At 63.0% G+C, this 57,671-nt stretch carries 47 protein-coding genes and 1 tRNA gene (1 of these 48 running past the window's edge); 31 read left to right on the top strand and 17 right to left on the bottom strand.

Annotation, left to right across the window (positions count from 1 at the left end; genetic code table 11):
• The first annotated feature begins 211 nt into the window (after positions 1-211).
• Positions 212-286 (top strand) — tRNA-Val (locus G471_RS0110915).
• A gap of 142 nt (positions 287-428) precedes the next feature.
• Positions 429-644, top strand: a complete 216-nt coding sequence (locus tag G471_RS0110920) for a hypothetical protein (protein WP_028995371.1) — start codon at positions 429-431, stop codon at positions 642-644.
• Between the two features lie 21 nt (positions 645-665).
• On the opposite strand, the gene G471_RS0110925 is transcribed toward G471_RS0110920, so the two are convergent.
• Positions 666-1,574 (bottom strand): GIY-YIG nuclease family protein, encoded by a 909-nt coding sequence (locus G471_RS0110925; protein ID WP_081700232.1) that lies wholly within the window; start codon positions 1,572-1,574, stop codon positions 666-668.
• A 230-nt stretch (positions 1,575-1,804) separates the two neighbouring features.
• On the opposite strand from G471_RS0110925, the gene G471_RS0110930 reads away from it, so the two are divergent.
• The 3 genes from G471_RS0110930 to G471_RS0110940 all read left to right on the top strand — a co-directional run bounded on the left by G471_RS0110930 (position 1,805) and on the right by G471_RS0110940 (position 4,063).
• Complete coding sequence (locus tag G471_RS0110930; protein ID WP_028995373.1) at positions 1,805-2,359, top strand: phasin family protein; 555 nt, start codon at positions 1,805-1,807, stop codon at positions 2,357-2,359.
• A gap of 106 nt (positions 2,360-2,465) precedes the next feature.
• The gene (locus G471_RS17435; RefSeq protein WP_081700233.1) at positions 2,466-2,942 is read left to right on the top strand and encodes a cyclic nucleotide-binding domain-containing protein; all 477 of its coding nucleotides are present in this window, start codon (positions 2,466-2,468) and stop codon (positions 2,940-2,942) included.
• On the top strand, positions 2,939-4,063 hold the full coding sequence (locus G471_RS0110940) for an AI-2E family transporter (RefSeq protein ID WP_028995374.1): 1,125 nt from the start codon (positions 2,939-2,941) through the stop codon (positions 4,061-4,063). Before G471_RS17435 ends, G471_RS0110940 begins: the two co-directional genes overlap by 4 nt.
• Before the next feature lie 16 nt (positions 4,064-4,079).
• Here G471_RS0110940 and parC read toward each other — a convergent pair whose 3' ends face one another.
• Positions 4,080-6,407 (bottom strand): DNA topoisomerase IV subunit A, encoded by a 2,328-nt coding sequence (parC, locus tag G471_RS0110945; protein ID WP_028995375.1) that lies wholly within the window; start codon positions 6,405-6,407, stop codon positions 4,080-4,082.
• Positions 6,408-6,598: 191 nt separating this feature from the next.
• On the opposite strand from parC, the gene G471_RS0110950 reads away from it, so the two are divergent.
• Entirely contained in the window at positions 6,599-7,588 is a 990-nt protein-coding gene (locus G471_RS0110950) for a c-type cytochrome (protein WP_043421525.1), read from the top strand.
• Positions 7,589-7,646: 58 nt separating this feature from the next.
• Here G471_RS0110950 and G471_RS0110955 read toward each other — a convergent pair whose 3' ends face one another.
• Positions 7,647-8,282: a response regulator transcription factor gene (locus G471_RS0110955; protein ID WP_028995377.1), complete on the bottom strand. Its 636-nt coding sequence runs from the start codon at positions 8,280-8,282 to the stop codon at positions 7,647-7,649.
• Positions 8,279-10,033 carry a sensor histidine kinase gene (locus tag G471_RS0110960; protein WP_028995378.1) on the bottom strand — a complete coding sequence of 585 codons (1,755 nt, stop codon included), beginning with the start codon at positions 10,031-10,033 and terminating at the stop codon, positions 8,279-8,281. The genes G471_RS0110955 and G471_RS0110960 overlap by 4 nt, the downstream gene beginning before the upstream one ends.
• A gap of 116 nt (positions 10,034-10,149) precedes the next feature.
• Between G471_RS0110960 and G471_RS0110965 the strand changes: the two genes are divergently transcribed.
• Positions 10,150-11,505 carry a sodium-dependent transporter gene (locus tag G471_RS0110965; protein ID WP_028995379.1) on the top strand — a complete coding sequence of 452 codons (1,356 nt, stop codon included), beginning with the start codon at positions 10,150-10,152 and terminating at the stop codon, positions 11,503-11,505.
• Here G471_RS0110965 and G471_RS0110970 read toward each other — a convergent pair.
• From G471_RS0110970 to G471_RS0110980, 3 genes are all read right to left on the bottom strand, one after another.
• The gene (locus G471_RS0110970) at positions 11,502-13,100 is read right to left on the bottom strand and encodes a GGDEF domain-containing protein (RefSeq protein ID WP_028995380.1); all 1,599 of its coding nucleotides are present in this window, start codon (positions 13,098-13,100) and stop codon (positions 11,502-11,504) included. The two genes, G471_RS0110965 and G471_RS0110970, sit on opposite strands and share 4 nt — an antisense overlap.
• A 35-nt stretch (positions 13,101-13,135) precedes the next feature.
• Positions 13,136-15,052 carry a B12-binding domain-containing radical SAM protein gene (locus tag G471_RS0110975; protein WP_028995381.1) on the bottom strand — a complete coding sequence of 639 codons (1,917 nt, stop codon included), beginning with the start codon at positions 15,050-15,052 and terminating at the stop codon, positions 13,136-13,138.
• Positions 15,053-15,141: 89 nt separating this feature from the next.
• Complete coding sequence (locus G471_RS0110980; RefSeq protein ID WP_028995382.1) at positions 15,142-15,798, bottom strand: hypothetical protein; 657 nt, start codon at positions 15,796-15,798, stop codon at positions 15,142-15,144.
• 229 nt (positions 15,799-16,027) lie between these two features.
• Between G471_RS0110980 and dinB the strand changes: the two genes are divergently transcribed.
• Positions 16,028-17,176: a DNA polymerase IV gene (dinB, locus tag G471_RS0110985; RefSeq protein WP_028995383.1), complete on the top strand. Its 1,149-nt coding sequence runs from the start codon at positions 16,028-16,030 to the stop codon at positions 17,174-17,176.
• Between the two features lie 52 nt (positions 17,177-17,228).
• Entirely contained in the window at positions 17,229-18,095 is an 867-nt protein-coding gene (locus G471_RS0110990) for an EamA family transporter (protein ID WP_028995384.1), read from the top strand.
• A 6-nt stretch (positions 18,096-18,101) separates the two neighbouring features.
• Here the strand turns inward: G471_RS0110990 and G471_RS0110995 are convergent, their stop codons facing one another.
• The 3 genes from G471_RS0110995 to parE all read right to left on the bottom strand — a co-directional run bounded on the left by G471_RS0110995 (position 18,102) and on the right by parE (position 22,140).
• Positions 18,102-19,139 carry a patatin-like phospholipase family protein gene (locus tag G471_RS0110995; protein ID WP_028995385.1) on the bottom strand — a complete coding sequence of 346 codons (1,038 nt, stop codon included), beginning with the start codon at positions 19,137-19,139 and terminating at the stop codon, positions 18,102-18,104.
• Between the two features lie 50 nt (positions 19,140-19,189).
• Complete coding sequence (locus G471_RS0111000; protein ID WP_028995386.1) at positions 19,190-20,107, bottom strand: patatin-like phospholipase family protein; 918 nt, start codon at positions 20,105-20,107, stop codon at positions 19,190-19,192.
• An 83-nt stretch (positions 20,108-20,190) separates the two neighbouring features.
• Positions 20,191-22,140: a DNA topoisomerase IV subunit B gene (gene parE / locus G471_RS0111005; RefSeq protein ID WP_028995387.1), complete on the bottom strand. Its 1,950-nt coding sequence runs from the start codon at positions 22,138-22,140 to the stop codon at positions 20,191-20,193.
• A gap of 179 nt (positions 22,141-22,319) precedes the next feature.
• Here parE and G471_RS17440 point away from each other — a divergent pair, with 179 nt between their 5' ends.
• Both G471_RS17440 and nfsB read left to right on the top strand, forming a co-directional pair.
• The gene (locus tag G471_RS17440; protein WP_043421528.1) at positions 22,320-23,948 is read left to right on the top strand and encodes a flagellar assembly protein A; all 1,629 of its coding nucleotides are present in this window, start codon (positions 22,320-22,322) and stop codon (positions 23,946-23,948) included.
• A 69-nt stretch (positions 23,949-24,017) separates the two neighbouring features.
• Positions 24,018-24,671: an oxygen-insensitive NAD(P)H nitroreductase gene (gene nfsB / locus G471_RS0111015; protein WP_028995388.1), complete on the top strand. Its 654-nt coding sequence runs from the start codon at positions 24,018-24,020 to the stop codon at positions 24,669-24,671.
• Positions 24,672-24,675: 4 nt separating this feature from the next.
• On the opposite strand, the gene G471_RS0111020 is transcribed toward nfsB, so the two are convergent.
• Complete coding sequence (locus G471_RS0111020) at positions 24,676-25,188, bottom strand: GNAT family N-acetyltransferase (protein WP_051295447.1); 513 nt, start codon at positions 25,186-25,188, stop codon at positions 24,676-24,678.
• 88 nt (positions 25,189-25,276) lie between these two features.
• Here G471_RS0111020 and G471_RS0111025 point away from each other — a divergent pair, with 88 nt between their 5' ends.
• Positions 25,277-26,314 (top strand): zinc ribbon domain-containing protein, encoded by a 1,038-nt coding sequence (locus G471_RS0111025; protein ID WP_028995390.1) that lies wholly within the window; start codon positions 25,277-25,279, stop codon positions 26,312-26,314.
• On the opposite strand, the gene chrA is transcribed toward G471_RS0111025, so the two are convergent.
• Entirely contained in the window at positions 26,311-27,495 is a 1,185-nt protein-coding gene (gene chrA / locus G471_RS0111030; protein ID WP_425387153.1) for a chromate efflux transporter, read from the bottom strand. The genes G471_RS0111025 and chrA overlap by 4 nt on opposite strands.
• A gap of 115 nt (positions 27,496-27,610) precedes the next feature.
• Here chrA and G471_RS17445 point away from each other — a divergent pair, with 115 nt between their 5' ends.
• The 3 genes from G471_RS17445 to G471_RS0111045 are packed head-to-tail and all read left to right on the top strand — an operon-like array spanning position 27,611 to position 30,857.
• Positions 27,611-29,506 carry an AsmA family protein gene (locus tag G471_RS17445; protein ID WP_169720494.1) on the top strand — a complete coding sequence of 632 codons (1,896 nt, stop codon included), beginning with the start codon at positions 27,611-27,613 and terminating at the stop codon, positions 29,504-29,506.
• A 44-nt stretch (positions 29,507-29,550) separates the two neighbouring features.
• Positions 29,551-29,976 (top strand): acyl-CoA thioesterase, encoded by a 426-nt coding sequence (locus G471_RS0111040; protein ID WP_028995392.1) that lies wholly within the window; start codon positions 29,551-29,553, stop codon positions 29,974-29,976.
• On the top strand, positions 29,973-30,857 hold the full coding sequence (locus G471_RS0111045) for a radical SAM protein (protein WP_028995393.1): 885 nt from the start codon (positions 29,973-29,975) through the stop codon (positions 30,855-30,857). Before G471_RS0111040 ends, G471_RS0111045 begins: the two co-directional genes overlap by 4 nt.
• Here the strand turns inward: G471_RS0111045 and G471_RS17450 are convergent.
• Positions 30,854-31,588: a response regulator transcription factor gene (locus G471_RS17450; protein WP_051295448.1), complete on the bottom strand. Its 735-nt coding sequence runs from the start codon at positions 31,586-31,588 to the stop codon at positions 30,854-30,856. The genes G471_RS0111045 and G471_RS17450 overlap by 4 nt on opposite strands.
• A gap of 115 nt (positions 31,589-31,703) precedes the next feature.
• On the opposite strand from G471_RS17450, the gene G471_RS0111055 reads away from it, so the two are divergent.
• From G471_RS0111055 to G471_RS0111070, 4 genes are all read left to right on the top strand, one after another.
• Positions 31,704-33,647 carry a sensor histidine kinase gene (locus G471_RS0111055; RefSeq protein ID WP_169720495.1) on the top strand — a complete coding sequence of 648 codons (1,944 nt, stop codon included), beginning with the start codon at positions 31,704-31,706 and terminating at the stop codon, positions 33,645-33,647.
• A 124-nt stretch (positions 33,648-33,771) separates the two neighbouring features.
• The gene (locus G471_RS18390) at positions 33,772-36,540 is read left to right on the top strand and encodes a two-partner secretion domain-containing protein (RefSeq protein ID WP_169720496.1); all 2,769 of its coding nucleotides are present in this window, start codon (positions 33,772-33,774) and stop codon (positions 36,538-36,540) included.
• Positions 36,541-36,565: 25 nt separating this feature from the next.
• On the top strand, positions 36,566-38,227 hold the full coding sequence (locus G471_RS0111065; RefSeq protein ID WP_028995395.1) for a ShlB/FhaC/HecB family hemolysin secretion/activation protein: 1,662 nt from the start codon (positions 36,566-36,568) through the stop codon (positions 38,225-38,227).
• A 66-nt stretch (positions 38,228-38,293) separates the two neighbouring features.
• The gene (locus G471_RS0111070; protein WP_043421531.1) at positions 38,294-38,989 is read left to right on the top strand and encodes a YecA/YgfB family protein; all 696 of its coding nucleotides are present in this window, start codon (positions 38,294-38,296) and stop codon (positions 38,987-38,989) included.
• Between the two features lie 50 nt (positions 38,990-39,039).
• Here G471_RS0111070 and G471_RS0111075 read toward each other — a convergent pair whose 3' ends face one another.
• Entirely contained in the window at positions 39,040-40,485 is a 1,446-nt protein-coding gene (locus G471_RS0111075; RefSeq protein ID WP_028995397.1) for a Do family serine endopeptidase, read from the bottom strand.
• Positions 40,486-40,639: 154 nt separating this feature from the next.
• Positions 40,640-42,172, bottom strand: a complete 1,533-nt coding sequence (locus tag G471_RS0111080; protein ID WP_028995398.1) for a fumarate hydratase — start codon at positions 42,170-42,172, stop codon at positions 40,640-40,642.
• A gap of 310 nt (positions 42,173-42,482) precedes the next feature.
• Between G471_RS0111080 and acs the strand changes: the two genes are divergently transcribed.
• The 11 genes from acs (at position 42,483) to G471_RS0111135 (ending at position 56,472) form a co-directional block, all read left to right on the top strand.
• A complete protein-coding gene (gene acs, locus G471_RS0111085) occupies positions 42,483-44,447 on the top strand; it encodes an acetate--CoA ligase (RefSeq protein WP_028995399.1) in 1,965 nt (654 codons plus the stop codon).
• Positions 44,448-44,655: 208 nt separating this feature from the next.
• A complete protein-coding gene (locus G471_RS0111090; RefSeq protein ID WP_028995400.1) occupies positions 44,656-44,850 on the top strand; it encodes a hypothetical protein in 195 nt (64 codons plus the stop codon).
• Positions 44,850-47,567 (top strand): ATP-binding protein, encoded by a 2,718-nt coding sequence (locus G471_RS0111095; RefSeq protein ID WP_028995401.1) that lies wholly within the window; start codon positions 44,850-44,852, stop codon positions 47,565-47,567. The genes G471_RS0111090 and G471_RS0111095 overlap by 1 nt, the downstream gene beginning before the upstream one ends.
• Before the next feature lie 19 nt (positions 47,568-47,586).
• A complete protein-coding gene (locus G471_RS0111100; protein ID WP_028995402.1) occupies positions 47,587-47,958 on the top strand; it encodes a response regulator transcription factor in 372 nt (123 codons plus the stop codon).
• 69 nt (positions 47,959-48,027) lie between these two features.
• Positions 48,028-50,184: a 3'-5' exonuclease gene (locus G471_RS0111105; protein ID WP_028995403.1), complete on the top strand. Its 2,157-nt coding sequence runs from the start codon at positions 48,028-48,030 to the stop codon at positions 50,182-50,184.
• Position 50,185: 1 nt separating this feature from the next.
• Positions 50,186-51,232 (top strand): DUF294 nucleotidyltransferase-like domain-containing protein, encoded by a 1,047-nt coding sequence (locus tag G471_RS17460; RefSeq protein ID WP_051295450.1) that lies wholly within the window; start codon positions 50,186-50,188, stop codon positions 51,230-51,232.
• Between the two features lie 83 nt (positions 51,233-51,315).
• Entirely contained in the window at positions 51,316-53,235 is a 1,920-nt protein-coding gene (locus G471_RS0111115) for a DUF294 nucleotidyltransferase-like domain-containing protein (RefSeq protein ID WP_028995404.1), read from the top strand.
• 2 nt (positions 53,236-53,237) lie between these two features.
• A complete protein-coding gene (locus G471_RS0111120) occupies positions 53,238-53,897 on the top strand; it encodes a PolC-type DNA polymerase III domain-containing protein (protein ID WP_028995405.1) in 660 nt (219 codons plus the stop codon).
• Between the two features lie 5 nt (positions 53,898-53,902).
• Positions 53,903-55,945 (top strand): sodium:solute symporter family protein, encoded by a 2,043-nt coding sequence (locus tag G471_RS0111125; RefSeq protein ID WP_028995406.1) that lies wholly within the window; start codon positions 53,903-53,905, stop codon positions 55,943-55,945.
• The gene (locus G471_RS0111130; RefSeq protein ID WP_028995407.1) at positions 55,942-56,196 is read left to right on the top strand and encodes a DUF4212 domain-containing protein; all 255 of its coding nucleotides are present in this window, start codon (positions 55,942-55,944) and stop codon (positions 56,194-56,196) included. The genes G471_RS0111125 and G471_RS0111130 overlap by 4 nt, the downstream gene beginning before the upstream one ends.
• Before the next feature lie 3 nt (positions 56,197-56,199).
• Entirely contained in the window at positions 56,200-56,472 is a 273-nt protein-coding gene (locus G471_RS0111135; RefSeq protein ID WP_028995408.1) for a hypothetical protein, read from the top strand.
• 1 nt (position 56,473) lies between these two features.
• Here G471_RS0111135 and G471_RS0111140 read toward each other — a convergent pair whose 3' ends face one another.
• Together G471_RS0111140 and G471_RS19330 are read right to left on the bottom strand one after the other, a co-directional pair.
• Complete coding sequence (locus G471_RS0111140; RefSeq protein ID WP_028995409.1) at positions 56,474-56,803, bottom strand: CZB domain-containing protein; 330 nt, start codon at positions 56,801-56,803, stop codon at positions 56,474-56,476.
• A 107-nt stretch (positions 56,804-56,910) separates the two neighbouring features.
• Entirely contained in the window at positions 56,911-57,081 is a 171-nt protein-coding gene (locus tag G471_RS19330; protein WP_169720497.1) for a hypothetical protein, read from the bottom strand.
• A 165-nt stretch (positions 57,082-57,246) separates the two neighbouring features.
• Between G471_RS19330 and G471_RS0111150 the strand changes: the two genes are divergently transcribed.
• Positions 57,247-57,671, top strand: partial view of an arsenic resistance protein gene (locus tag G471_RS0111150; RefSeq protein ID WP_028995410.1) — the 5' portion only. 544 nt of this gene lie beyond the right edge of the window; the window shows 425 of its 969 coding nt (coding positions 1-425); its start codon is at positions 57,247-57,249; its stop codon lies beyond the right edge, outside the window.

Here is a 57,671-nt window from a genome sequence, read left to right on the forward strand (position 1 = left end):
CGCTCCTGCTGGCGTGCCCACTTTTCGGCATCCTTTCGGAGGTCGAAGGTCTTGGATTGGGTCGGGTAGCCCTTGCGCTTGACGATGACTTGCCAGCGGTCATTCCTCTGTCTAATCGTTGCCATCTGGTGCTCCAGGGTGACAACTGGGTGACCGGAGAGGGGCTACGGTAAAGCCCACAGAGGGGAAACCCTTGAGGAACCAGGACGATGGGCGGTTAGCTCAGTGGTAGAGCACTGCCTTCACACGGCAGGGGTCACTGGTTCGAACCCAGTACCGCCCACCATCGAGCACCTGAAGGCCCGATCCCCGATCGGGCTTTTTCGTTCCTGCAGCGCTGCCATCGGCCAAGTAAGCTGCGGTTACGTTCCCGTACAGTCTGTCATGCGTTTCTGTTCGACAATCGCGACTTCTGTTCGGAGGCTTTCATGAGTTTGCAGAATCAGACGGAAATTGCCTGCAATCACTGGGTGGCGCAGGTTCGCTCGCGTTCCGGAAGCAATGTGCTGATCCACATTCATCGCGGCGCCCCGATTGTGGCCAAGGACGCGATGTTGATTGCGCGCAAGACCGCGAACTTCGGCAAGGTGGCGGGCCTGTCGCCGGTCGGGCCGTGTTCTGTCCATCTGGACGAAGATTGTTAACTGTCTGGTGACGATCCCCGGTCAGTTCGCCGAGAATAACCCGGTCAGTGTCTTTCTGGCTTCATCAAAGCTGTTTGCCTGGGCAAATTGCCGACGGCAGCGCTGACCCGCGTCGTCAATATCGATACCGAACGGGTCGATGCCGAGCATGCGTACCTGGGTAGGCAATAGTGGTTCGATTTCCGTCATCAGCTGTTGTTCCTCTGCCAGGGTGAATCCGGGCAGCGCTTGCCAGTCCGCACCGTCGATCCAGCCCATGCGGCCGATGCCGCCGATGAAACGGGCGCGTTCCGGGACTAGCCGGAAGAACATGAAATCAAGCTGGAGATACTGCGCCGCCTCGGGCTGGTAGCGGAGGTAGCGCTCGACCAGGGCCGTTGAAGCTTCACAAGGCTCGCAGCGGCCGACCAGCGTGATGCGCGCGGCGTCCTGCACGTTGTCCTTGCCGGCCTCGACGACGGCCAGGCTGGTCCGGCTGTCGGCGAGCAGGTTCTTGGTGTGCTCGGCCAGCGCGCTGATCAGCAGCAGCGGTTGTTGCCGCTCGTCGAGCACCAGCGGTACGGCTGTGCCAAAGGGAAAACCGGGCAACTGGGTCGAGTGCGTGCTGAGGACGGCGTGGCGCGTTTCGTGGAGCAGTTGAATGGCCGGGGAAAGCTGGATCTGCATGGCGAGGTTCCGGGCGAGTTGGCGTTTTTGCTGGGGTGACAGTTGCTTGACCCGGTATTCGGCGCGGGCGGCGGCGGCGCGATCAGGCTGCATCTGCCAGGCCAGCAATTCTACCGGCGGCCGGGCACGCGTGTAACGCGCGCCTTTGCCGGCGCAGTGCACGGCATAGCGCGCCTTCACGTCGGTTGTGATGCCGGTGTAGATGCTGCCGTCGATGCATTCGATGAGGTAGAGGAACCAGGGCTTGGCGTTTTTTTCCGGCATTGGGGGAGCGCAGGTGGCTGATCCCCGAATTGTCACGATATTGCCGCCATTTTGAAATGCCGATTTGTTAGCCTGTGTCGCTGTCAGGATCGCTGCATCGTCGTCAAAAAGCAAAAATGGTGCGATGCACAAAATTGTCTTGACATGATTTCGTCAGTAGATAGAATACGTCCATGCTGCATTGCAACATATGCAGATCAGGAATCACCCAACCCCCACGGAGAATCAAAATGACCATCAAACCTGAAGAGTTCGCCAAGTCCGGCTTCAACTTTGCCCTGTTCTTTGCCAACACCGCTTTCGATGGCATCGAGCGTCTGGCTGTCCTGAACCTGTCCGCTTCGCGTTCGGTTTTCGAGGCCTATGTGTCCAACATGAACGCCCTGCTCGGCGTCAAGGACATCCAGTCCTTGGTTGAACTGCAGAAGGGCATTGCTGCCCCGTCGATCGAAAAGGGTGTCGAGTACTCGCGCAACGTGATCGCCATCGCGACCGATGCCAAGGAAAAGATCACCAAGGAAGTTGAATCGCACGTCGCCGATACCAACGCCAAGGTCACCAATCTGGTTGAAAAGGCCCTGGCTTCCGCCCCGGCTGGTTCCGAAGTTGCCGTTGCCGCTGTCAAGACGGCGATCAAGTCCGCCAACGAAGCCATGGACGGCCTGAACAAGGTTGCCAAGCAGGCTGCCGAAGTTGCCGAAGCCAGCGTTTCCGCTGCGACCGAAGCCACGATCAAGGCCACCACCGCTGCTGCCCCGAAGGCTGCCGCCAAGAAGGCTGCTTGATCTGATCGTCGCCTGACGATGCACGACAAACCGGGGCTGCGGCCCCGGTTTTCTTTTGTGCGTTCGTAGCTGAGCTAGAATGCCGCAGGAATGAACGGGGGGCGTCATGAAGTGGCATTGGCTTGAGCGGGGAAAAAGCCGGGCTGGGCACCGGCTCAGCGGTACGGCATTGTTCAGCGATCTCGGCGTACGCGAATTGCGCGTGGTCGAGGCATTTGCCCATGAGCGCCAGTTTCTGCCCGACGAAGTCGTTTTCGATGCCGGGGAAGACGGTCAGGCGCTGTATGTCGTCGTCAGCGGCCGTGTTGCCGTCATCGCCGAGGGGGCGGGTGATAAGCCGCTGGCCGAACTCGTCGCCGGTGAGTTCTTCGGCGAGATGGGCCTGCTCGACGGCGCGCCACGTTCGGCGCAGATCCGGGCGCTTGAGCCGACGACGCTGGTCGTCCTGCCGCGTACCGAATTCGACCGCCTGATGGTATCGCACGCCCGCATCGCTTCCTGCATTTCGCTGCAACTGGCGCGCCATCTCGGTCGCCGCCTGCGCGCCATGCTCGAACTTGCGCCAGCCAGGGAAGCATCGTGAGCCTGCTGCGTTACCGGGCCGGGCCGCTGGTGTGGACGGGAAACATCCTGGCCACCTGTCTGCTGCTGTTCTTCTTCCAGAAAATCCTGTGGCTGGTCGTGCCCTTCATCTTGGCGCTGGTTCTGCATTACCTGCTGGCGCCGCTGAAGCTGCGCCTGCTGCTGCGGGGGGTGTCGCACGACGCCGCCGCGGCCATGGTCAGCGTGGCGGCGTTTCTCGTGTTCGCGCTCCCGGTCGTCTATGGTTTTCCGCGCTTGCTCGGCGACGTGGCCGGTCTGCACGAAACCCTCTTGCGCTACATCGGTGGCGGCATCCGCCTGCTGACCGACGTCCTCAGCGATCTTGAAGCGCGTTCCGCCTTCCTCGCCGAAAGCGGTGCGCGGGCCATGCTGGAAACCCAGCTGGGCGGTTTCTTCGAACATTTCACCGAAAAATACCTGCCGGGCATCGTCATGGGCCTGATGGTCTGGTCGCCTTCGCTGCTGTTGGTCCCATTCATCGCCTTTTTCATGCTGCGCGACGGCTGGCGTTTTCGCCGCCTGCTACTGCGTGCCGTGCCCAATGCCTATTTCGAGCGCAGCCTGGCGCTGATCGACGCGGTGGATCGCACGGCGCGGCAGTATTTCGTCGGCCTGCTGCAACTGACCCTGCTCGATACCCTGTGTCTGGCCGCTGGCTTGTGGGTGATCGGCATCGACGGCGCGCTGATGCTTGGTCTGCTGGCCGCCGTGCTGGCCTGGATTCCCTTCGTCGGCTCGGTCATCGGCTGCCTGCTGGTGGTGCTGGTCGTCGCCACCGATTTCCCCGGCCAGCCGGGTGTCGCCTACGCCGCCATCGGCCTGTTCGTCGCAGTGCGCCTGCTCGACGACTTCGTCTTCATGCCGGTGACGGTGGGTAAAAGCCTGAACATGCACCCGCTGGTCACCGTGCTGATGATCTTCATCGGCGGCGCCGTCGCCGGCGTCCCTGGCCTGATGCTGGTGCTGCCGGTCCTCGGCGTGGTCATGGTGCTCGGCGAATCCGCCGGCCAGCTACTCACCGACCCGCGCCTGCACGCGCGACACGCCCATGCCAAAGCGCTTGAGCTGCGGCGGGTAACGCGCGATCTGCGGATCGATTGAGCGAACCCGCCGCGCCTTACTTGCGCGGTGCCTTCACCGGTTTGCCCTTGCCGCCGCGATTGCCGCGACAGAGTTCCAGGCGATCACCCTTGAGTTTGCCGGCGACGCCGTCGATGACGGGTTCGATGGTTTCCAGTGCGGTTTTGCCGGGGGCGGCGTCGATCAGTTTGAGGCCGCGACCTTTGCCGAGCAGGCGGATTTCTTCGAGCGGGAAGACCAGAGCGCGACCGTCCTTGGTGAATACCGCGATGTCGCCGTCGGCTGGGGCCGGCTGGAAGATGGCCGGGGCTTCGCCGTCGTCGAGGCTGAGGAAGGCCTTGCCGGCCTTGCCGCGTGAGAGCAGGTCCTCGCCCTTGACGCGGAAGCCGTAGCCGCTTTCCCCGGCGACCAGATACAGCTTGTCGGCGGCGACGGCCTGGGCGAGCAGCAATTTGCCGCCGTCCTGGAAATCGACCAGCGAGGTGGCGGGGACGCCGTCGCCCTTGCCGCCGGGCAGGTCGGCGGCGGGGATGGAGTAGGCGCGGCCCTTGGTGTCGAGCAGGATCAGGTGGTTGACCGTGCGGCAGGGAATGCAGGCGAGCAGGCTGTCGCCGGAGCGGAAAGTCAGTTGCGCCGGATCGACGTTGTGACCGGTGCGCGAGCGCAGCCAGCCGTGCTTGGAGACGATCAGCGTGGTCGGCTCGTCGGGGATCGAGACGTTCTTGGCGTCCGACAGGGTGACGCGTTCGGCGGTTTCGATCAGGGTGCGGCGGTCGTCGCCGTATTTCTTGGCGTCGGCTTCGATTTCGGCGGCGACGCAGGCGCGCAATGCGGTTTCCGAATCGAGCAGCTTGTTGAGGCCGGCGGCTTCTTCGCGCAGCTTGGCCAGTTCCTCGCCGATCTTGATGCCTTCGAGGCGGGCCAGCTGGCGCAGGCGGATTTCCAGGATGTCCTCGGCCTGGATTTCCGAGAGCTTGAAATGGGCGATCAGGTCGGCCTTGGGGTCGTCCGATTCGCGGATGACCTTGATCACGCGGTCGATGTCGAGCAGGATCGCCTGCCGGCCTTCGAGGATGTGGATGCGCCGCTCGGCGGCAGCGAGCCGGTGGCGGGTGCGCCGTTCGACGGTTGCCAGGCGGAAACGGCACCATTCGGCGATCATGTCGTAGAGCGTGCCTTGGCGCGGCGAGCCGGTCAGGCCGAGCAGCGTCAGGTTGATCGAGGCGTTGGTTTCCAGGCTGGTGTGGGCGAGCAGCAGGCGCACCAGGTCGTCCTGGCCCTGGCGCGAGCTGGCCGGCTCGATGACCAGGCGGACGTCGTGTTCCTTGCCCGATTCGTCGCGCACGCCGCTTTCGCCAATGGCCGAGAGGAAGGCCGCCTTGAGGTTGAGCTGTTCCGGCGTGAACACCTTCTTGCCGGCCTTTTCCTTGGCCACCGGGTTGGAGCAGGCTTCAATCTCGGACATCACGGTGGCCGTGGACACGCCCGGCGGCAGTTCGGTGACGACCAGGCGCCACTGGCCGCGCGCCAGCGGCTCGATCTTCCATTTGGCGCGCACGCGCAGGCTGCCGCGACCGCTCTTGTAGGTGGCGGCGATTTCCTCGGGCGTCGAGATGATCTGGGCGCCGCCCGGGTAATCCGGGCCGGGCACCAGGCGCAGCACATCGTCCTCGCTGGTTTGCGGGTCGCGGATCAGCGCGACGGCGGCGCGGGCGATCTCGCGCAGGTTGTGCGAGGGGATCTCGGTGGCCATGCCGACGGCGATGCCGGAGGCGCCGTTCAGCAGGCAGAAGGGCAGGCGCGCCGGCAGCAGGCAGGGTTCATCATTGACCCCGTCGTAATTCGGCTTCCAGTCCACCGTGCCTTCGTCGAGTTCGGCGAGCAGCAGTTCGGCAATCGGCGTCAGCCGGGTTTCGGTGTAGCGCATGGCGGCGGCGTTGTCGCCGTCGCGCGAGCCGAAGTTGCCCTGGCCGTCGACCACCGGGTAGCGCAGGCTCCAGTCCTGGGCCATGCGCACCATCGCGTCGTAGACCGACGAGTCGCCGTGCGGGTGATATTTACCGATCACGTCGCCAACCACGCGCGCCGATTTGACGTGCTTCGGGCTCTTGTACAGGCCCATCCGGTGCATCGCGTAGAGGATGCGCCGCTGCACCGGCTTCTGGCCGTCGGCGTTGGCCGGCAGGGCGCGGCCGGTGACCACGCTCATCGCGTATTCGAGATAGCGGCGGGCGGCGTAGTCGGCCGGCGTCGGGATGTCTTCGGCCGGGCCTTGCGCGGCGGGCGGCAGGGGCGGCTCGCCGGGCGGCAGCGCAGCTTCGGGGTCGGCGGGCGGGGCGGAGAAGAGATCGAATTGGTCGTTCATGGCGTTCTGCAGTTGCATCGGGCGAGCGCGATGTTAACCGATTTGGCACCTGGCATCCCATGCGAAGCCATGCATTTGCTGGGCTTGTCCATAACCGGTTTCGATTATCCCTATCCCTGAAGGGGGTAATTGAGGCGCAGACCAGCTCTTTCTAGACTGGGTGCGTTGAAAAATAACTCAAGGAGTGAATCATGAATGCACGTCAATGGGTGTTCGGTCTGCTGGCCACCGCTGTGGCAGTTCCGGTCCTGGCAAGCGAGACCAAGGTCAGCCTGTTCGATCGTCCGGTACAGAAAATCGAGGATCTGCCGGATGACCATTACGGCCGTCTGGTCCGCTACGGCCATGAATTGACCACGCGCACCTTCGCTCACATCGGCCCTGAAGTGAAAGACAAGAAAATGCGCTTTGCCGGCAATAACCTGGCTTGCGCATCCTGCCACCAGGATAATGCAACCAAGCCGTTTGCCATGCCTTGGACAGGAGTCACGGCTGCCTTTCCCCAGTACCGGGGTCGCGAGGATGACCTGAGTACGGTCGAAGACCGGGTCAATGGCTGCATGCAGCGCAGTATGAGTGGTAAGGCACTGCCGTTCGAGTCCCGGGAAATGAAAGCCTATGTGACCTATATCCATTTCCTGTCACGCGGCATTCCGGTCGGTGCCGAGATTGAAGGGGCGGCCACCAAGCGCGCCAGAGCGCCGAATCGGCGTGCCGATCTGGCTGCAGGGGAGGCGGTGTATGTCGCCCAGTGCGCCGCCTGTCATGGGGCCAATGGCGAGGGGGTACGGGTTGGCGTCAAGGGTGATGCTCAGGGGTATGTTTTTCCGCCATTGTGGGGAGCTGACTCCTTCAATGATGGTGCTGGCATGAATCGCCTGCTGATGGCCTATCGCTATATCCTGCACAATATGCCGCAGGGCACCAGCCATCTCAATCCGACACTCAGCGTTGATGAAGCCTATGACGTTGCTGCTTACATGGTGTCCAAGCCGCGTCCGCACAAGAAACATCTTGACCGGGATTTTCCGGCTCGCTGGAACAAGCCGATTGATGCGTCTTTTCCCCCGTATGTGCATGGTGCAACGCCGGATCAGCACAAGTATGGTCCGTTCCCGCCGCTCCTCGAAAAGGCCAAGCAACTGGAGGCAGAGTACAAGGCGAAGCAGGCCGTGAAGTAGGTAACTAGATGTTCTGACAGTCGGGTCAGCCCATTGATGGGGCTGGCCCTTTTTTCACTCAATCGAGGCCGTTAGGGTCAGCGCGCAGGATCAAGCGGGCCAGTTCGGCCGCACTGCCAGTGCCGGTTTTTTCCATCACATGCTGGCGGTGGACATGTACGGTGTTGTCGCTGATCGATAGTTCGCGGGCAATTTCCTTGTTTGACAGTCCACGCGCCAGGAGGCGCCCGACCTCGCTCTCACGTGGCGATAGCCGGGCAAGCAGGTGGCGGGCATCCTGACAGCGTTGACTTGCCTGCTGGCGTTCCTGGCTGATGCCTACGGCGCGTTCTACCGTATCGAGAAAAACCTGGTCCTTGAAGGGTTTCTGAAGGAAATCGATGGCACCGTCTTTCATTGCCTGAACTGCCAGATCAACGTCGCCGTGCCCGGTCATGAAAATGATTGGCCAAGGGGAAGCGGTCGCCAGGAGACGGCGCTGCAATTCAAGTCCGCTAATCCTGGGCATGCGGATGTCGAGTACCAGACAGCCACCGCCGACTGGAAAATCTGGCAAGTGGTCGAGAAATGCTTCGCCGGATTCGTGGCCCTTGGCTAGCCAGCCAGCCGACTCGAGCAGAAAAATCAGTGAACGGCGAAAGGGGGCTTCATCATCGATGACGTGAATGATGGCGTGGGATTCCGTGCGGTTCATGGGCAAGCTGCGGGTAAAGTAAAGGAAACGGATAGTCCGGGGCCATCCGACGGCTGTTCGGCCGCCAGTTGGCCGGCATGCGCTTCGATGATTCGCTTGCAGATTGACAGCCCGAGGCCCATGCCATCCGGTTTGGTTGTGAAGAAAGGCTCGAACAGGTGTTTTCGCGCATCTTCGTTCAGACCGATCCCGTGATCGCGGACGCTGACCCGGATTTGTTCCCCTTGTCTGTCAAGGCTGATTCTGATCGGCAAGCCGGCATCGCCTGCGGTGCGATGCGCGTCGACCGCATTTTTCAGCAGATTGAGCAGGACCTGCTGAATCTGCAATGGATCGACTTCGACATCGCTGGGTGTGTCCCCCAGCTGGTTGTTGAGGAGAATGTCCGGTGCGCGGGCCAGCATGCCGCGAAATAAACGGCTTGACTCCTCGGTCAATGCAACAACGTTGCGCCTTTCCCTGGGTTGGACGCGCTTGCGGGCGAAGTCGCGGATACTTTCAAGTATCTGTGCAGCTCGTTCGGATTCGTTGGCGATTTCCCCCGCTGCCTGAGCGACCGCTTCATTCGACAGGCGTCCGGCATTCAGTCGTCGGGTCAGGCTGTGGGCGTAGTTGCCGATGGTTGCGAGCGGCTGGTTGAGTTCGTGGGCCAGGGTTCCTGATAATTCGCCGAGTATGGATAGGCGTGACAAGTGCTCCATCTGCTGTTGCTGGGTGCGAATGTTCTCTTCCAGTTCGTCGCGTGCACTCAGCGCAGCGGACAGTTCGCGGGTGCGTCGCTGGACCAGAACCTCAACGCGCAAGGTGTAAGCCAGCCAGAGCAGCATGAATACCAGTATCGCCGCCCCAAGTGGCCAGTAGCGGTGAATTTGTGAGGCCAGGCGATGTTCGCGCAGGAAATCGTATGGGGCGATCTGAAGCCCGCGCAGCATTTCGTGCACCGGGTGGTAGTCAGCTGGGACGCCCCAATGGAGGACGCTGTCGGTGCGTTGAAGCGAGAGCAGTGCGATCATTACCTCGCGTGACAGGGCTTCTGGCGTTTTCTTGGCGGCGGCGAAGGCCCAGCCAGGATATGCGGGTGATGAACTCTGGCAGGGGCTGTCCGATCCCTGTGGCGAAAGGACTCGAAACTCGTCGTTGTTGACGCTTCCTTCGCGGATCAGCTGTTCAAGCAGGCAGCTCCGGATCGCACCCGCATCGGCTTGACCGTTGCGGACGGCGTCGATGACACGTGACATCGGGTAATCGGTGTATAGAGGAAGGAAATCGTGATTTTCCGGGTCAATGTTGCGACGCTTGAGTTCGGCCCAGATTACCTGATAGCCGCCGAATGCTTCTGGCGATACTGCAGCAAGCCGCTGCCCACGCAAGTTGTCGAGGGTCTCCAGATCTTTGCGTTGGGCGCGCACGATGACCGCCGAACCTACTGCATGGGCAGAGTCCTGACCCGGCTCGATTAATTGGGTGGCAATGCGTGTGACACCGTGCCGCGCTTCGAGAACAACATAATGCCCGGGGTTTGTGACGACGAAATCGATCTCGCCAGCGGCGATTGCAGCCTCGAGTTGATGGAGGTCTAGGTAGCGCAGTTTGATGGGATGATCGGGAAGCGATTTTGATAGCGCCTCACCTAACGGTTGCCATTGCGTTTGGGCGGTGTCTTCCCCTAGCCAGGCCAGGATACCAATGCGGATATCACCGGCTAGGGCCAGGGTTGGCAGCGCGAGCAGCAGGAAAATCAGGAGTCGCATCGTGTGCCGATGTTAACCGATTTGCCTGTGCGTGCAGCGAGCCATTGGTGAAATCCCTAGGTTTCAGTAGTCGGTGAAATTAATAAAATCATGGGTTTGCCAAATTCGGTCTGCTCATGACAACTTCGCACGCGCCACGCGCCCACTGGTCCAGCCGCTGGGCCTTCATTCTGGTGACCATCGGTTCGGCGGTTGGTCTGGGCAATATCTGGAAGTTTCCGTACATGACCGGCGTCAATGGCGGCAGCGCCTTTGTGTTGGTCTATCTTGCCTGCATCGTCGGTATCGGCGTGCCGCTGCTGATGGCGGAAACCCTGCTCGGCCGGCGCGGCCAGAGCAGTCCGGTGGGCAGCATGCGCCTGCTCGCCGATGAGGCCGGCGCCAGCCGCTTGTGGCAGGTGATCGGCTACATCGGGATCGTCGGTGCCTTCCTGATCCTGTCGTTCTACAGTGTGGTTGCCGGCTGGGTGCTCGAATACACGGTACGTGCGGTCGAGGGTTTTGAAGCCTTGCCCAAAGAGGCTTTCGGCGAGGCCTTCGGGGCGCTGCTGGCCGATCCGAAGCGGATGATCCTGTGGCATACCGCCTTCATGGGCATGTGCGGGCTGGTGGTACTGGGCGGCGTGACGCGCGGCATCGAACGGGCCAACAAGATCATGATGCCGGCGCTGTTCGCCATCCTCGTTTTCCTGCTCGGCTACGGTGCGGTTGCCGCCGATCTGCCAGCAGCTTTCCGCTTCCTGTTCCACTTCGAGCCGGAGGCGATCAACCGCAGCGTGCTGTTCGCCGCCATGGGGCATGCCTTCTTCACGCTCAGCCTGGGCATGGGGGCGATCATCACCTACGGTTCGTATCTCGAACGCAATGTGTCGATTCCGCGCACCTGCCTCTACATCGCCGGCGCCGACACGCTGGTGGCGATTCTTTCCGGGCTGTCGATCTTTGCCATCGTCTTCGCCCAGGGGCTGGAGCCGGCGGCCGGTCCCGGCCTGATCCTGCAGACCTTGCCGCTGGCTTTCTCGCAGATGCCGGGCGGGCATTTCATCGGCGTGCTGTTCTTCGTGCTGGTGGTCTTTGCCGCCTGGAGTTCGGCCATCTCGCTGCTGGAGCCGGGCGTGACCCTGCTGGTCGAGCGTTTTGACATGAGCCGGCCGGCGGCGGTGTTGTTGCTGTGTGCCGGCGTGTGGTTGCTCGGCATCGCGGTTGCCTTGTCGTTCAACGACTGGAGCGGTTTCACCGTCTTCGGGCTGGGCCTGTTCGATCTGCTCGACACGCTGACCAGCAAGATCATGATGCCGCTGGCCGGCCTGCTGATTGCCCTGTTTGCCGCCTGGGTGATGAAGCGCTCGCATGTGGCCGACGAAATCGGCCTCAGCGGTCGTGCGTTTGCCATGTGGTACAACGTGGTGCGCTTCGTTTCGCCGGTGGCGATCGTGGTGATCTTCCTGAATGTGATCGGGGTGCTCGGCTAAGCCAGGCAATAGCGACCGCGCCCGGCTTCCTTGGCGCGGTACATGGCCTGGTCGGCGGCGATCAGCAGGCGGTCCTGGTCGCAGTTGCCGTCGCCGATGGCGATGCCGATCGAGGTGCCGAGTACGCATGAACCAGCAGGGAGGTCGAACGGCGTGGCGAAGACTGCCAGGCATTTGTCGGCCACCCGTTCGGCGGTTTCGCCCGCCGATGCGTCAAGGTCGGAGAGCAGGACGACGAATTCATCGCCGCCGACGCGAGCCAGCGTGTCTTCGCGGCGGATCACCGCCAATAGCCGGTTGGCCACTTCGCGCAGGGCCAGGTCGCCGGTTTCGTGGCCGTGGCGGTCGTTGATCGGCTTGAAACCGTCGAGATCGAGAAACAGCACGGCAACCCAGCCGTCGTTGCGGTGCGCGCGGGCCAGCGCCAGTTTCATCCGGTCGGCCAGCAGCTTGCGGTTGGGCAGGCCGGTCAACTGGTCGTGATGCGCCATGTGGCTGAGTTCGGCCTGGCTTTCCAGGAGCTTCGACAGCACCCGGTTGAAGGCCGCCGTCAGATGGCCGACCTCGTCGTTGCGTGCGACCGGTAGCGGCTCCAGCGGCAGTTCGCCCTGGGTCATGCGGTCGGCCCGGTTGGCCGTTTCCATCAGCGGACGCATCATCCGGCGCATGATCAGGATCATTGCCAGGATGAACAGCGGCAGGATGATCACCGTATTGCGCAGGATGTAGTGGATCAATCGGCTGACCGAGCCATGCGCTTCGCTGGTTGGCAGACGGGCAACGACGAACCAATCAAGGCTTGGCACCGAGGCGGTAGCCACGATTTCCTCGACGCCCTTGGCGTTGACGGTGATGCCTGTGCCGCGAAAGCCGTTCATGGCCAGGTCGTGCAGCGGGTTGATGCCGGGGGCAGGCGTCGGGGCGAGGATCATCGTCGGGTCGGAGGCGCCGACGAACAGCTTGTCGCGTGGCGAGATCAGCAGTAGACCGCCGGTTTTTCCGATTCGGGTGGTGTACAACGTGGCCAGGAAGTTTCCCGACTGCAATTCCGAAACACCGACGAGAATTCCGCGTACCGATCCACCGTCATCGAGCAATGGCGCCGCCATCGGCAGGATGGGAAATGGAGCAATACGACCGGTCGTAGGCTGTCCAACCGCCAAGTGGCCCTGGCTGGCTTGGCGGAAGTAGTCACGATCAGCGGCCGAACTGCCGGCACGGCCGGGCACCGCCGGGAAGTCGGCGATGATCTGTCCTGCGGTGTCGAGTACGAACAGGCCGCGCGAGAACAGCGGATTTGTTTCCTGGCGCTCCTGTAGCCAGGCGCGCAGTTGAGCCGGTCTACCGAGCAGCGCAGGCGGCAGTTTGCTGGCCAGGTGCGTGAGCAGGTCGCGGCGGGCGACGATGTCGCGATCGACGTCCTGCGCAGCATAGTGGGCGATCGACGTCAGTTGGGCCGAGGTCAGCTGGGTCAGGTCGTTGCGCAGATAGCTGCTGAGAAAGATCATACGACCCAGGGCGCCGACGAGCAGCAGCGCCGAACCGAGCAGGATCAGTCGGGTGGTCAGGCTGTCGGCGCGGAGGCACAATCTCATCTTGGCATGAGGTTTCGGTTGGGGCGGCTGCAAGCTTACGCGAGATTGCTGCTGAGCGCCCGGCCGATGAAGTCGCGTTTGACCCGGGGTTTGGGCATGCGTTCGTCGAACCAGCGGCGGACGTCGTCGTCGAGGCAGATGCCGTGCATGTAGTTGTACAGCGCCTTGTTCAATCCCCTACCGAGGCTGGCGTGGTCGGTGCCGGTCGGGTCGACGAAGGCCACGTCGTTCCTGGCGAAGCCCTTGAACGGTTCCGGCTTGAGCGTGATGCCGTAGGCCGCCGGATCGCGCCCGACCGGCGAATGCACGGTACACGCGAAGCGGTGAAAGAAGCCGGACTGGATGCAGCCCTCGGCGAACAACTGGCGCACGTATTCCAGCGCATCGACCGTGTCCTGCACGGTCTGCGTCGGAAAGCCGTACATCAGGTAGGCGTGCACCAGGATGCCGGCGTCGCTGAAGGCGCGGGTGACGCGCGCCACCTGGTCGACCGAGACACCCTTTTTCATCAGCGCCAGCAGGCGGTCGGACGCGACTTCCAGGCCGCCGGAAATGGCGATGCAGCCGCTGTCGGCGAGTTGCAGGCAGAGTTCGGGCGTGAACGACTTCTCGAAGCGGACGTTGCCCCACCAGGAAATCGCCAGATTGCGCCGCTGCAGTTCCTCGGCCAGCGCGCGCAGCGCCTTCGGCGGTGCCGCTTCGTCGACGAAATGGAAGCCGCTGTGGCCGGTCTCGTCGACGATGCGCTCGATGCGGTCGACCAGCGTGCTGGCGTTGGCGGCCTCGAAGCGCGAGATGTAGTCGAGGCTGACGTCGCAGAAGCTGCACTTCTTCCAGTAGCAGCCGTGGGCGACGGTCAGCTTGTTCCAGTGCCCGTCCGACCACAGCCGGTGCATGGGATTGAGCATGTCGAGCAGCGACAGGTAACGGTCGAGCGGCAGGCCGTCCCAGGTCGGCGTGCCGACGTCTTCGAAAGGCACATCCGGCTCGCCGCTGGTGAACCAGCGCACGGCGCCGTCGACGCGGGTGAAGGTGCGCAGCAGGTTGAGGCGCGGCCGCTGCCCGGCGAGGTGCTCGATCAGCGCCAGCAGCGGCGCCTCGCCGTCGTCGAGGGTGATGTAGTCGACGTAATCGAAGACGCGCGGCTCGGCCAGTTCGCGCAACTCGGTATTGACCCAGCCGCCGCCGAGGACGATGACGATCTGCGGATACTTTGCTTTCACCGCCTGGGCGATGCGGAAGGCGGCATAGACCGAGCCGGGGAAGGGCACCGAGAGCAGCAGCATGTCCGGTTGTTCCCGGTCGACCGTCGAAATCGCCAGTTTTTCCAGCGTTGCATCGACCAGCGTCGGCGGTGCCGCCAGCGCCTGCGCCAGCGGCTCGAAGCTGGGCTGACTCTGGGCCAGCGATTCGGCGTAGCGGACAAACTCGAAGCGCGGATCGGCGGCCTCGCGGATGACGTCGGCGAGGTCGTTGAGGAAGAGCGTCGCCAGGTGGCGGGCGCGGTCCTGGATGCCGAGCGCGCCGAAGGCCCAGCCGAGCGGATCGCCGCTGCCGTCGTCGACATAGTGGTCGAGCGCCGAAAAGCGCGGCCCTTCGGGCAGGAAGGCGCGCGTGCAGATGCGGTGCGCCAGCGAGCCGTCGCGCCCCTGCAGCAGCGCCAGCGCCGGCCCGGTGGCGACGCGGTAGCGCTCGAACTGGTTGAGGAAGGTCTTGATCGTCGGCGAGCGCTGCTTGCGCGGCAGTGCTTCTGCTGCCGCCCGCAACTGCTCGAGGCCAGCCGGCGACAGCAGTTCGAGGACGGTGAGCAGTGCCAGGTCGGCCTGCGCCGCGTCGAAGCCGCGCGAACGCAGGAAGCCCGTCAGGTAGGCTGTCGCCGGGTAAGGCGTGTTCAGCTGCGTCAGCGGCGGAATCACCGACAGAAGGCGGGGGCGGGCGGGTAGGGCGGTCATCGCCGGCAGTTTACCCGCTGCCGTCGGTAAACGACATGGGGCGGCCCGCAGGCCGCCCCGGATCGATGTGTTTCTGGTTCGCTGCCGACTCAGCCGAGCGCGGTTCTCTGCTTGTTGTACTGCTCCAGTGCCCGCTGCGTGCCATAGGAAATGGCATCTTCAACGGAAGCGAACTGGCGCCGCGACGAACTGTTGTTGCTGGTCTGAGCCTTGCTGCTTTCCTCGTTGGTGGCGCTGGTCTGGCGGGCGGCGGTCTGCTCGGCAGCACGGGCCGTGCCGTAGGCAATGGCTTCGTCGACCGAGGCGAATTGACGGCGGGACGTGCCCTTGCTGGCCTGGGTCCGGGTATTTTCTTCGTTGTTGGCGCTGTTCTGCTGAACACCGCGCTGCTCGGCCGCACGGGCAGTGCCGTAGGCGATGGCTTCATCGACCGAAGCAAACTGGCGACGTTCTGGCCGTGCCGTGGCCGATGCGCTGCGCGTGCTTTCTGCCTGTTGTTTGGCGACGCCGTCGGCGCTTAGCGTGACTTTGGTCGAACTGTTGTCACCGGTCGTCGAGGTGGCACGCGAAACCTGTTGCTGGGCATTTTTCAGCCCGGTGGTGTCGGCACCGATGGCGCTGGCCATTTTCTCGGCAGCCTTCAGGCTATTGTTCAGGGCGTTCATCGACCGCTCATTACGGCTATTGACCGCCTGGTTGCGATAGGCGTCTTGCGCGGCGGTGCTGGAACTGATGGGGCTGGACATGATGGCCTCCTGGGTCAGGATGCGGTGTTGCGGGTCACTGAGACGACTAGGACAACACTGTACGCCAAGCGAGGGCGGCTTGTGCAAAGAAAATGAGCAATGCAACAAAAGTGCTTATCTGTCAGTTGGCTAGCAGCAACACCCAGTGCGCTTCCACAGACTTATCCACAGATTTCGTGGATAACCCGGAGGCTGGCGCGAGCGGCCTTTCGGGCTTTATACTGTGCATATGAACAGTGATCGCCGCATTGCCCACCTCGATATGGACGCTTTCTTCGCGTCGGTCGAGCTCCAGCATTACCCCATGCTGCGCAGTCAGCCGGTGGTCGTTGGCGGTCGCCGCGTCGACCGCCCGGTCGAGCAGGCCGACGGCAGCCTGCGCTTCGCCCGCCTGCGCGATTACGTCGGGCGCGGCGTGATCACCACCTCGACCTACGAGGCGCGGGCGCTCGGCGTGTTTTCCGGGATGGGGCTGATGAAGGCGGCGCAACTGGCGCCCGACGCCATCCTGCTGCCGGCCAACTTCGACGCCTACCGCGACTACTCGCGGCGTTTCAAGGCGGCGGTGGCGAGCGTCGCGCCGGTGATCGAGGACCGCGGCATCGACGAGATCTACATCGACCTGAGCGGCATCGCCGAGGACAGCCTGCCGCTGGCCCGGCGGATCAAGCAGGCGGTATTCGCGGCGAGCGGACTGAGCTGTTCGATCGGCATCACCCCGAACAAGCTGCTGGCCAAGATTGCTTCCGACCTCGACAAGCCCGACGGCATCACCATCCTCAGCCATGAGGACGTGCCGACGCGGATCTGGCCGCTGGCGGCGCGCAAGATCAACGGCATCGGCCCGAAAGCGGCCGAGCGGCTGCGCGCCATGGGTGTCGACACGGTCGGCCAGCTGGCGGCGGTGGCCGAGAGCGAACTGGTCCGCCGCTTCGGCGCCAGCACCGGCAGCTGGCTGTGGCGCGCCGCCCGCGGCATCGACGAGCGGCCGCTGGTGACCGAGCGCGACCCCAAGTCGGTCAGCCGCGAGAGCACCTTCGAGCGCGATCTCGACGTCGGCCTCGACCGGGCGGCGCTCTCCGAGGCCTTCACCGGGCTGTGCGCCCGGGTCGCCGACGACCTCGCGCGCAAGGGCCTGGTAGCGCGGACGATCGGGATCAAGCTGCGTTTCGCCGATTTCAGCACGGTCACCCGCGACCTGACGCTGGCCGAACCGCTGGCCGACGCCCGGGCGATCCGCCAGGCGGCCGGGCAGTGCCTGAAGCGCATCGCGCTCGGCAAGCGTATCCGCCTGCTCGGCGTGCGCGCGGCCGGGCTGCAGCCACCGCCTGCAACGCCGCAGCCGCTGGCGGTGCAGGCCGAGCTGCAACTCTTTTAGCGGCCGGTGCCGCCTGCCTTTATCATTCGCGCTTTTGCCGCCGGCCGTTCTCATGTCCTACCTGCTCATCGTCAACCTGATCTGGTCGTTTTCCTTCAGCCTGATCGGCCAGTATCTCGCCGGCCAGGTCGACAGCGACTTCGCCGTGCTTGCCCGGGTTGCCGTCGCCGCCCTGATCTTTTTGCCGTTCACCGTCTGGCGCGGCCTGCCGGTGCGGCTGGCGGCCGGTTTCTGGCTGGCCGGGGCACTGCAGTTCGGCATCACTTACCTTTGTCTGTACCGCAGCTTCAGCGTGCTGACGGTGCCGGAAGTGCTGCTGTTCACGGTGCTGACGCCGATCTACGTGACCCTGATCGAGGACGCGCTCGAACGCCGCTTCAACCGCTGGGCGCTGTTCGCCGCCGCGGTCGCTGTCGGCGGCGGCATCCTGATCCGCTGGCAGCCGCTGGCCGGCGATTTCCTGTGGGGTTTCGTGCTGCTGCAGATTGCCAACGCGACCTTCGCCGCCGGCCAGGTGCTGTGCCGCCACCTGTTGCTGCGCCACCCGGTCGAGCTGCCGCTGTACCGCTTCTTCGGCCATTTCTTCCTCGGCGCGCTGGTCCTCGTGCTGCCGTCCTTCCTGATTTTCGGCAACCCGGACAAGCTGCCGGTCACGGCGATCCAGTGGGGCGTGCTGCTGTGGATGGGCCTGTTCGCCACGGCGCTCGGCTTGTTCTGGTGGGTCAAGGGCAGTGTCCGCGTCGATGCCGGCACGCTGGCGGTGATGAACGAGCTGCACGTGCCGCTCGGCCTGCTGGTCAACCTGCTGATCTGGAACCGCGACGCCGACCTCGCCAAGATCGCGCTGGGCGGCAGCGTCATCCTGCTGTCGCTGGGAATCAGCCGGCTTGGCCGGCGGCCGGTGCCGGCTGCCGCCTGACCCGGTTCAGTAGAACAGCGCGCCGAGGTCGAGCGTCGGCCGTCGGCCGAGCGCCTCGCGCTGGTCGGCCAGCCAGCGGCCGGCGTGGGCGCGGCCCTGGTCGCGCAATTGTTCGAAGAAAACCCGGTTGACCGCCAGCTTGCTGTCGGCCGGCAGTTCGCCGAGCACGCTGTCGGCGCTGATTGCGTGGAAGCGCAGGCGGGCGAAGCGGCGTTCCAGGCGGGCCACCGGCAGGCGGTCGAGCAGCCAGTCGGGCAGCGGTTGCTCGCTGGCGATCTGCTCGCGCAGGTGGGCGAACATCCGCATCTCGCGCAGGAAGGTGGCGTTGAATGCCAGTTCGCGCAGGCGCTCGCGGATTTCCTTGGCACTGGCCGGGGTTTCGTTGAAACGCAGCGGCGACAGCAGGACCAGCAGGATGTCGGCCGACTGGCAGTGATAGACCAGCGGGAAGACCGCCGGATTGGCGCTGTAGCCGCCATCCCAGTAGGGTTCGCCGTCGATCTCGATGGTCCGGTGGATGGTCGGCAGGCAGGCCGAAGCGAGCAGCGTGTCGGCCGACAGTTCGTGGTTCTGGAACAGCCGCAGCTTGCCGGAATTGGCGTGGGTCGCGGCGATGAACAGCTTGACCGGGCTGGCGGCGCGCAGGCCGGCGAAGTCGATCTGGCGCTCGATGACGTCGCGCAGCGGGTTGAGGTCGAAGGGGTTCAACTGCTCCGGGCTGAGGTGATCGGTCCATTGCAGCATCATCTTCAGCGCCGGCGCCATGCTGCTGCTCTGGGCGCTGCCAAACTGCGCCGGCATGGTCTCGGCCATCGCCAGCCAGAAATCAGCCAGTGCCCGGCGCGCGCCCTCGCGGCCGCCATGCAGCAGGCCGTGGGCCAGGCAGGCGGCGTTCATGGCGCCGGCACTGGTGCCGCTGACGCCTTCGAAATCGACCGATTCATCCTCGAGCAGCGCGTCGAGCACGCCCCAGGTGAAGGCGCCGTGGGCGCCACCGCCTTGCAGGGCGAGGTTGATCCGGGAGGGCAGGGGACTGCTGGTCATCGGTGCGGACTCCGCTGGGGCGACGCCCCGATGATAGCCGTGCCCGGCGTTCACCGCAGCAGTTTGCTGCGGATCGCCGGCAGCGCCGCTTGCGCGGCCCGTTCGCCCTCGATCATCGCCTCGTGGCGGGCGGCGAAATTCCAGGATTTGACGTAGGGCAGGCGCGGGCGGATGACGATGTCGGCTTCGGCCAGTTCGGTCTTGCCGATGACGTTGCCCATGATCGTCGTCGTCTGCCAGAGAATCGCGCTCATGCTGTCGACTGGCTGGCCTTCGGCGGTCGCGGAAATATCGACGGCAATGACGAAATCGGCACCCATCTCGCGCACTGCGCGCACCGGCACCGGGCTGGTCAGGCCGCCGTCGACGTATTGCCGGCCGTTGATCGCCACTGGCTGGAAAACACCGGGGACGGCCGCCGACGCACGCACTGCCATGCCGCTGTCGCCGCTGCGGAAAACGACGCGCTCGCCGCTGTTGAGATCGGTGACGACGGTGCCGAAAGCGATGTTCAGCTTTTCCAGCGGCCGGCGTTTGAGGTGCTGGTTGACGAAGGACTGCAGCGCTTCGCCCTTGAGCAGGCCGGGGCCGCGCAGCGTCCAGTCGGCGAACAGCGTTTCGTCGAGCTGGATCGCCAGCTTCTGCATGGCGAAGGCGTCGAAGCCACCGGCGTAGAGCGAACCGACGACGGCACCGGCACTGGTGCCGACGACGTAATCGGGCACGATGCCATGCGATTCGAGCATCTTGATCACGCCGATATGGGCGAAGCCGCGCGCGGCGCCACCGCCCAGCGCCAGGCCGATCTTCGGCTTGGCTGGTACTGGCGGCGGGCTGACGACGATGGGGGCGGGCGCCGGTTCGGGCTTGCTGCCGGGCAGGGTCATGCAGCCGGAGAGCAGCAAGGCGCCAGCAATGAGCAAGGCACGGCGGCTGTTGGGCGAGGCGGAAAAGCGCGCGGAAATCATGGTGCCGCGATCATAGCCGTCCGGCGCCCGGCGGCTGTTGACGGTACACCGGCTTTTTACGGGATTTTTGTAACGGTGCGCTCTCAGACATCCGTCTCGACCAGCCCGCCGTCCTTCTCCATCCAGGCCCGGCGGCCGGCGGCCTCGCCTTTGCCCATCAGCAGCGTGAAGGTCCGGGCCATTTCGACCAGGGTTTCGCGCGGTGCCTGGAACGGCACCAGCCGGCGGGTATCCGGGCAGAGCGTGGTTTCCCAGAGCTGGTCGGGGTTCATTTCACCGAGGCCCTTGAAGCGCGAGACGGTGATCTTGTTTTCGTTGATGCCTTCCTCGCGCAGCTTGTGCAGGGTCTGTTCCTTCTCGGCTTCGTCGAGACAGTAGATCTTGCGCGTGTGGCCGCGGGCTTCGACGTCGACGCGGAACAGCGGTGGCTGGGCGACGTGGATGTGGCCCCTCTCGACCAGCGCCGGGAAATGCTTGAGGAAGAGCGTGAACAGCAGGACCTGGATGTGCGAGCCGTCGACGTCGGCGTCGGACATGACGATGATGCGGCCGTAGCGCAGGCCGGAGAGGTCGATGCTGTCGAGTTGGTCGATGCCGTGCGGGTCGACGCCGACTGCCACCGAGATGTCGTGCACTTCGTTGTTCTTGAACAGCTGGTCGCGTTCGACTTCCCAGGTGTTGAGTACCTTGCCGCGCAGCGGCAGCACGGCTTGCGTTTCCTTGTCGCGGCCCTGTTTGGCCGAGCCGCCGGCCGAGTCACCCTCGACCAGGAAGAGTTCGTTGCGGCTGATGTCGTCGGATTCGCAGTCGGTCAGTTTGCCGGGCAGGGTGGCGATGCCGGAGGATTTCTTCTTCTCGACCTTCTGCGTTGATTTCAGCCGGTTCTGTGCGGCCTTGACCGCCAGTTCGGCAATCTTCCTGCCGAAGTCGGCGTGGTTGTTCAACCACAACTCGAACGGGTCGCGGACCATCTGGGCGACCAGCTTGTAGGCGTCGCGGCTGGTCAGCTTTTCCTTGGTCTGGCCCTGGAACTGCGGGTCGAGCACCTTGGCCGAGAGCAGGTAGGTCATCTTGCCGCAGACGTCTTCCTGAGCCAGCTTCACTTTCGCCGGCAGGATCGCGTGGTGTTCGGCAAAGGCCTTGACCGCCTCGAACACGCCGGATTTCAGCCCGGCCTCGTGGGTGCCGCCGTCGAGCGTCGGAATCAGGTTGACGTAACTTTCCGGCTTGCCGCCGCCTTCCTCGAACCAGGCCAGCGCCCAGGTCGCGCCTTCGCCGACGGCGAAACCGTTTTCTACGGCGACATATTTCTCGCCGACGAAGATCGGCGCCACTGGCGTGCCGGCCATCATTTCGGCCAGGTAGTCGGCCATGCCGTTCTGGTAGCACCAGACCTTCTTGTCCTGGCCGTCGATTTCCAGTTCGACGGTAACGTTGGGCATCAGCACGGCCTTCGAGCGCAGCAGGTGTTCAAGCTGGCCGAGGTTGACCTTCGGTGAATCGAAATACTTGGGGTCGGGCGAGATGCGTATCGTCGTGCCGGTCGTACGCGGGCCGACCTCGCCGATTTTCGCCAGCGGCTCGACAACGAAACCGTCGGCGAAGACGATCTTGTGCACGCCGCCAGCGCGCTTGATCTCGACTTCCAGGCGGGTGGACAGCGCGTTGGTCACCGAAACGCCGACGCCGTGCAGACCGCCGGAGAAACGGTAGGCGTTGCCCGATTCCTTCTTGTTGAACTTGCCGCCGGCGTGCAGCTTGCAGAACACCAGCTCGACCGCCGGCTTGCCTTCCTCCGGATGAATTTCGACCGGGATGCCGCGGCCGTTGTCGGACACCTCGATGACGCCGTCGGCGCCGATGCGCACCGCGATCTTTTTGGCGAAGCCGGCCAGCGCCTCGTCGGCGGCGTTGTCGATGACTTCCTGGACGATGTGCGTCGGGCAGGTCGTCCTGGTGTACATCCCCGGGCGTTCCTTGACGGGTTCAAGGTCCTTGAGGACGCGGATCGAAGCAGCGGAATAGTCGGTCATCGGGCGGAAAAGGATTTTGTAAACGGAGGCCAGCGGTGCCAGCCAGGAAAGCTGCAGGATTTTAGCCGCTACACCAACTTGTGCGCGGTTTTTTGCACATTCCCACATTTCGCAAAATTGGCGTATGGTAGATAAAAATAACAACTTGCCGATTACCCTGGGAGCGAGGGAGACAAGCCGTGGATCAAGAAAACACTGGGCCAGCCCTGCAACTGCACTTCGACGAAGCGTCGAAGAAGCTGCTGGCGACCGTCATTACCGACCGCGAGGCGCCGCCGCTGGATGAGCCCGGCCTGCGAGAATTTCTGGCTGCGCAAGGCTGGAGTGCGCTGCGTTACCTGCCGAACATGGCCATCGGGCTACTGGCCAGCCACAACGCCGGCGTTGCCTGTACGCTGCCGATTGCCGAGGCCATCGATGCCGTGATCGGCATCGAGCTATCCCCGGATGGCGTCGAAGCCTGGCTGAACATTGCGCCGTCCGAGGGCGGTGCAGCGGCCACCGCTGACGCCGTGCTCGCGCTGCTGGCCGACAACGGAATCGGCGAAGGCATCGACATGGCGGCAATCGCAGCCGCCGTTGCTGCGGGCAGCGCCAGCCATGTCGTCATTGCCCGTGGTGTGCCGCCGGTGAATGGTGCCGATGGACGGCTCGAATCGCTGTTGCCGGAAGTCCGTGATCGGCGCCCCCAGGTTGATGCCAGCGGCCATACCGATTACCGCGATCTCGGCGACATCTTCGTCGTGCACAGCGGCGACTGGCTGATGCTGCGCCATCCGCCGACCGACGGCACGCCCGGGCGCAGTCTGCTTGGTGAAACGATCCCGGCGACGCCGGGCAAGACGGTGATGTACGCCAGTTCATTACCCGGTACCGCCTTCGATCCGGCCAATCCCGACCTGCTGGTGGCGGCAATCAACGGCCAGCCAGTGGTCGTCGCCGGCGGCATGATGGTCGAACCGGTCTATCGCGTGGCCACAGTATCGACCGCCACCGGCAACGTCGATTTCGACGGCAGCGTCGTGGTCGCCGGCGATGTGTGCACCGGCATGACGGTGCGTGCTTCCGGCGACATCGAGGTTGGCGGCGTGGTCGACATGGGCACGCTGGAAGCGGGCGGCAGCATCGTCGTCAAGGGCGGCGCCATGGGCTCGCTCGGGCGCAAGACCAGCGAGGAATGCCATATCCGCAGCGGCGGCAGCTTTCACTCGGCCTATGCCCAGCAGGCCAGGATCGAGGCGGGCGACAGCATCTTCATCGACGATACGGCGATGCAGTGCGAACTGACTGCGATCAACCACATCAATGTCGGCGGCAAGCGGCGCGGCCACATCATCGGCGGCCATCTGCAGGCGACGCTGTCGATCACCGGCAAGGTGGTCGGTTCGCCCAATCGCGTGCTGACGCATTGCGCCATCGGCGTCAATCCGTTGATGCACAAGCAACTGCTCCAGATGAGCAAGGTCCGCGACGAGCATGAAACGCAACTGCTCGAGGTCGCCAAGCTGCTCGACTTCGCCGGCAAGAATCCCGGCCGCCTGCGCCCCGAGATGATCGCCAAGGCGCGTGCCACCGCCGCGCAGTTGTCGGCGCAGATCGCCGAAATGCGCGAGGAACAGGATGCGCTGACCCACAAGATCGAGCTGTCGCAGCAATCCCGTGTGGTGGCCAAAGAGCTGCTGTGCGAAGGGGTCGAGGTGCATCTCGGCAACCAGTGTTACAAGGTGGTCGGCGAGCACGGCGCCTGCGCGGTTGGAATGGGTAGCCACGGCCTCGAATTGATGGCGATCGACGACAAGGAAGGCTGATCGGTCACGCTGCGGGAACTTCCTGCTAATCTCGCACACCTAGCTGTCGATCATTTACCAGGAGCACCCATGAACATCGCCGAAATCGCCACCACCCGCCGTACCTGCAAGGCCTTCGATCCGACCCGCAAGATCGATCCCGCGGCCATCGAACAATTGAAGACGCTGCTGCGCTTTGCGCCGTCGTCGGTCAATTCGCAGCCCTGGCACTACATCATTGCCAGCACCGAGGAAGGCAAGGAAAAGATTGCGGCAACGCTGGCCGGTCGTTTCGAATACAACGCGCCCAAGGTGCGCAATGCCTCGCACGTGGTTGTCCTCTGTGTCCGTCGCGACCTTGACGATGCCCACCTGCAGGCCCTGATCGAGCAGGAAACGCGCGACGGCCGCTTTGCCACGCCGGAAGCGAAGGAAATGCAGCACAACGCCCGCGTCTTCTACACCACGCTGCATCGCGACCAGTTGGACGACCTGCCGCGGTGGACCGAGAAGCAGATCTACATCGCCCTCGGTTCGTTGCTCTTTGGCGCTGCCGCGCTCGGCATCGACGCCTGCCCGATGGAAGGGATAGATGCCGCCGCCGTTGATGCGGCGCTCGGTCTCGAAGCCCAGGGGCTGCGCTGCGTGCTGTTGACTGCGCTCGGCTATGGCAGCGCGCAGGATTTCAACGCCACGCTGCCGAAGTCGCGTCTGCCGGTTGCTTCGGTGATCAGCGAAATCTGAGTCGTCAGCCGGCCGGCCGCGACATGTAGCGTGCCGGCCCGGGGTAGGTCGCCAGGGCCGTTTCGCCTGCCGGCGATAGTGCGTCGTGGTCGACGAAGCCCTGGCGCTGCCAGAAGCTGAAAGCCGCCTGCACGCAAACCAGGGCCGCATGCGCCAGCCCGCCTTGGCGGGCGGCCTGCAGGGCGTGGCCGACCAGCGCCGCGCCCAGGCCGCAGCCGGCGGCTGAGGGCGATACTGCCAGGTCGTGGAAGTAGAGGCAGTCGGCTGATTCGGCCAGTTCGAAAACGCCGCCCAGCGGCGTCACCTTGCCCAGTCGCGACGGGTAGGTCGCCAGATAGGCGCAGATTTCCCCGTGTTTTTCCGCCACCCAGGCAAATTCTCCTGCCGTGTCCAGACGCTGCTGCCAGGTTGCCGCATCCTCGTTCATCGACGGCGGGTAGCACAGGCGCTGTACGGCCAGTATCGACGGCAGGTCGGCGGGGTGGCTGGGGCGAAGGTGGATTGGGTCGGTCTGCATGGGGATGCGATTCTAGGCCGGCAATCGGCGAAGTCAATTTGCCCGCCGACAGGTAACATGCGCTTTTCATCACCGTGAGGCGCCGTCGATGAGCAAGGCATTGCGTTGGTCGGAACGCTGGTTCCGCTTCGGATTGTGGATCGTTGCCGTGGTCTTTGCCAGTTTCCTGATCGGGCTGGGCGGCAATATCGTCGAAAACCTGCCGCGCGTCGAGCAGCGGCTGACGCTGGACAGTTTCCTCGACCAGGCGGCCGCCGAGCGTCTGCGTAGCGAGATCGAAGCGGCGCAGCAGGCCCGCCAGACGGCGCAGGATGCGCATGACCAGGCGCAACTGAAACTGAACATCGCCCGTTCGGACGCGAGCACTGCCCGCGACACCTTCAACAACTGGTTGGCGACCCGACGGGCGACGCAACGCGCCGAGCAGGATCAGGAGCTGATCGCCCGCACCGGCGAGCTCGATGCCCTGAAAGCCGCCGAGCGCAAGGCGCTGGCGGTGGTGCAGACCCAGCAGCAGGTCCTGCTCGACCAGCAACAGGCGGAAAGCCGTGCCCGGCAGGCGTTGAGCGACATGCGCGAGGCGGCCGGCGAGCGCTATCACGATGAGTTGCGCGGCCAGGAATTGCGCGTCTTCGGCTACCGACTGGCCTTGACCCTGCCGCTGCTGGCCGTTGCCGGCTGGCTGTTCGCCAGGCAGCGCAAGAGTAGCTGGTGGCCGTTCGTCTGGGGTTTCATCTACTTCGCCCTGTTTGCCTTCTTCGTCGAGCTGGTGCCCTACATCCCGAGCTACGGCGGCTGGGTCCGTTACGTGGTCGGCATCGTGCTCACCGTCCTGGTCGGGCGTTACGCCATCATTGCCCTGAATCGTTATCTGGAGCGCCAGAAACAGGCCGAGGCCCTGCCCGATGTCGAGCGGCGCAAGGAACTGTCCTACGACGTGGCGCTGGCGCGGCTGGGCAAAAAGGTCTGCCCCGGTTGCGAGCGCGCCGTCGATCTGACCAATACCGCCATCGATTACTGCCCGCACTGCGGCATCTGCCTGTTCGACCACTGCACCGCCTGTAACGAGCGCAAGAGCGCCTTCGCCCGTTTCTGCCACGCCTGCGGCGCGGCAGCGCGCAGCTAGAGGAGGAGGGCGCCGGCCAGCGCGCAGCCGGCGACGACGCGCCACGGCGCCTGCTTGCCGAACATCAGCGCGGCGAAGGCGAGGGCGGCGAGCAGCAGTTCCAGCGGCCCGTGGATGGCGCTGGTCCACACCGGGTCGTAGAGCGCCGCCAGCAGGATGCCGACGACCACGGCATTGACGCCGGCCAGGGCGGCACGGGCGCGCTGGTTGGTGCGCAGCGCGTCCCAGAAGGGCAGCGCCCCGGCCACCAGCAGAAAGGCCGGCAGGAAGATGGCCGCCAGCGCCAGCAGACCGCCGCCCCAGCCGTTGGGCGCGAGGTTGCCGGCGGCGCCGAGGAAGGCGGCGAAGGTGAACAGCGGGCCGGGCACCGCCTGCGCGGCGCCGTAACCGGCGAGGAAAGTCTCGCTGCCGATCCAGCCCGGGGCGACGGTTTCAGCCTGCAGCAGCGGCAGCACCACGTGTCCACCGCCGAAGACCAGGGCGCCGGCCCGGTAGAAGGCATCGACCAAGGCCAGCGCCTGTCCGGGGAAGGCTTGCGCCAGCAGCGGTAGCCCGGCCAGACCCAGGAAGAAGAGCAGCAGCCAGAGGCTGGCGGCACGCCGGCCGATGCCGGCGGCGAGCGCTTCGCCGGGCGTGGTGATGCCTGACTGCTTGAGGCTCAAGCCGATCAGTCCGCCGACGACAATCACGCCGATCTGGCTCCAGGCCGACGGCAGAGCGAGCAGAAAGGCGGCGGCCGCCAGTGCCAGTACGCGCCGGGGCCAGTCCGGGCAGAGGCTCTTGGCCATGCCCCAGACCGCCTGTGCGACGACGGCGACGGCGACGATCTTGAGGCCGGCGATCAGGCCGCCGGGCAGGCGGTCGCCGAATTCGACCAGGCCGATGGCAAACAGGATGAGCAGAATCGCCGACGGCAGCGTGAAGCCGCACCAGGCGGCCAGTGCGCCGCGATAACCGGCGCGTTGCAGGCCGAGCGCCAGGCCGACCTGGCTGCTCGCCGGGCCAGGCAGGAATTGACAGAGCGCGACCAGATCGGCGTAGGCCGCATCGCTCAGCCAGCGGCGACGATGAACGAATTCCTCGCGGAAATAGCCAAGGTGGGCAATCGGGCCACCGAAGGCAGTCAGGCCGAGGCGGAGGAAGATCAGGAAGGTTTCGCGGACAGGAGAGAGCGTCATCATGCGCGCAGTTTAGCGACGTAATGTTTCAGAAAACAGGATGGTTTACATTTTCGAACACAAGCCGGCGCGTGATTTGTTAGGCTCGTTCCTGCTAGATCATCCGGAGTTTGAATCGATGTCCGTCATGCGCAAGATTGCTGTGGTTTTCGCCGTGTTGTTCGCTTTGCTGGCCGTCGCGGCCGGTGTTGTCTATGCGCTGTTCGACGCCGAGGCGATCAAACGCCAGATCAGCGAGCAGGTGGCCGCCAAGACTGGCCGGGTACTGACCATTGGTGGCGATGTCGGCCTGTCGGTTTGGCCGGAACTAGCGGTGCGTGCCGGTCGCGTCAGCCTGTCGGAAGCGGATGGCAAGACGGATTTTGCCGCCATCGATTCGCTGCGCGTCGCCGTGGCGGTGATGCCGCTGTTGTCCGGGCGGCTGGAAGCCCGCGAAATCGAGATCGACGGTCTGGCGCTGACCTTGATCAAGCGGCGCGACGGATCGCTCAATATCGACGATCTGCTGGCCGGGCAGAAAGAAAAGCCGGCCGGCGATGCCAAGCCCGCCGCTGCAACCGCAGAGGACAGCCAGCCGCTGCAGGTGGACATCGCCGGCCTGGCCTTGCGCAACGCCCGCTTCACCTGGCGCGATCAGACGACCGGCAAGACGACCCAGCTTTCCTCGATTGATTTTTCGACCGGTCGCCTGCAGGCCGACAGCGCCGCCGCCACCCTGGCGATTGACGCGCTCAAGCTGGCAACGCGCGGCAGCAGCGGCGACGACAGTTTCGAGTTTGCCATCGACATGCCGGCCATCCGCCTGGCCGGGCAGCGTCTGGAAACCCCGTTTTCCGGCAACCTCGGCCTGGTCAGCAGCAAGCTGCCGATGCGCAGCCTGAAACTGCCCTTGTCCGGCAAACTGGCTGTCGATCTGGCCAAGTCGAGCGCCAGCCTGGGGCTCGACACCTGGCTCGATGAATCGAAAATCGGGCTGCAACTGGCGGTTGAGCGTTTTTCGCCGCTATTTTTCAATTTTGACCTGAAGGTCGATCAACTCAATGTCGACCGCTATCTGCCGCCAAAAGCCAGCGCCAGTGCCGGTCAGGCGACGCCAACCGGCGGCGAGGCCCCCGTCGCCAAGGGCAGGGCTGACGATGCCATCGACCTGTCGGCGCTCAACGAGTTGAATTTCCGTGGCCGGGTGGCGATCGGACAGCTACAGGCGCAGGGCCTGAAAGTGTCGGCGCTCGATGCCCGGATCGCGGCAGCCAACGGCCGACTGGATATCTCGCCGATGACCGCCAAACTCTACGGCGGCAGCCTCGACGGTGCACTCGGCGTGAATGCGCGCGGCAATGTGTTCACGGTGCGCCAGAAATTGGCCGGCATCGATATCAGGGCGTTGATGAAGGACGCCATCGACAAGGAACCGCTGGAAGGTCGGGGCAGCCTGTCGCTCGATGTGAATACGCGCGGGGCCAACGCCGATGCCCTGAAACGGGCGCTGGCCGGTCAGGCGGCGCTCGAACTGCGCGATGGCGCGGTGCGCGGGGTCAATGTCGGCAAGATGCTGCGCGACGCCAAGGCTGTGCTCAAATCCGGTCAGGTCGGCAGCGCCACGGCCAGCACCACGGAAAAGACCGACTTCTCCGAACTGACCGCTTCCTTCCGGATCGCCGGCGGGGTGGCGCGCAACGATGATCTGGCCATGAAGTCGCCGCTGCTGCGCCTGGGCGGTGCCGGCGATATCGACATCGGCAACAGCCGGATCGATTACCTGGCCAAGGTCAGCATCGTTGATACTGCGCAAGGTCAGGAGGGCAAGGAACTCGCCGAGTTCCGCGGCATCACCATCCCGATCCGCCTGCGCGGCTCCTTCGACAAGCTCTCGTACTCGCTCGAAGTCGGTGATCTGTTGAAGGATGCGGCCAAGGCCAAGGTCGAGGAAAAGAAGCAGGAACTCAAGCAAAAGGCCAACGAAAAACTCCAGGAAAAGCTGGGCGGCAAATTGCAGGGCTTGTTCGGGAAATGAGTCTTCCGACCTAGAATGCGGGCTTTGCCGGAAAGTTTTCAGCCATGGCCCGCATCCGCATCGAACTGCCGGAAACCTTTGTCTTTTCGACCGAGGTTCCGATCTACATCCAGCATATCAATTACGGTCATCATCTCGACAACGCCGCGCTGCTGATGCTGGTCGCCGAGGCGCGGGTGCGTTTCTTCAAGCATTTCGGCTGGAGTGAAATGGATGTGGACGGACCGGGCATCATTGTCGCCGATGTCGCCGCCCAGTACCGGTCCGAAGCCTTCCACGGCGAGACGCTGGTGATCGGCTTTGCCACCGCCGACTTCCACGAACACGGTTGCGATCTGCTCTGGCAACTGAATGACCAGGCCAGCGGCCGCGAAGTCGCCCGTGGCAAGCACGGCATCGTCTTCTTCGATTACGCAACGCGCAGCAAGGCCAGGGTGCCGGCCAGCTTCATCGCCAAGGTCGGCGCATGATTCCGATACGTTACGTCGAGCCGGTGTTCCGGCCGCCGTCGGAAGCCGAATCGCTGATCCTGCCGGTGACCGACGGCTGCTCGTGGAACCAGTGCACCTTCTGCGAGATGTACACCGCGCCGCAGAAGAAATTTCGCGCCCGCGACGAGGCCGAGGTACTGGACAGCATCCGCGCCACCGGCGAGCGTTACGGTAGCGACATCCGCCGCGTTTTTCTGGCCGACGGCGATGCGCTGGTTTTGCCGACCCGCCGGTTGCTCACCGTGCTCGAAGCGATCCGCACGCATCTGCCGGCGGTGCGCCGCATTTCCAGCTACTGTCTGCCGCGTAATCTGAAGAAGAAAAGCCAGCAGGAAATCGACGAACTGGCCGCTGCCGGCCTCTCCATGGTCTATGTCGGCGCTGAATCGGGCGACGACGCGGTGCTGGCGGCCGTCAGCAAGGGTGAGACCTTCGATAGCACCGTCGACGCGTTGAACAAGCTCGGCGCTGCCGGCATCAGCCGCTCGGTGATGATTCTCAACGGTCTCGGTGGGCGCGAGTTGTCACGCCAGCATGCGGAGAACTCGGCGCGTCTGGCCAACGCCACCCAGCCGGAATACCTGGCGACGCTGGTAGTCAGCTTTCCCAAGGGCGAACAGCGCTTGCGCGCCGGCTTTCCCGGCTGGGAGCCGCTGACCCAGCCGGAGCTGTTCGCCGAGATGGAAATCTTCCTCGATGGGCTGGAACTGAAACGCACCGTCTTCCGTTCCGATCACGCGTCGAACTGGCTGATCCTCAAGGGCACGCTCGGCGCCGACAAGGAACGCCTGCTTGCCCAGGTGCGCCAGGCCATCGCCGGCGAGGCAAAGCTGCGTCCGGCCTGGGCGCGGGGGCTTTAGGTCCGCTCTTCGGCCCGGCTGTCGTCGCTCAGGCTGTAGCCCTGGCCGCGATGCGCGCGAATCGGAATACTCGTGCCGGTCGTGCGAGTGATCTTGCTACGCAGGCGGCTGATCACGACCTCGATGCGGTGTTTGTCGAATTCGTCGGGCAGCATGCCCATGGCCAGGCCCAGCTCCATTGGTGTGCACGGTTGCGGGGCGCGGGCGTGGAGCTGGCGCATCAACTGCAGTTCGTTGAGCGTCAAGGCGGTGCGGCTGCCGTTGGGCGCAATCAGGCTGGCAGTGTCGAGATTGAGTTGCCAGTTGGCCAGCGTTGAATTGCCGTTGGTCGTTTGCATACTGCCGGCACCATCAAAACGGTCACGCAGGCGATTCAGCGTCAGGATCAACTCATCCAGGTCGACCGGTTTGACCAGATAGGCGTCGGCACCATCCTCCAGCCCCTGCAGACGATCCTGGCGCTGACTACGTGCGGTGACGAAGATGATGCCCATCTGCTTGTCGTGGGTGCGCAGATGACGACAGATCGACAGGCCGTCCTCGTCGGGCAGACCGATGTCGAGTATGGCGACGGCAACGCGGTTGACTGCTAGGTGCCGATAAAACTGCCCGGCCGAGGCGAAGGTTTCGACAGTGTGGCCGAACTGGCCTAGCTGAAAAGCGAGTTCGTCGCGCAGGACCGGTTCGTCCTCGACAATGGCAATGTTGAAAAGCCGGGTATGTTCCTGCATGGGCTGCCAAGCGTGTTTTCAAGCGACGGCACAGTATAGCAATGGCTCGGCTATCATCCATCCGATGACGAACATTCTTCCTCATATCCGACGTTTTTTCCTGCTCTGGCCATGCTTGCTATTGCTCACCTGGCTGGTCCGGCCGGTTTTTGCAGTCGAACTCTCGGTCGAACTGGTCGCCGAACAGGGGCGGCAGCCCCTGGTGGGAAAGCTGCAACGCTATTACGACGCCAGCAACGAGCGTTCGTTCGACGAGATCGTGCAATTGGCGCGTGATGGAAAATTTTCCAGCATCGATCGCAACGACGGCCTGGGTTATGTCCCGGGAACGATCTGGCTGCGCTTCAGCGTTGAGCGGGCGCCCGATGTGCCTTCTTCATGGTGGCTGGAGGTCAGGCGGCCGGCACTGGATGAAGTCGATCTTTTCCGGCACGGAGCTGATGGCTGGCAGCGGATCGAGCAGGGGGACAACCGTCCATGGGCCGGGCGTGAGGTCCGGAACCGGAACAGCGTTTTCGTTCTCGACCTGGCGCCAGGCGTCAGCGAATATTTCGTACGCGTTCACACGACCTCGAGCAGCGCCGCCCGCCTGACTCTCTGGCAGCCTTCGGCTTTCGCCAGCTATGCAGCACTCGATATGGTGCTGGTCAGCGGCTTTGCCACGGCCATCGTGGTCATCATCCTGATCAACCTGTTGATGGCTGCGTATCTGCGCGAGCGTCTCTACCTGATCTACAGCCTCAACCTGCTTGTTTTTGCGGGGATGATGTTCCTGGTTGAAGGCCTGCTGCATTTCGTCATGATGCCGGCCGAGCCGTTGCGGGTCGAAGCATGGGTTTCGGTTTTTCATCCGCTGGTCATGCTGACGATAGCTTTCCTGTTTCGCGAGATTGTCGCCCTTTGGGAAAGCGCGCCGAGGATTGATCGCGTCTACCTGCCGTCAGTGTTGCTGATCTGTGGCCTGGGCTTGCTGGCTGTACCGCTGGGCTTTTCCGACAGCCTGAAACCCTGGCTGTGGAAGCTCTTTCTCGTCGAAATGGCGATCAACCTCGGCCTTGCCGCCTGGTTGTCCATTCGCGGCAATCGCGGTGCCCGTTTCTATTTGCTGGCTTTCGGTGTGCTACTGCTGGGCGGCGTCTTCTCCATTCTCGGTAATCTTGGTTGGTTGCCCGATCCGGCACTCGGTCCCGTCATGCCGCTGATCGGCAGTCTGCTACACATGGTCCTGATGCAGATGACCGTGAACGACCGGGTACTCGCCGCCAAGCGGGCCTACGATCTGGCACGTGAGCAGGCGCTGGCTGCGGAAAGGCGAGCGACCGAAGGGCTGAACCGCGAGGTTGCTCAGCGTACCCAGGCACTTGAAACCGCCCTTGCCAGCGAGCATCGCGTGGCCGAACAGCAGCGACTGTTCGTGCGCCTGATCTCGCACGAATTCCGTACCCCGCTGGCCGTCATTGACGCCTCGGCGCGCTCGATATCCATGTTGCCGACCCTGTCGGACGAGGTAGCGAGTCGCTGCGGTAATATCAGCCAGGCGACGCGCCGTCTTGGCGAAATGCTGGAGAAATGCGTGGCCGACAGCCGGCTAGATACCGATCTGCCGCTTGAACGGGAGCCGGTTGCGGTCACTGATCTGGTCGCCAGCCTCAGAGGGCAATTGTTGCTGGAGGGGGTCGAGCGCGAGGTGTTGTTCCACTGTCCGGCGCCGGAAACGGTCGTGCTTGGTGATCCGGTGCTGCTCCAGATACTGTTCGGCAACCTGCTTTCCAATGCCCTGAAATATTCGCCGGAGGAGAGTGTGGTCAGTGTCGATTTCCTTCATGAGAGCAATGTGCTGCGCGTGATTGTCAGCGACCGGGGCTGTGGCGTCCCGGCAACCGAGTTGGCGCATGTTTTCGACAAATTCATGCGTGGCAGCAATTCGGCCCCGAATACCGGCCTGGGCCTGGGGCTACCGCTGGCCAAGCGCATCGCCGAACTGCATGAAGGTAGTATCGAGATCGAAAGCCAACCCGGTGTGGGGACACGGGTTATCGTGGTGTTGCCGATAGCTTGAAATCTATAGCTCTCATCGCCGAGAGTTTTTGAGAGCCTTCTCGTGCTTGATTTTCATACCCTCTTTAATTAGAGGCCTGCAGTTTTTCATGCAAAGGCCAACAAACAGGATCGAGGAGCGGAGTATGAAAAGCAACGGGTCGATGAATCGTATTTTCCGGGTGGTCTGGAATGCCGCGAAGGCTTCCTGGCAGGCAGTCTCTGAAGTTGCCAGCGGACAGGGTAAAGGCACTTCGGGCAAGTCGGCCCGTCTGGCCCGGCGTGGTTTGACGCTGTCCTCCTTTGCCGCAGGAACCGTGCTGGTCCTGGCCCTGCCTGTCCAGGCTGCGCCGGCCGCCGATGCGCTGCCGACGGGGGGCGTGGTGACCGAAGGTGCCGCTACCATCAGTAGCAGCGGCAGCCGCATGGATATCAACCAGGCCACGCAGCGAGCAGCCATCGACTGGCAGACCTTCAACATCGGCAGCGCAGCCCACGTGCACTTCGAACAACCTGCCGGCGGCGTTGCGCTGAACCGTGTCCTCGATACCAACGCCAGCCAAATCTACGGCAGGCTTACGGCAACCGGTCAGGTTTTTCTGGTCAACCCGAACGGTGTCTTTTTTGCGCCCGGTGCCCAGGTCGATGTCGGTGGTCTTGTCGCTTCGACGTTGAACATCGGCAACGCCGACTTCATGGCCGGCAATTACAGATTTGAAGGCACGAGCAGCAACGCCATTCTCAACCAGGGCAACATCACCGCCGCCCCGGGAGGCACCATTGCCCTGATCGCGGCAAAGGTCAGCAACGATGGCGCGCTCACCGCGAATGGCGGCAATGTCCTGCTGGGGGCCGGCAGCAAGGTCACGCTGGATATGGGCGGACCGGTCAAATTGCAGATCGAAAACGACGCACTCGAAACCCTGATTCAGAACGGTGGCGCCATCAAGGCCGATGGCGGTGTGGTCTGGCTCACCTCACAGGCGGCCAACAACCTGGCCAGCAGCGTCATCAACAACACCGGCCTGATCGAGGCGCAGACGCTGGCAACGGGTGAGAAGGGCGAGATCATCCTGTTTGCGCACGGCGGTCAGGCCAATGTCGGCGGCAGACTGGATGCATCCGCTCCTCATGGCGGAGATGGTGGCTTCATCGAGACCAGCGGCAGCAAAGTGGTCAACGGTTCCGACCTGTATGTGACGACACTGGCACCCTACGGTCAAACCGGAACATGGTTGATTGATCCGCTGACCTACACCGTCGCGGCAAGCGGAGGTGATGAGACCGGGGCCGCACTGGCCGGCCGACTGGCGAGCACGAATATCCAGTTGCAAGCCGATAACACGATCACGATCGATGACGCTGTCAGCTGGTCAGCGAACAAGCTGACGCTGACCTCAGGTGGCGATATCAATATCAATGCCAACCTGACGGCAAGCGGAACGGGCAGCCTGGCGTTTGAGTATGGTCAAGCAAGTGCAAACGGTGCGGGAAGTAGTTATACCGTTACCAATGGTGTCGATGTGCTGATTCCCAATCCCACGGCATTTACCTGGAAGAAAGGATCTGCCGGGGCCGTGAATAATCTGGTGTTTTCCAACGACTTTCTGCGCTTTGGTAATGGCACCGAAGCTTCAATCAATTCCCTCGGTTTGCTGCTGCAGCCGTTCTATTTCGATAACGTGACCTCAGGCCGGAATGATTGGTACCCGCTGACTTATAGCAGCAATCCATTGGACGTCGCCATGGGCGTGGGTGGCACCAATAACGGTGGATGGAATACAACGGGGACGGTTTCGTATACCGATGCGGGGGGGAACGTCAGCTTTACCTCGTTGGGCCAAAGTGTCAATATTGCCAAATATATCGAAGGTCGTGGCGCTATCGTCGCTTCGAATACGTTTGACTTCGGCGGTGCTCAAATCAAGCTGTCTCATGAATATTCGCTGGGGCAGAGTGACAAGTTCATCAAGACAGTCACAACAGTCGAGAACATCAGCGGTTCGGATCAGGCGAACATACGTGTGTGGCTGGGAACTCGCGATGACTGGATCGTGGCGAATGATTCGAACTACAAAACCAAGGGAAATATCGGCGCCAGCGGGTTCGAGCGAATCCAGGCCCAATCCGAACTGGGAAATGCGATTCTCGTATCAGAGCAGGATCCGACAAACTCATCCGCCGAGGGTGCAGCGATTCTGTTCTATTCAACAACGACAGGTACCAATACGTTGTTCAACAATTATGGAAACTTCAATACGCGAATTGTTCAGAAGGATCCCGTTACCTCTGCGATCAGCGCATATCATGATGGGTCGTATGCGATATTCATGAATCTTGGCGATGTTGGCAACGGCAGCAGCAAGAGCCTGACTTGGTACTACGCCGCTGCACCGGTTTCGGAGATTAACGCGACGGTGAACAGCGTGGCAGCGTCGGCCGGTGTCTCAACTCCAACGACTACAACTACAAATACGATTCCTCAAACTACAGCTATTTCAAACGTGCAAAGTACCGTTGTGCCGCCTGTTGCGAATACAACGATGCCGTCAAACTTGATTTCTCCGGTTGCGCCACCACCGACGGTGGTTCTTTCCAACCAGGGTGCGTTGCCCGTGTTTGATGTTAATGGCGGTTTGGCATTTGTTCAGGTATCTGGGCCAGCGGCAGGTAACGGCACAACTTTGGCGACCGGGCAAGCCGTGGGGGCAACTGACTCAGGTTCGGGTAATGTCCAAGGGAGCGGTGGCAATGACGTTAGCGGTCAGGGCAACGGTCTACCCGGGACAGGAGATTCCGGTGGGCGAGATCCGTTTGGCTTCATGCGCGTTTTCGTAGTTAATGGAGGGCTGAATCTACCGGATGTCGCACTGGGTGCCACTGGACAGAATCGCCAGAACGATGCCAACCAATAACAGATAACAACAGGAATTCATCGTCATGACGTCTTTCCGCTTTTCCCTTCTGGCTGCCTCGCTGGCGGTGGCTTTTCCTGGAATCGCACTTGCCCAGCAGCAACCGGATGCCGGTCAGATTCTGCAACAGCAGCAACAAGCACCACAACTGCCGCGCACCGGCCCCGCCATCGACGTGCAGGCGCCGGCGGCTGCTCAGGCCGTGCCGGGTGGCGCCGAGGTGACGCTGTCCAGCGTCAATTTCTCCGGCGCCAGCGTTTTCAGTGAAACGGAACTGCTCGCCACGCTTGGCGACTATTCCGGCAAATCCTACGATCTGGCCGGTCTGCGCGGTCTGGCCGAGCGTGTTTCGGCGCATTACCGGGGCAACGGTTATCCGTTTGCCCGGGCATTCATTCCCCAGCAGTCCATGGCGGACGGCAAGTTGCGCATCGAGATCGTCGAGGGGCGCTATGGCAAGGTGAGTGCGGCTGGTGAGCGGGCGGATGCCGCTCAGGGGTTCCTGGCGCCGTTGCGTCCGGGTGAAGTGATTGCGTCGGTACCGCTCGAGCGGATTACCCTGATTCTCGACGATCAGCCGGGCATCAAGGCGGCGCCGATCATCCGCCCGGGGCAGGAGGTGGGTACCGGCGATCTCGACGTGCGGGTTGAGCGCACGCCGGGCTTCAGCGGTGATGTCGGGCTCGACAACCATGGCAATCGCTACACCGGTGAATACCGTGGCCGGGCCAACCTGCAATGGGACAGTCCTTTCCTGTTTGGCGACCAGATGACGGCCCGCTTGCTCTATTCGAGCGAATCCATGTGGTTGGGTAGCCTCGGCTACAGTCTGCCGCTGGGAACCAGCGGCCTGCGTGCCAATATCGGTTACGCCCATACCTATTATGAGTTGGCCAAGGATTTTTCCAATCTGGGTGCCACCGGCACGGCCAAAGTCAGCTCGCTGGGCCTGACCTATCCGATCATCCGTTCGCAAAAGGCCAACCTGACGCTCGCAGCCACCTACCAGCACAAGCGGCTCAACGACCGCCAGGCGGTGGCCGGGACGGACGACAGCAAATCCAGCGACAGCCTGCCTATCGCACTCAACTTCGATCGTCGCGATGGCTTGTGGGGCGGCGGCATCACCTACGGTAGTCTCAGCTATACGGTGGGGCATCTGAAACTGGGGGGTACGCTGGAAAATACCGATCGCACCAGTGGCCAGAATACTCGTGGCAGCTTTGAGAAGCTGAACCTTGATATTGCCCGGGTCCAGGCAACGCCGGTGAGCAATCTCGTGCTGTTTGGCCGGGTTTCGTCGCAATGGGCTGGCAAGAATCTCGATAGCTCGGAAGGTTTCAGTCTTGGCGGCGCCAACGGCGTGCGTGCTTATCCTTCTGGCGAAGGCAACGGCGATGAAGGCTGGCTGGTGCAACTTGAAGTGCGCTACACCATGGGGGCCTACAGCCCGTACATCTTCCATGACAGCGGCAGTGTCCGGCTCAACGCCAGGAATGGCAGCCTGACGACGCCGGCTAGTCCGAATCATCGCTCGATCAGCGGCGAAGGCATCGGTTTGCGGTATACCCGTGACAACTGGAGCCTGGATGCCAACGTCGCCTGGCGCAGTCATGGTGGCAAGCCGCAGTCCGACACGCGCGACCGGACGCCGCAATTCTGGATGAGTGCCGGATACCGCTTCTGACTGGGGTGGGCTGGTCCGATTGCTGGCAAACTGGGCTATCATTCGCCCATTGCCAAGGAACAGCCCATGAACCCAAATCCCCTGACCGAGGCCGATTTCGACCGGCTTGAAGAATTGCTTGAAGCCGAGGTGTTCGGCGAGGACGCGATGCGTCTCGACGAGGCGCAGGCGCTGATCTGTGCCGTGGTCAGCAGCCCGGAACCGATCCAGCCGGCAGTCTGGTTGCCGGAAGTGCTTGGCCCCGGTGCCGACAAGGGTGACGATCCGGTGGTGGCCGAAACGGTCGAACTACTGATGCGCCTGAACAACGATATTGCCCAGTCGCTGTTCGATGACGAGACGATGTCGCCGATGCTCTATCCAGTCGACGAGAATTCCGAGGAATACGATTTCGCCGCCTGGGCCGATGCCTATGTCTACGGCGCCGGTCTTGGCGGTGACTGGTACGAACTGGCCGGCAAGCATGCCGATGATCTGTCCGAGTTGCTTGAACCGATGTTCATGCTCAACGGCATGCTCAAGGAAGATGCCGAGAAGAACGGCGAGCGCTGGTTCAATCCGGCCGAGGAAGCGCGCCTGCTGGCCGACCTTCAGGATAACCTGCCGGTGATCGTGCAGACGCTGTACAACTTCTGGCGCGCCAAGCGCGGCGGGGCGACGGTGCAGCGCGACGAGCCGAAGACCGGCCGTAACGACCCCTGTCCCTGTGGCAGCGGCAAGAAGTTCAAGCAGTGCTGCGGTAGTCCGGAAAAACTGAACTGAAAACAAAAATGGCCGGGAAATCCCGGCCATTTTCTTGAGTACTGTGGCGATCAGCCCAACTCGACCGGCACGAACAGGCGGCTGTTGCCGCGCTCGATCAGGATGGCTGCGCGCTTGCCGGACTGGGCCAGGGCAGCGTTCAGCTTGTCGGCATCGCCGACTGCCTGACCATTGACCGAGACGATGATGTCGCCGGCGCGGATGCCGGCCCGTGCGGCAGGGCCGCCGCTGCGTTCGACGAGCAGGTTGCCGCTGCTGCCGGTCCGGCGTTTTTCTTCGGCGGTCAGCGGGCGTACGGCGACGCCAAGGCGGTTCTGGCCGGCGGTGGGGGCCTCGGCGCTGGTGCTGCGCTCTTCCTCGAAAGCACCGACCTGGACGACGATGTCGCGCGGTGCGCGGTTGCGCCAGACCTGCAGGCGGACGTTCTCGCCGGGCCGCTTGGCGGCGACGATGGCGGGCAGTTCGCCCGACAGTTCGACCTGTTCGCCATCGATACCGAGGATCACGTCGCCGGCTTCGAGTCCGGCCTTGCCGGCCGGGCCGTCCTTGTCCACCGAGGTGACCAGGGCGCCGGCCGGCCGGCTGAGGCCGAAGCTGTCGGCCAGCGACTGATCGATCTCCTGGATGCTGATGCCGATCCGCCCGCGCTCGACCTTGCCGTGCTTGACGATCTGCTGCTGCACGTTCATCGCCAGTTCGATCGGGATGGCGAAGGAGAGGCCCTGGAAACCGCCGCTGCGTGAGTAGATCTGCGAATTGATCCCGATCACCTCGCCCTGCATGTTGAACAGCGGGCCGCCGGAGTTGCCCGGGTTGACCGCGACGTCGGTCTGCAGGAAGGGTACGTAGCTACCGTCGGGCAGGCTGCGCGACTTGGCTGAAATGATGCCGGCGCTGGCGCTGGATTCGAAACCGAAGGGCGAGCCGATGGCCAGCACCCAGTCGCCGACCTGGGCCTGGCGACTGTTGCCGATGCGTACGGTCGGCAGGTTGCGACCTTCGATGCGCAGCACGGCGACATCGCTGGCCTTGTCCTGGCCGAGGATTCTGGCCTTGAACTCGCGCTTGTCGTTGAGCTTGACGACGACTTCCTCGGCATCGGCGACGACGTGGGCGTTGGTCATGACCAGACCGTCGGCCGAGATGATGAATCCGGAACCGAGACCGCGGGTCGGCGTGCTCTCGCGCGGGACCATGCCGCGGAACTGGCGGAAGAAATGGTAGAAGGGGTCGTTCGGGTCGAGTTGCGGGAAGCCGGCGGCGCTTTCCGTGCGCTTGCCGGTGACGCTGATATTGACCACGGCCGGGCCGTTGGCGGCGACGATGCTGCGCATGTCGGGATAGCCGATCGGCGCCGGCAAGGCGACCGGGGTGGTCACGGCGGCCGGCGGTATCTGGGCGACCGGCGCTTGTCCCGGGCCAAGGGCCCAGGCCCCGCCGATGGCGGCAGAAACAGCGAGGGCGGCAAGGCTGAGTTTCAGTCGGGTGCTGGGCATGGGGATTTTCTCCTTCATATTCGACACCGGCAGTATCTGGGGGCGAGTACCAATTTTAAAACCGCCTTTTTGCGACGGTTTGTGACAAAACCTTGCTGCCGCCAGTCAACGAAAAAGCCGCCCAGGGGGGCGGCTTGGTGTAAGTGGTGAGGAATCAGGCCTTGACCGGAATCTTGCCGATCTTGATCTGCCATTCCTTTGGGCCGGTGTTGTGCACACTGACGCCTGAGGAATCGACGGCAACGGTCACCGGCATGTTCTCGACATCGAACTCGTAGATGGCTTCCATGCCTAGGTCGGCAAAGCCGACGACCTTGGCCGACTTGATCGCCTTCGCCACCAGGTAGGCGGCGCCGCCGACGGCCATCAGGTAGGCCGACTTGTTGTCCTTGATCGCCTCGATGGCAACCGGGCCGCGCTCGGATTTGCCGATCATCGAGATCAGGCCGGTTTGTTCGAGCATCATCCGCGTGAACTTGTCCATGCGGGTGCCGGTGGTCGGGCCGGCCGGGCCGACGACTTCGTCGCGCACCGGATCGACCGGGCCGACGTAGTAGATGACGCGGTTGGTGAAATCGACCGGCAACTTCTCGCCCTTGGCCAGCATGTCGGCGATGCGCTTGTGGGCAGCGTCGCGGCCGGTCAGCATCTTGCCGTTGAGGAGCAGTTTCTGACCCGGTTTCCAGGACGCGACTTCTTCCTTGGTCAGGGTATTCAGGTCGACACGGGTCGCCGACTTGAGGTCCGGCGTCCAGGTCACAGCCGGCCAGTCTTCAAGCTTCGGCGGTTCGAGTTTGGCCGGGCCGGAGCCGTCGAGGTGGAAGTGGCAGTGGCGGGTCGCGGCACAGTTCGGCACCAGCGCTACCGGCAGGTTGGCGGCGTGGCAGGGGTAATCGAGCACCTTGACATCGAGCACGGTGGTCAGGCCACCGAGGCCCTGGGCGCCGACGCCGAGGGCGTTGATCTTTTCCATCAGTTCCAGGCGCAGTTCTTCCGGGCGGGTCAGCTTGGCGCCGGTGGCTGCCTTGGCCTTCAGTTCGTGGATGTCGACCGGCGCCATGATCGATTCCTTGGCCAGCAGCATGGCCTTTTCCGGCGTGCCGCCGATGCCGATGCCGATGATGCCCGGCGGACACCAGCCAGCGCCCATTTCCGGAATCTTCTTCAGGACCCAGTCGACCAGGTCGTCGGAGGGGTTGAGCATGGCGAACTTGGCTTTGGCTTCCGAGCCGCCGCCCTTGGCCGCGCAGATGACTTCGACGTGGTGGCCTTCGACGATCTCGAAGTGGACCACGGCCGGGGTGTTGTCCTTGGTGTTCTTGCGGGCACCGGCCGGGTCGGCCAGCACCGAGGCGCGCAGCGGATTGTCCGGGTTACCGTAGGCGCGACGCACACCTTCGTTGATCATTTCCTGGATGCTCATCGTTGCATCCGGCCAGGTCACCTGCATGCCGACCTTGATGAAGACCATGCCGATCCCGGTGTCCTGGCAGATCGGGCGGTGGCCTTCGGCGGACATCCGCGAGTTGGTCAGGATCTGGGCGATGGCATCCTTGGCGGCGGGGCTTTCCTCGCGCTCGTAGGCTTCACCCAGTGCCTTGATGTAATCGAGCGGGTGGTAGTAGCTGATGTACTGGAAGGCATCGGCGATCGACTGGATCAGGTCTTCCTGCTTGATGGCGGTCATGCGCAACTCCGGATCAATGGTTTGTTATCGGTAGGTCGGGGGCCGGGCAGCCGATCGAGTGGATGGGTCCGGCGCGACGGGGCAAAAGTTTAACACGCTGGCAAGCGCCTGATCCTGATTGCCGGAATGCTGCGCCGCAGCGTGATTTCGTAAGGCCTTTGTAAGATTATCATCGTGTAATGTGGGCTTGACGCTTGAACGGGTGGCAGCTTCGCCCAGGCGCGTAGGGCTTTGTTATATCGTGGGTGTTTGCCCGCGATCCGATCGGTTGTTTCAACATAATCGCGAAGTACCGCAGAGGAGAATAAATATGTCGAATGAGTCCGTGCAGTTTTACTATCCGTCCGAAGAGACCGTTAAGAACGCAGCGGTTTCCGGGATGGACGCCTACAAGGCGCTGTGCGCGGAAGCTGAAGCCGACTACGAAGGTTTCTGGGCCAAGCGCGCCCGTGACCTGATCACCTGGAAGGAACCCTTCACCCAGGTGCTGGATGAGTCCAATGCTCCGTTTTACAAGTGGTTTGCCGACGGCAAGCTGAACGTCTCCTATAACTGTCTGGATCGCCAGGTCGAAGCCGGCAAGGGCGACAAGGTCGCGCTGATCTTCGAAGCCGACAACGGCGATGTGACCAAGGTCACCTACAAGGAATTGCTGGTCAAGGTCTGCAAGATGGCCAACCTGCTCAAGGCCAAGGGCGTGCAGAAGGGCGACCGCGTCGTCATCTACATGCCGATGACCGTTGAAGGCGTTGTCGCCATGCAGGCCTGTGCCCGTATCGGCGCCACCCACTCCATCGTTTTCGGCGGCTTCTCCGCCCAGGCCCTGCGCGATCGCATCATCGACGCCGGCGCCACCATGCTGATCACCTCCGACGGCCAGTTCCGCGGCGGCAAGGCGCTGCCGCTCAAGGCCATCGCCGACGAAGCCCTGGCCATGGGCGGTTGCGATACCCTCAAGGGCGTCATCGTCTTCAAGCGCACCGGCATGGACGTGACCATGGTTGCCGGCCGCGACGAGTGGCTGCACGAAGGTCTGGCCAGCCAGTCGGAAACCTGCGAACCGGAATGGGTTGGTGCCGAGCACCCGCTGTTCATCCTCTACACCTCCGGTTCGACCGGCAAGCCGAAGGGCGTCCAGCACTCCACCGGCGGCTACCTGCTGCATGCCATCCTGACCATGAAGTACACCTTCGACATCAAGGATAGCGATGTCTTCTGGTGTACCGCCGACATCGGCTGGGTCACCGGCCATACCTACATCGCCTACGGCCCGCTGGCCTGTGGCGCCACCGAAATCGTCTTCGAAGGCGTGCCGACCTATCCGGACGCCGGTCGTTTCTGGAAGATGATCCAGGATCACAAGGCCACCGTCTTCTACACCGCCCCGACCGCGATCCGTTCGCTGATCAAGGCTTCCGACACCAACGCCGCCGTGCATCCGAAGAGCTACAACCTGTCTTCGCTGCGCATCCTCGGTTCGGTCGGCGAGCCGATCAACCCGGCTGCCTGGACGTGGTACCACGAGAACGTCGGCGGCGGTCGTTGCCCGATCGTCGATACCTTCTGGCAGACCGAAACCGGTGGTCACATGATCACCCCGATGCCGGGCGCGACGCCGCTGATCCCGGGTTCCTGCACGCTGCCCTTCCCGGGCATCCAGTTCGCCGTGGTCGACGAGACCGGTGCCGAACTGCCGTGGGGCCAGGGTGGCATCCTCGTCTGCAAGAAGCCGTGGCCGTCGATGATCCGTACCATCTGGAACGACGACGAGCGCTTCGTCAAGTCCTACTTCCCGGCCGACTTCCAGGGCAAGCTCTACCTGGCGGGTGACGGTGCGATCCGCGATGCCGAAACCGGCTACTTCACCATCACCGGCCGTATCGACGACGTGCTGAACGTTTCCGGTCACCGCATGGGCACCATGGAAATCGAATCGGCACTGGTTGCCAACCCGCTGGTTGCCGAAGCTGCCGTCGTTGGCCGTCCGGACGACCTGACCGGTGAAGCCATCGTTGCCTTCGTCGTGCTCAAGGGCCAGCGCCCGAGCGATCCGGAAGCCACCAAGAAGATGGTCAAGGAACTGCAGGACTGGGTGGGCAAGGAGATCGGTCCGATCGCCAAGCCGAAGGACATCCGTTTCGGCGACAACCTGCCCAAGACCCGTTCCGGCAAGATCATGCGTCGTCTGCTGCGTGGCCTGGCCAAGGGCGAGGAACTGACGCAGGATACCTCGACGCTCGAGAATCCGGCCATCCTGGAACAGCTTCGCGGCTAAGGTGGCACAGGCACTCGACCGCGAGGTCGGGTGCAGCAGTACCGACGGTCCGGCGCGCTTGCCACGCCGGACCCACAGACAAAAAGGGCAAGGAGGAGACAATGGTCGCCCATAAGGTGGCCTCCCGTGTAGTCGCATCAGACTGCATGCCAACGACGGCTGGCACGCTTGGCGTGCCGGCCGTTTTCATTTTCCGGAGGGCGGATCGGTGAAGAGAGGCAGTCCAACCCGGCAGCGTCTGGCCGCGCTGGCCCTGCTCGGCATTCCCTTGCTGACGTTTCCCGTGCTCGGTTTGCCGCAAGGTGAACTGGCCGGTGTGCCGGCCACCGTTCTCTATCTGTTCGGCGTCTGGGCGGGGTTGATCCTGCTCGCCGCACGCATTGCCGAGCGGCAGAAGAAATGATGCTCTCGGGCTGGTTCATCGCGCTCCTGTCGGCCGCCTATGTCGGCCTGCTGTTCGCTGTCGCCCGTTTCGGCGACGCCCGCGCCGATGCCGGTCGTTCTATCATCACGGCCAACGTCTATGCGCTGTCGCTGGCGGTCTATTGCACTTCCTGGACCTTTTTCGGCAGCGTCGGGCGAGCCACTTCGGGTGGCCTGTCCTTCCTGACCATCTACCTCGGGCCGACCTTGATGCTGCTCTGCGTCGGCGTCATCATCAAGATGATCCGCATCGCCAAGGCCCAGCGCATCACCTCGATCGCCGACTTCATCGCCTCGCGTTACGGCAAGAGCCAGTTGCTGGCCGGGCTGGTGACCATCATCGCGGTGATCGGCATCGTCCCCTACATCGCCCTGCAACTGAAGGCGGTGGCGGCCAGTCTCGATGTGCTGTTCGATCAGCCGGGGCACACCATCCGCTTGTGGGGAATCGACTCGACCCTGCTGGTGGCCGGTGTGCTGGCGCTGTTCACCATCCTCTTCGGGACCCGTCATCTCGATGCGACCGAGCGCCACGAAGGCATGGTTGCTGCGGTGGCCCTCGAATCGGTGGTCAAGCTGCTCGCTTTCATCGCGGTCGGCGTTTTCGTGACCTACGGCATGTATGGGGGTTTTACCGACCTCTTCCAGAAGGCAACGGCCCATCCGGATCTGGCCGGTCTGCTCAGACTGGATGGCGCGCGCGCCGGTACCTGGGCGGCGATGATCCTGCTGTCGGCGCTGGCCATCGTCTTCCTGCCCCGGCAGTTCCAGGTGATGGTCGTCGAGAATGTGGACGAATCGCACCTCAAGCGCGCGGTCTGGCTGTTCCCGCTGTACCTGCTGCTGATCAACATCTTCGTGCTGCCGGTGGCGCTCGGCGGTTTGCTGCATTTCGGCGGGCAGGGCGTCAATCCCGATACCTTCGTGCTGACGCTGCCCTTGTCGCAAGGGGCTGAGTCGCTGGCGCTGCTGGTCTTCATCGGCGGCCTGTCGGCGGCGACCGGTATGGTCATCGTCGAGACCATCGCCTTGTCCACGATGATCTGCAACGATCTGGCGATGCCGGCCTTGCTGCGCTCGCCGTGGTTGCAGCGGCAGAAGCAGGCTGATCTGTCGGGGCTGCTGATCGGTATTCGCCGGGTGGCCATCGTGCTCATCCTGTTGCTCGGCTACATCTATTTCAAGGCGGCCGGCGAAGCCTACGCGCTGGTCGGCATCGGCCTGATTTCCTTCGCCGCCGTCGCCCAGTTCGCGCCGGCATTGTTCGGCGGCATGTACTGGAAGCAGGGCACACGTACCGGCGCCCTGGCTGGTTTGCTGGCCGGTTTTGCCGTGTGGTTGTACACACTGCTGCTGCCGTCCTTCGCCAAGTCGGGGTGGATCGGCAACGGTTTCGTCGAGCACGGACTGTTCGGTGTCGACTGGCTGCGTGCCCAGGCGCTGTTCGGCCTGAGCGATCTCGACGAGATTTCGCACTGCCTGTGGTGGAGCATGCTGGCCAATATCGGCGCCTACATCGCGGTGTCGCTGCTCACCGAGCCGGACGCGCTGGAAGCCGGTCAGGCCGAGCGTTTCGTCGATGTCTTCCGGCATGCCCAGCAGGCGCCGGATACCCGGTTGTGGCGCGGCAACGCTTCGCAGACCGAAGTGGCGGCGCTGCTGGAGCGCTTTCTCGGGCCCGTGCGCGCCCGGCAGCAACTTGAAAGCTATGCCCGCAGCCGTCGCGTGAGCGACTGGCGCAGTCTGCCGGCCGACGCTGAATTCGTTCATTTTGCCGAAACCGAACTGGCCGGCGCCATCGGTTCGGCCAGCGCGCGGGCGATGGTGTCGAGCGTGACCCGGGAAGAGGATCTCGGCCTTGAGGAAGTGCTCGACATCCTCGACGAGGCGACCCAGGTCCGGGCGCATAGCCGGGAACTGGAAGCCAAACAGCAGGAACTCGAAGCGGCCACCGCCGAACTGCGTGAAGCCAACGAACGCCTGCGTGAACTGGACCGGATGAAGGACGATTTCATTTCGACGGTGACGCACGAGTTGCGCACGCCGCTGACCTCGATCCGGGCGCTGTCGGAGATGCTCTACGACGACCCCAAGGTCGAGCTGGATCAGCGCCGTCGTTTCCTCGGCATCATTGTCAGCGAGACCGAGCGCCTGACGCGCCTGATCAACCAGATCCTCGACCTGGCCAAGCTGGAGTCCGGCAGCGCCGAGTGGACCACCGGCGAGGTGCACGTCGGGGATGTGGTGCGCGAGGCCAGTGAAGCGCTCGGTGCGCTTTACCGGGAAAAGGGCGTGTGTCTGAGCGTCGATATTGCTGAAGATCTGCCGGCGGTGCTGGCCGATCGCGACCGCCTGATGCAGGTGGTGGTCAATCTGCTGTCGAACGCCGTCAAGTTCGTTGCGCCAGCCACTGGCAACGTAGTCGTGGTCGTTGGTCGCGAGGCAAAAATGCTGCGCGTGTCGGTTGCCGACAACGGTCCCGGCCTGACCGCCGAGGAGTGTGGCGTGATCTTCGAGAAGTTCCGCCAGGGCGGCAACACGATGACCGACAAACCTCAGGGAACCGGTCTGGGACTGCCGATCAGCCGGCAAATCGTCGAGTATTTTGGTGGTAAGCTTTGGGTAGAAAGTACGCCGGGTAACGGTGCTACCTTCATTTTCACGGTGCCGTTAACGCAGGCGGTACCGGACGCATAAAGATGGGAGACTAAAACGGATGTCGAAAAGAATATTGATTGTCGATGACGAACCCAACATCGTCATTTCGCTCGAATTCCTGATGAAAAAAGAAGGTTTCGAGGTCGCCGTCGCCACCGACGGTGAGGAAGCGTTGGCCCAAGTCGCCGGCTTCAATCCCGATCTGGTGCTGCTCGACGTGATGATGCCGAAGAAATCCGGTTTCGAAGTCTGCGAGGCCTTGCGTGCCGACCCGTCGAGGGCCGGCCTGCAGATCGTCATGCTGACCGCCAAGGGACGTGATACCGAAGTGGCCAAGGGCCTGGCAATCGGTGCCGATGCCTACGTGACCAAGCCGTTCTCGACCAAGGAACTGCTTGCCCGGGTCAAGGAGATGCTCGGCATCGCCTGAGTCTTCGGCTCGGAAAAGACACCCTCGGCGCCGTTGCTGCGTCAATACAAACTACTTGGGGTAGCTGCCATGAAGGCCAAAGTCCGCTTTCTGCTTGCCATCGTTGTGCTCGGTCTGTTGATGACCGGGCCTTTCGTCGTGACTTCCATCCTGGTCTGGGCCGGCATGGAGGAGAGCGAGCGCAACATGCTGCTCGAACTGCTGATGTCGCGCCTGCCGATCGGCACGATGATGACCATCTTCGGTTTCGGCATCGGCGTTGCCGTGCTGCACAAGCTGTTCAAGCAATACGTCGAAGGCCTGCTCGGCATGGCCGAACAGTTACGCTTGATGCTTGGCGCCAATCGCAATTTCCGGGTCAAGCTCAACGGGCCGCCGGAGGTCCAGCAACTGGCCCAGGCCGCCAACGATCTGGCGGCGCAGCGCGACATGCTGATGGACGATGTCGATGCCCGCATCGCCCAGGCCAATGCCTCGGTCGAGGAAGAGAAGAACCGGCTTGCCGCGCTGATGTCCGAACTGGCACAGGCCGTGGTCGTGTGCAATCTCGACGGCCGCATCCTGCTCTACAACAACCGCGCCCGCCTGCAGTTCAAGGCCTTGTCGCAGGGGCCGACGACGGTGGCTGGCGGGGCCCTGATCGGTCTTGGCCGGTCGATTTTCTCCATCCTGGAAAAGAACCAGGTCGAGCATTCGCAGGAAATCATTCGCCAGCGACTGGCCAACGGCAAATCGGCGATGGCCAATTTCGTCACCACCACGCGCGGCGGCCAGTTGCTGCGCGTGCAGATGGTTCCCGTCCTTTCCGGTACGCCGGGCGAGGGTGAGCCGCAGATGACCGGCTACGTGCTGACTGTGGACAACATCACCCGGACGCTCGAGGAAGAAGCGCGCCGCGATCATGCGCTGCATGCGCTGACCGAAGGTAGTCGGGCGGCGCTGGGTAGCATCCGGGCGGCAGTCGCCAACCTGATCGACTATCCGGAAATGGACCCCGAGTTGCGTGAGCGCTTCGTCAAGGTGGTCGACGACGAGGCGTCGCGCATGAGCCAGCGCCTCGACGAAACCATGCACGAATTCTCCGATTCGATGAAGACGCGCTGGCCGTTGGAAGATGTGCTGGCCATGGACGTAATCAGCGCCGCCCAGCGCCGCATCGAGGACAAGCTCAAGCTGCCGACCAAGATCGAGGATGTCGACGGGACGCTGTGGATCAAGGCCGACAGCTTCTCGCTGGTTTTTGCCCTGGTCTTCGTCGCTGAGCGTCTGCAGGATCACTACCAGATCCGCGACCTGCGCTTCCGCACCTCGAGCGAAGGCAAGCTGGCTTATCTGGACATCATCTGGGTCGGCCAGGCGATTTCCTCCGAGACTTTCTACACCTGGGAAATGGAAACCATGCACGCGCTCGGCGAAACCTCGTCGCTGTCGTTGCGCGATGTGGTCGACCGGCACGGTGGCGAAATCTGGTACCAGCGGGAAAAGGCGGCACATCGCGCATTCTTCCGCTTCGTCCTGCCGCTGGCCACGCCCGAAGCCGAGGTTGCCGACGAACGGCGCAGTACCGGTCGCCCGGAGTATTACGACTTCGACCTGTTCAAGTTCGAGGACAAGTCGATCGACCTCGACCGCAAGCTGTCGGAACTGACCTATACCGTGTTCGACACCGAGACCACCGGCCTGGAACCGTCCAATGGCGACGAAATCATCCAGATCGGGGCCGCGCGCATCGTCAACAACCGCTTGCTCAAGCAGGAAATATTCAACCAGATCGTTGATCCCGAGCGCCCGTTGAAGCCCGAGTCGATCCCGATTCACGGCATCACCGAGGACATGGTTCGCGGCCAGCCGAACATCGATATCGTTCTGCCGGGTTTCCATGCCTTCTGCGAGGAAACCGTGCTGATCGCCCACAACGCGGCCTTCGACATGCGTTTCCTGCAACTCAAGGAGGAGCGCACCGGCCTGCGCTTCACCCAGCCGGTGCTCGATACGTTGCTGCTGTCGGCGGTCGTCCATCCCAACCAGGAATCCCATCGGCTGGATGCCGTGCTCGAGCGTCTAGGCATCGACATCGATACCCGGCACAACGCGCTCGACGATGCGGTCGCGACCGGCGAGGTTTTCCTGAAACTGCTGCCGCTGCTTGAAGAGAAGGGCATCGTCACCGTCAGGCAGGCGCTGGAAGCGTCCGAGAAGACCTATTTCGCGCGCATCAAGTACTGACATGGAAGAACTGCTGCCGGGATTGCCGACCGTCGAACTCGCCGCCCTGGGCAGCGAGCTGGCGACGGTGGATGATCTCGACAGCCTGGCCGTGCTGGCTGCCCGGCAGCGCGCCTTGCTGGCGCAGACGGTGGCGCTGGGTTGGTCGGGCGAGGCGGCGTGCATGCTGATTTCCGGTCTTAACGACCGCCTGACCCGGCGGGTGCTGACCCTGGTTGCCCGCCGCCACCGGCTGCCACCGGTGGACTGGTGCTGGCTGGCGATGGGCTCCGAAGGCCGCGACGAGCAGACGCTGGTCAGCGACCAGGACAACGGACTGGTTTTTTCCGCCTGCGATGCCGGCGAGGCGCAGGCCTTGCGCGAACTGTTCCTGCCTTTTGCCCGCGAGGCCAACGAACAACTGGCCGCCTGCGGTTTCAGCCTGTGCCCCGGCAACATCATGGCCGGCAATCCGCAGTGGTGCCTGTCGGTCGATGAGTGGCGCGAACGCTTCATCGAGTGGGTGCGTTGCCCCGACCCGGTGGCGCTGCTCAACGCAACGATCTTTTTCGACCTGCGCCCGCTGCACGGCAAGCTCAAACTGGGGCAAGGGCTGCGCACGCTGATCGGTCATCTGACCAGCGACACCCCGGCCTTTCTTCACCTGATGTCGATCAATGCCCTGCAGGTGCATCCGCCGCTGGGGTTCCTCGGCGATGTGGCCGTCGATGATGCAGAAGCCGTCGATCTGAAGAAGTTCGGCAGCCGCATCTTTGTCGATGTCGCCCGCATCCTGGCGCTGGCCGCGGCTACGCCGTCGGTCAACAGCTTTGCCCGTCTGCGCGAGGCGGGGGCGGCTGCCGGCATGCAGCCGGGTGAAGTCGCCGCCGCCCAGGCTGCGCTCTCGCATCTGTTGCGTCTGCGTCTCGAACAGCAGGCAGCCGCGGGTGCCGAGACGCCGGTTTTTCGTCCGGCCGAACTGCACGAAATCGACCGCGTCATCCTCAAGGAATCCCTGCACCAGGCACGGCGCCTGCAGCAGCGACTCAAGCTAAACTATTCACTCTAAACGTCAATCAGGAAAGGTTTGTCGTGAGCACAGAAAAAGAAAATACCGGGAGCAGTGCTGTGGATGTCGGCCAGGTGGAGGCGATGTTGCGGCAGGAGGGACAACGGCGGGCGGCCGGCAACACGCAGGCTTTCCTGGCCCGGCACGCGCCGTTCAACAAGATGGCGCCGGCGGCGCTGCAGTTGTTCGCGGAAAAGGCGCACATCGCCTTTTATCCGGCAGGCAGCCTGATCGTCGGTCCGGATTCGGGCAATGTCCGTTTCTTCTACCTGATCGAGTCGGGCAAGGTGCAGGCGCGCCAGGCCGGCGAAGTCACCGTGACCGAGTACTCCATCCTCAGCCTCGGGGCCGGTGAATCCTTCCCGATCGGCGCGGTCACCGCCGGCCGGCCGTCGACCAACATCTACACGGCGGTCGAGGACACCTTCTGCTATCACCTGCCGGCGGAAGACTATCTGACGCTGATGTCGACCAGCCCGGAATTCAACCTGTTCTGCACGCAGTACATCGCCAGCCTGCTCGACCAGTCGCGCCGGCAGTTGCAGGCGCAGTTCGCCCAGAAGGCCAGCGAGCAGCAGACGCTGAATTCGCCGCTATCCGGCATCGGCGCCCGCAATCCGACCTCGGTGCTGCCGGAAACGCCGCTGCGCGCGGCGCTGGAGTCGATGTCGCAACTGGGCATCGGCTCAATGGTGGTGGCCGATGCGGAGCAGAAGCCGGTCGGCATCTTCACCCGCAGCGATCTACTTGACCGGGTCGTGCTCGCCGATCTGCCGCTGAACTCGCCGATCAGCCAGGCGATGTCGGCGTCGCCCTTCACCTTGAACGAACATGCGACCGCCTACGATGCGATGCTGGCGATGGCCACGCACGGCATCCGTCATGTACTCGTTACCGACCATGCCGGCCGTCTCAGCGGCGTCGTTTCGGAGCGCGACCTGTTCGCGCTGCAACGCGTCGGCCTGCGCCAGATTCGCCAGGCCATCGAGTCGGCGCCCAATGTCGAGGCGCTCAAGGCCTCGGCCGCCGATGTGCGTCAGCTGTCGTTCAACATGCTGGCCCAGGGCATCGGCGCCGAGCAATTGACGCAGTTCATCTCGGCGCTCAACGACGCGCTGACCCGCCGTGTGATCCAGCTCAACCTGGAAAACCACGATTTCTCCGGCATCGACTGGTGCTGGCTGGCTTTCGGTTCGGAAGGCCGCGACGAGCAGACCTTCAGCACCGACCAGGATAACGGCATCGTCTACACCGTGCCCGAGGGTGAGGACAAGGAGGCGCTCAAACAGCGTTTCCTGGCCTTCGCGCTGGATACCAACAAGGACCTGGATAAGGTCGGTTTCCCGTTGTGCAAGGGCAACATCATGGCCAGCAATCCGCAGTGGTGCCTGACGCTGGATGAATGGCGCGCCCAGTTCAGCAAGTGGATCCGCACGCCGGAGCCGGTGGCCCTGCTTAATGCGACCATCTTCTTCGATTTCCGGCCGCTGTACGGCAAGAGCGAATTGTCCGACAGCATGCGTCGCCACCTCTTGTCGCAGGCGTCGGCAACGCCGATCTTCCTGCAGGCGATGGCGCGCAACGCGCTCGAAGTCGGTCCGCCGCTGGGCAAGATCCGCGATTTCGCGACCGATCTCGAACCCGATCACCCGGGCAAGATCGACCTCAAGAAATACGGCTCGCGCATCTTCGTCGACGTTGCCCGTATCTACGCACTGGCTGCCGGCGTGCATGGCACCAATACCATCCAGCGACTGAAGCTGTCGGCGCAGAAAATGAACATCAAGGGTGAGGAAATCAACGCGGTACTCGATGGCCTCAACTTCATCCAGTTGCTGCGTCTGCAGCATCAGTATCTCGAGGGTGAGCCGGGCCGTCAGGGCGACAACCTGATCGATCCGGAAAAACTCAATGAACTGGATCGGCGCATTCTCAAGGAATCCTTCCGCCAGGCGCGCAAGATCCAGTCCCGTCTGAAGCTCGACTACCAGGTGAATCACTGATCATGTTCGGCATCAAGAAATTCCTGTTCGGCGACGGGCTGAACGAAAACCTCCCGCCTGACGTGAAGTCCGCCGTTTCGGCCTGGCTGGCGCAGGAAGCGACAGGACTGGAGTCGTCGCATTTCCTGACCCGCTATGTCGTCGTCGACATCGCCAGCGATGGCATGAATCCGGATAGCGACCGCCTGACCGGCATCGCAGCAACGGTGGTGCACCAGGGCATTGTCTCGCCCGAGCAGAGCATCTACGTCGATCTGACAACCGCCGACGAAACGGTGCAGGCACGGCAACTGGCAGCTTTCCTGAACTTCATCGTCAAGTCGCCGCTGGTTTCCTACCACGTTGCCTTTGTCAGTGCCTTTCTCGAGAACCTGCTCAAGAAGCGCCTGGGTATCTCATTTTCCGCCCGCTGGGTGGACCTGGCCTGGTTGCTGCCGGCGATGTTCGGCGAGAAGAGCCACAAGCCGATGCCGCTCGACGACTGGTTGGTCGCCTTCGGCCTCGATGTCGGTGAGGGAAGGCGCAGTCCGAGCGAGAACAACATGATCCTGGCCCGCCTGCTGCAGATGCTGGTGGTCCGGGCGCATGCCAAGGGCGTCGACAGTGTTGAAGCCCTGATCGAGGAATCGAAGGCCAGCAGCCATTTGCGGCGTACCCGCTGACCGGCATGTTGTCCTCCCTGACCCGCCTGCAGCGCTACTACCTGTACTACACAGCGATCTTCCTGCTGTTCGTGGTTGTACTGGCTGCGCTCGAGCAAGCCGGCATGCCGGCTCGCTGGGTGGGTTATGCTTTCCTGGTGTTCACCGTATCGATGTACGCCACCATCGGCGTCTTTAGCCGGACCACCGACGTTTCCGAGTACTATGTCGCCGGCCGCCGGGTGCCGGCATTCTTCAACGGCATGGCGACCGGTGCCGACTGGATGAGCGCGGCTTCCTTCATGGGGCTGGCCGGTACGCTTTACCTGCAGGGGTTTCAAGGGTTGGCCTACGTGATCGGCTGGACCGGCGGTTTCGTGCTGGTCGCCCTGCTGCTGGCACCTTACCTGAGGCGCTTCGGGCAATACACCATTCCCGATTTCCTCAGCGCCCGCTACGGTGGCAACACCATCCGCCTGATCGCCGTGTTCGCGGCGATCCTCGCGTCCTTCGTCTATGTCGTTGCGCAGATCTACGGGGTCGGCGTCATCACCAGTCGTTTCGTCAGCCTGCAGTTCGAGGTCGGTGTTTTTGTCGGCCTCGCCGGCATTCTGGTCTGCTCGTTTCTCGGCGGCATGCGGGCGGTCACCTGGACGCAGGTGGCGCAATATTTGATCCTGATCGTCGCCTACATCACGCCAGTTGCCATCCTGTCCTACAACGTGACCGGCGTTCCCGTGCCGCAGATGGTCTACGGTCAGGTGCTGTCGGAAGTCAGCAAGCTCGAGGAAAAACTGTTCGATTCGCCGACCGAACTGGAGGTCCGCGATCGTTATCGCGAGCGCGCCGACCAGTACGCCCAGAAGATCATGCAATTGCCGCATTCGCTGACTCAGGAGCGGGAACGCCTGTCGATCCAGATCAACGAACTCAAGTCGTCCGATGTGCAGATGCGCGAGATTGTCCTGCTCGAGCGTCAGCGGCGCGAATTGCCGCAGGATCCGGCGCAGGCCCGTGAGCGTTGGGAAAAGGAAATGTACGAGGCACTGGCGCGAAGCAAGCCGCCCCTGCGCCATGCCGAGCCCTTTCCCGGGGATTCCGAGGCGGAACGCAACGCTCAGCGGATCAACTTCCTGGCGCTTATTTTTTGCCTGACTATCGGTACGGCGGCCTTGCCGCATGTCCTGATGCGCTACTACACGACGCCGACCGTGGCCCAGGCGCGCCAGTCAGTATTCTGGTCGCTGTTGTTCATCATCATCCTGTACGTCACTGCGCCGGCCTACGCGGTTTTTGCCAAGTTCGAAGTGTTGTCCAACCTGGCCGGTATCCCGATTGCCAAACTACCGGGGTGGGTGGCGGCCTGGGCCAAGGTCGGGCTGGTATCGATCGAGGATATCAACGGCGACGGCATCATGCAGTTTGCCGAATTGTCGCTGAACCCGGACGTGATCGTGCTGGCGACGCCGGAAATCGCCGGCATGCCCTATGTCGTTTCCGGTCTGGTCGCGGCAGGGGCGCTGGCCGCCGCGCTGTCGACGGCCGACGGTCTGTTGCTGACGATCACCAGCGCGCTGTCGCACGATGTCTATTACCGGGTCTTCCGGCCGCAATCGTCGACCCAATTCCGTCTGGTCATCGCCAAGTCGCTGCTGCTGGTCGTAGCCGTGCTGGCGGCTACAGTGGCGGCGCAAAAACCGGGGACCATCCTGTCGATGGTGGCCTGGGCTTTCTCGATTGCCGGTTCGGCTTTTTTCCCGGCGCTGGTGCTCGGTATCTTCTGGGCGCGGGCAACGCGCGCCGGCGCCATCACCGGCATGCTGGTCGGCCTGTCGCTGACTGTCTATTACATCCTGCGCCTGGAGTTCGGTGGCTATTCCTGGCTGGGCTTTTCAGATGGCCCGCTCAATCCCTGGTTCCATCTGCAATCGACCTCGGCCGGCGTTTTCGGCATTCTCGCTGGATTCGTGACCAATATTGCGGTCAGCCTGATGACCCGGCCATCGCCACAGGCCGCCGAGTTCCTTGAACGCATCCGGCGCCCGGGAGGGCGTGAGGAGAGTCCATGAGCGCGCCTTCCTCGTACTGGCGCAAGACCAGCCGGTTGACCGCCTGGTTGCTGCTGATCTGGGTGGTGCTGACTTTCGGCGTCACCTGGTTTGCCCGGGAATTGAACGAGTATTCGTTTTTCGGTTTTCCCTTTGGCTTCTATTTTGCCGCCCAGGGCATCCTGCTTTGCTATCTCGGGATCATCGTCCATTACAGCCGGCGCATGCGCGATCTCGATGCCGAGCACGCCTCCGAAATCGACCCGGAATAGGGCATGCTGCTGTTCCTGATCGGCGCCCTGAGGGCCATCGTTGAAATGCTCGGCCTGGCCTTGCTTGGTCTGGCTGCCATGAGCGTGCTGGCCGGCAGCCGGCGCCACGACAATGTGATCTACCGCCTGTTCGAGCTGGTGACCCGGGCGCCGCGCCGACTGGTCGCCACCTGCCTGCCCGCGTCGACACCGCCCGTAGTCAGCGGCGTGCTGTGCTTCGTCGTGCTGTTCGTGATCTGGATGGGCCTAGCCTTGTGGCGCCTGACCCTGGCCTGAGTCAGGCCGGCAGTTGCTGGCGCAACTGATCCAGCGCAGCGACCAGTTGATGGGCGGTTTCGTTGAGTTCGGGTAACAGCAGGTCGGCCGAGTCGCCGAGTCCGTTCTGGCTCAACTCGACAATTTCATTGGCCAGATCGTGGAAGCGCACGTGAGTTTCGGTCAATGTCGTCGAAACGCCGGGCTGGTTGGCGAGCAGTTTGTCCAGCATGCAGCCGCGATGCTCCGATAGCGGCATGTCGGCATAGTTGCCGCCAGCAAAGGCATTGAGAAACTGGCGACGCCACGTGTTGTGCAGGCGAATGGCTTCATCGATGTCGATGCGCTTCATGAGTGCTTATCCCCGGTGTGAAATGGCCGCTGTCGGCGGTTCTGTTCTGCCAAGCCGCCATTATGCCGCAGGCGCCGCCCGACGCCACGACTCCGGGGAAAAAGCCTTTAGCGGCGATTCAGCTGGACATGGCTGCTGCGCCGCCAGCACGCCGGCCGGCTCAGTCCGGACAGGTCGGGACCGCGCTGGCCGAAAATGGCATGGGCAATTGCCAGCTTTCTTTGTTCTTCTTCGGAAATGCCGGCGATCAGGTCGAACCATTTCTGCAGTTGTTTCATGACGAATCTCCTTGAACTTCTACTGTATGAATAATCAGTGGTTGCAAGATTATCCAATGACTGGTGTTTTGTACAGTGATTTATTCTGGGCTCGTCACGTTCCGTTTTGCCGGCACATGGCGCAGGAGTATAATTAAACACTTATATTATTGCCTGGAGAGCATCATGCTCGATCTGCTGGCCAAACTTTCGAAAAACCTGATCCTGGCGATTCCAGCCGCGATGCTGCTCGGTTTTGCCGCCGGCCTGCTGGCACCGAGCGCCTGGATGAAATCGCTGATCGTCCCGCTGACCTTCCTGATGGTCTACCCGATGATGGTCAGCCTGAAACTCGCCAAGGTGCTGGAAGGCGGCGACGGCAAGGCGCAATGGCTGGCTCAGGCAATCAACTTCGCAATCATTCCCTTCATCGCCTACGCCATTGGCCGCGTTTTCTTCCCCGAGCAACCGTACTACGCCATCGGCCTGCTGCTGGCGGCGCTGCTGCCGACCTCGGGCATGACCATCTCGTGGACCGGCTTTGCTGGCGGCAACCTCGGCGCCGCCGTCAAGATGACCGTGCTCGGCCTGATCCTCGGCTCGCTGGCGAC

It is taken from the genome of Azonexus hydrophilus DSM 23864, assembly GCF_000429605.1.
GTDB lineage: Bacteria > Pseudomonadota > Gammaproteobacteria > Burkholderiales > Rhodocyclaceae > Azonexus > Azonexus hydrophilus.

Coding starts and splice junctions, on each gene's coding strand:
- chrA (WP_425387153.1), bottom strand. CDS start 27,495: ATGATGACGCTCTCTCCTGTCCGCGAAACCTTCCTGATCTTCCTCCGC.
- G471_RS0111115 (WP_028995404.1), top strand. CDS start 51,316: ATGTTGCGGCAGGAGGGACAACGGCGGGCGGCCGGCAACACGCAGGCT.
- G471_RS0110920 (WP_028995371.1), top strand. CDS start 429: ATGAGTTTGCAGAATCAGACGGAAATTGCCTGCAATCACTGGGTGGCG.
- G471_RS0111140 (WP_028995409.1), bottom strand. CDS start 56,803: ATGAAGCGCATCGACATCGATGAAGCCATTCGCCTGCACAACACGTGG.
- G471_RS0111130 (WP_028995407.1), top strand. CDS start 55,942: ATGAGCGCGCCTTCCTCGTACTGGCGCAAGACCAGCCGGTTGACCGCC.
- G471_RS17435 (WP_081700233.1), top strand. CDS start 2,466: ATGAAGTGGCATTGGCTTGAGCGGGGAAAAAGCCGGGCTGGGCACCGG.
- G471_RS0111020 (WP_051295447.1), bottom strand. CDS start 25,188: ATGCAGACCGACCCAATCCACCTTCGCCCCAGCCACCCCGCCGACCTG.
- G471_RS17450 (WP_051295448.1), bottom strand. CDS start 31,588: ATGCAGGAACATACCCGGCTTTTCAACATTGCCATTGTCGAGGACGAA.
- G471_RS0110950 (WP_043421525.1), top strand. CDS start 6,599: ATGAATGCACGTCAATGGGTGTTCGGTCTGCTGGCCACCGCTGTGGCA.
- G471_RS0110960 (WP_028995378.1), bottom strand. CDS start 10,033: ATGCGACTCCTGATTTTCCTGCTGCTCGCGCTGCCAACCCTGGCCCTA.
- G471_RS17460 (WP_051295450.1), top strand. CDS start 50,186: ATGGAAGAACTGCTGCCGGGATTGCCGACCGTCGAACTCGCCGCCCTG.
- G471_RS0111065 (WP_028995395.1), top strand. CDS start 36,566: ATGACGTCTTTCCGCTTTTCCCTTCTGGCTGCCTCGCTGGCGGTGGCT.
- parC (WP_028995375.1), bottom strand. CDS start 6,407: ATGAACGACCAATTCGATCTCTTCTCCGCCCCGCCCGCCGACCCCGAA.
- G471_RS0111125 (WP_028995406.1), top strand. CDS start 53,903: ATGTTGTCCTCCCTGACCCGCCTGCAGCGCTACTACCTGTACTACACA.
- G471_RS0111070 (WP_043421531.1), top strand. CDS start 38,294: ATGAACCCAAATCCCCTGACCGAGGCCGATTTCGACCGGCTTGAAGAA.
- G471_RS0110990 (WP_028995384.1), top strand. CDS start 17,229: ATGTCCTACCTGCTCATCGTCAACCTGATCTGGTCGTTTTCCTTCAGC.
- G471_RS0111120 (WP_028995405.1), top strand. CDS start 53,238: ATGTTCGGCATCAAGAAATTCCTGTTCGGCGACGGGCTGAACGAAAAC.
- nfsB (WP_028995388.1), top strand. CDS start 24,018: ATGAACATCGCCGAAATCGCCACCACCCGCCGTACCTGCAAGGCCTTC.
- G471_RS17445 (WP_169720494.1), top strand. CDS start 27,611: ATGTCCGTCATGCGCAAGATTGCTGTGGTTTTCGCCGTGTTGTTCGCT.
- G471_RS0111080 (WP_028995398.1), bottom strand. CDS start 42,172: ATGACCGCCATCAAGCAGGAAGACCTGATCCAGTCGATCGCCGATGCC.
- G471_RS0111100 (WP_028995402.1), top strand. CDS start 47,587: ATGTCGAAAAGAATATTGATTGTCGATGACGAACCCAACATCGTCATT.
- G471_RS0110980 (WP_028995382.1), bottom strand. CDS start 15,798: ATGTCCAGCCCCATCAGTTCCAGCACCGCCGCGCAAGACGCCTATCGC.
- acs (WP_028995399.1), top strand. CDS start 42,483: ATGTCGAATGAGTCCGTGCAGTTTTACTATCCGTCCGAAGAGACCGTT.
- G471_RS0111000 (WP_028995386.1), bottom strand. CDS start 20,107: ATGATTTCCGCGCGCTTTTCCGCCTCGCCCAACAGCCGCCGTGCCTTG.
- parE (WP_028995387.1), bottom strand. CDS start 22,140: ATGACCGACTATTCCGCTGCTTCGATCCGCGTCCTCAAGGACCTTGAA.
- G471_RS0110930 (WP_028995373.1), top strand. CDS start 1,805: ATGACCATCAAACCTGAAGAGTTCGCCAAGTCCGGCTTCAACTTTGCC.
- G471_RS0111075 (WP_028995397.1), bottom strand. CDS start 40,485: ATGCCCAGCACCCGACTGAAACTCAGCCTTGCCGCCCTCGCTGTTTCT.
- G471_RS0111025 (WP_028995390.1), top strand. CDS start 25,277: ATGAGCAAGGCATTGCGTTGGTCGGAACGCTGGTTCCGCTTCGGATTG.
- G471_RS0110925 (WP_081700232.1), bottom strand. CDS start 1,574: ATGCCGGAAAAAAACGCCAAGCCCTGGTTCCTCTACCTCATCGAATGC.
- G471_RS0111135 (WP_028995408.1), top strand. CDS start 56,200: ATGCTGCTGTTCCTGATCGGCGCCCTGAGGGCCATCGTTGAAATGCTC.
- G471_RS0111095 (WP_028995401.1), top strand. CDS start 44,850: ATGCTCTCGGGCTGGTTCATCGCGCTCCTGTCGGCCGCCTATGTCGGC.
- dinB (WP_028995383.1), top strand. CDS start 16,028: ATGAACAGTGATCGCCGCATTGCCCACCTCGATATGGACGCTTTCTTC.
- G471_RS0111105 (WP_028995403.1), top strand. CDS start 48,028: ATGAAGGCCAAAGTCCGCTTTCTGCTTGCCATCGTTGTGCTCGGTCTG.
- G471_RS18390 (WP_169720496.1), top strand. CDS start 33,772: ATGAAAAGCAACGGGTCGATGAATCGTATTTTCCGGGTGGTCTGGAAT.
- G471_RS0110965 (WP_028995379.1), top strand. CDS start 10,150: ATGACAACTTCGCACGCGCCACGCGCCCACTGGTCCAGCCGCTGGGCC.
- G471_RS0111045 (WP_028995393.1), top strand. CDS start 29,973: ATGATTCCGATACGTTACGTCGAGCCGGTGTTCCGGCCGCCGTCGGAA.
- G471_RS0110970 (WP_028995380.1), bottom strand. CDS start 13,100: ATGAGATTGTGCCTCCGCGCCGACAGCCTGACCACCCGACTGATCCTG.
- G471_RS0111040 (WP_028995392.1), top strand. CDS start 29,551: ATGGCCCGCATCCGCATCGAACTGCCGGAAACCTTTGTCTTTTCGACC.
- G471_RS0110995 (WP_028995385.1), bottom strand. CDS start 19,139: ATGACCAGCAGTCCCCTGCCCTCCCGGATCAACCTCGCCCTGCAAGGC.
- G471_RS19330 (WP_169720497.1), bottom strand. CDS start 57,081: ATGAAACAACTGCAGAAATGGTTCGACCTGATCGCCGGCATTTCCGAA.
- G471_RS0110975 (WP_028995381.1), bottom strand. CDS start 15,052: ATGACCGCCCTACCCGCCCGCCCCCGCCTTCTGTCGGTGATTCCGCCG.
- G471_RS0110955 (WP_028995377.1), bottom strand. CDS start 8,282: ATGAACCGCACGGAATCCCACGCCATCATTCACGTCATCGATGATGAA.